The sequence below is a fragment of the Pseudomonas sp. NPDC098747 genome (assembly GCF_044760045.1).
In the GTDB taxonomy this organism is placed as follows: domain Bacteria; phylum Pseudomonadota; class Gammaproteobacteria; order Pseudomonadales; family Pseudomonadaceae; genus Aquipseudomonas.
On the sequence record NZ_JBIWAL010000006.1, the window covers coordinates 93,604 to 151,274 of the forward strand.

Below are 57,671 nucleotides of genomic sequence, written 5' to 3' on the forward strand. Positions count from 1 at the left end.
TCGCGGCTGGCGGTCCGGCGCGCTGATCGATAAGCGCGATATCCCGATGTACTACTTCAAGATCACCGCTTATGCGGATGAGCTGCTGGAGAGCCTCGACGAACTGACTGGATGGCCTGAACAGGTCAAGACCATGCAGCGCAACTGGATCGGCAAATCCCGCGGTATGGAAGTGCAGTTCCCGTACAACGTCGATTCCATCGGCACCGCCGGCACCCTGAAAGTCTTCACCACCCGTCCGGACACCCTGATGGGCGCGACTTACGTTGCCGTCGCTGCCGAACACCCGCTGGCCACTCAGGCCGCGCAGAACAACCCCGAGCTGCAAGCGTTCATCGCGCAATGCAAGGGCGGCAGCGTGGCCGAAGCCGACGTCGCCACTCAAGAGAAAAAAGGCCTGCCGACCGGCCTGTTCGTCGAGCACCCGCTGACCGGTGAAAAACTCCCGGTGTGGGTCGCCAACTATGTGCTGATGCACTACGGCGACGGCGCGGTAATGGCTGTGCCAGCGCACGACGAGCGTGATTTCGAATTCGCCCACAAGTACGACCTGCCGATCAAATCGGTAGTGCGCACCAGTTCCGGCGAGACCAACCCGGCCCCGTGGCAAGACGCCTATGGCGAGCACGGCACGCTGATCAACTCCGCCGAGTTCGATGGTCTGGATTTCGCTGGCGCGTTCGATGCAATCGAAGTGGCGCTGATCAAAAAAGAACTGGGCGCCTCGCGTACCCAGTTCCGCCTGCGCGACTGGGGCATCAGCCGCCAGCGCTACTGGGGCTGCCCGATCCCGATCATCCACTGCGAAACCTGCGGTGACGTGCCGGTACCGGAAGACCAACTGCCTGTGGTTCTGCCGGAAGACGTGGTGCCGGACGGCGCCGGTTCGCCGCTGGCACGCATGCCTGAGTTTTACGAGTGCAGTTGCCCGAAATGTGGTCAGCCTGCCAAGCGTGAAACCGACACCATGGACACCTTCGTCGAGTCGTCGTGGTACTACGCCCGTTACGCCTCGCCACACTTTGAAGGTGGCCTGGTCGAGAAATCCGCGGCCGACCACTGGCTCCCGGTAGATCAGTACATCGGCGGTATCGAACACGCGATTCTGCACCTGCTCTACGCGCGCTTCTTCCACAAGCTGATGCGTGACGAAGGCCTGGTGAGCTCCAACGAGCCGTTCAAGAACCTGCTGACCCAAGGCATGGTGATCGCCGAGACTTACTATCGTCGCGAAGCCAACGGTGCCTACACCTGGTTCAATCCGGCGGACGTAGAACTGGAGCGCGACAGCAAAGCCAAGGTCATCAGCGCCAAACTGATCGCCGACGGCCTGCCGGTGGAAATCGGCGGTACCGAGAAAATGGCCAAGTCGAAGAACAACGGCGTCGACCCTCAGTCGATGATCGATCAGTTCGGCGCTGACACCTGCCGCCTGTTCATGATGTTCGCCTCGCCGCCTGACATGAGCGCTGAATGGTCAGACTCCGGCGTTGAAGGCTCGCACCGCTTCCTCAAGCGCGTCTGGCGTCTGGCGCAAGCCCACGTTACCCAGGGCCTGCCGGGCAAACTCGACGTTGCCAGTCTGAACGACGAGCAGAAAGCCGTTCGCCGCTCGATCCACCTGACCATCAAGCAAGCCAGTCACGACGTCGGCCAGAACCACAAATTCAACACCGCCATCGCTCAGGTGATGACGCTGATGAACGTGCTGGAAAAAGCCGCGCAAGGCACCGAGCAGGATCGCGCTCTGATTCACGAAGGTCTGGAAGCCGTCACGCTGCTGCTGGCTCCGATCACGCCGCACATCAGCCATGAGCTTTGGAATCAACTGGGCCACGCCGATGCCGTGATCGACGCAAGCTGGCCTGCTGTGGACGAAAGCGCACTGGTGCAGGACAGCCTGACCCTGGTCATCCAGGTCAACGGCAAGCTGCGTGGCCAGATCGAAATGCCAGCGAGCGCGACCCGCGAAGAAGTCGAAGCCGCCGCTCGCGTCAACGAAAACGTGCTGCGTTTCGTCGACGGTCTGACTATTCGCAAAGTGATCGTTGTACCGGGGAAACTGGTCAACATCGTCGCCAGCTAAATTGGATTGGGCGTCAGGTTTGCCTGACGCCCTGTAAAACCTTTCGGGCCGCCAGGTCGGCCCACATGGTTTCAAGGGGAGCAACACAATGATCAAACGCAATCTGCTGGTGATGGGCCTAGCTGTTCTGCTGAGCGCCTGCGGTTTCCAGCTGCGTGGCACCGGCACCAACGAACTGACGATCAAGGAACTCGACCTGAGCGCCCGTAACGCCTACGGCGAGACCGTCACTCAAATGCGTCAGGTGCTGGAGTCCAGCGGCGTCAAGGTTTACAGCGGTGCGCCTTACAAGCTGTACCTGGCTGACGAACAGGAAAGCCAGCGTATCCTCAGCTATGCCGGTGCCGGGCGTACGGGCGAGTATCAGGTCAGCACTGTCCTGAGCTACGACATCCGCGGCGAAAAAAACCTGTCTCTGCTCAGCGACAAGCTTGAAGTGCAGAAAGTGTTCATCCACGACGGCAACAACCTCGTCGGTTCCGACCAGGAAGCCAACGACGCCCGTCGCGATATCCGTCGCGAGCTGGTTCAGCGAATGATGCTGCGCCTGCAACAGCTGACCCCGGGTCAACTGGAGCAACTGCAGCAAGCCGCCAATGACCGCGCCAAGGCAGAAGCCGACGCGCTCGAAGCGGCGCAAAAGGTTGAGGCGGAAACCCCGCGTCAGTCGCCGCTCGAAATTCCGCAGCAGTAAGACGTTCGGGGCGCTCAGGCGCCCCGTTCGACTTTTCTTATGAAGCTCGCTCCCGCGCAACTCGGCAAACACCTGCAAGGCGCTCTCGCGCCGGTCTACATCATCAGCGGCGATGACCCGCTGCTGTGTCAGGAAGCCGCCGACGCCATCCGTAGTGCTGCCCGCCAGCAAGGTTTCGACGAACGCCAGGTGTTTGCCGCCGACGCCAATTTCGATTGGGGCACGTTGTTGCAGGCCGGCGCCAGCATGTCGTTGTTTGCTGAAAAGCGCCTGCTGGAACTGCGTCTGCCCTCGGGCAAACCCGGGGACAAGGGTGCTGCCGCATTCATCGAGTACTGCTCGCGCCCCGCTGAAGACACGGTGCTGCTGATCAGCCTGCCCAAGCTTGATGGCAGTGCGCAGAAGACCAAGTGGGGCAAGGCGCTGGTTGAAGGTCAGCAGACCCAGTTCATCCAGATCTGGCCAGTGGATGCCAATCAGCTACCGAGCTGGATTCGTCAGCGTCTGTCACAGGCCGGGTTGTCGGCCAGCCAGGACGCCGTCGAACTGATTGCTGCACGTGTGGAGGGCAACCTGCTCGCCGCCGCGCAGGAAATCGAAAAGCTCAAGCTGATGGCCGAAGGTGGCCAGATCACGGTCGAAACCGTGCAGGCCGCCGTGGCGGACAGTGCACGATTCGACGTGTTTGGCTTGACCGACGCGGTCCTTAACGGTGAACCGGCCCACGCCCTGCGCATGCTCGAAGGGTTGCGTGGTGAGGGTGTCGAACCGCCGGTGATTCTCTGGGCTCTCGCGCGGGAGTTACGCCTGCTGGCCAATATCTCGCTGCAATACAGCCAGGGCACGCCGTTGGACAAGTGCTTCAGTTCAGCGAAACCGCCGGTCTGGGACAAGCGCAAACCCTTGGTGAGCAAAGCCCTGCAACGCTACTCGGCGCAACGCTGGGGGCAACTGTTGCTGGAGGCTCAGCGCATCGACGCGCAAATCAAAGGCCAGGCGGCCGGTTCACCGTGGATGAGCCTGAGCCGGTTGGCGTTGTTGATGGCAGGTCAGCGCCTGTCGTTGCCCGCCGAATAAGATCATAAGATGGCAGCCTTCCGTAGGAACTGCGGCACGCTGCGATCTTTTGACTTGGTTTTCCTACAAACACTACCTGCATTTGCCCTATAGACAGACGCCTAACATCGGCAGATTATTTCCCCCGCAAAACTCACTCAATCGAGAGAACCCTCATGAGCAAAAAGCCATCGAAACATGGCCCGAACAAGGCCAAATCCATCGTCGCCCAACCCCTGTTCCGCAGCCGCCAGGAACAACCAACCAAGGGTAAAGGCAGCTACCGCCGCGAAGCCTTCCAGTCTAATAGCTGGGAGGCTTCTTACTTTCTGGCAGCTTGAAGCGCAGCACCCCCCGGTCATGTTAAGGTCTGCACCTGATTCGTATCCTCTGGAACTGTGCATGCCCTTTAGTCTTTCCCGTCGTTGGCCTGTTCGCCAATTGATCGCTGCCTCCAGCTTCATTCTGCTTGTCGCCTGTGCGGAAAAACCTACCGCCGCCGATGCGCAACCTCTTCAAGCTGCCCCTGTCGCCACGGCCCCAGCGATTATTCCGCCGGTAGTGCCGTCCGCCGACCCACTTGATCTTCAGCCGACCCAGACCTTTGCCGAATGGCAGGCAGGTTTCCGCAAGGATGCCTTGGCCGCTGGTATTCGCGCCGAGCTGTTTGATCGTGCGTTTGCCAATATCAGTTTCGACGCCAGCGTGATTCGCGCCGACCGTAGTCAGCCGGAGTTCTCCCGTCCGGTGTGGGAATACCTCGACGGCGCACTGTCGCCGCTGCGCGTGCGCAAAGGTCAGGCGTTGATCATTGAGTACGCCGATATCCTGCAAAGCATCGAGCAGCGTTATGGCGTTGACCGCCAGGCGCTGGTGTCGGTGTGGGGCATGGAAAGCAACTTCGGCCAGTTCCAAGGCAGCAAGTCGGTGATCAATTCGCTGGCCACCCTCGCCTACGAAGGCCGCCGCCCGGGCTTTGCCCACGCGCAATTGATCGCCGCCCTGCAGATCCTGCAACAGGGCGACATCACGCCGGAGAAGATGCTCGGTTCCTGGGCTGGCGCCATGGGCCAGACGCAGTTCATCCCGACCACCTACAACACCCACGCCGTTGATTTCGACGGTGACGGCCGCCGCGACATCTGGGGCAGCCCGGCCGACGCGCTGGCCTCGACCGCGCACTATCTGCAAAGCTCCGGCTGGCAGCGTGGCCAGCCGTGGGGCTTTGAAGTGCAATTGCCAGGCAGCTTCAACTACACGCTGGCGGATGGCGCTATTCGCAAGAGCGTCGCCGAATGGCGTCAGTTGGGGGTGATGCTGCCCAATGGGGCTCAGGTGCCCGCAGGAACGGAGCAACTGTCCGCCGCCCTGTTGCTGCCGGCCGGTTATCGTGGCCCGGCGTTCCTGATCCTCGACAACTTCCGGGCAATCCTCAAGTACAACAATTCTTCGTCGTACGCGCTGGCCGTGAGCCTGCTGTCCGAGCGCTTTAGCGGCGGTGGTTTGATCAATGGCTCTTGGCCTAAAGATGATCTTCCGCTGAGTCGCACCGAACGCATCGAGTTGCAAACCCTGCTGAGTGCACGCAACTACGATGCCGGCACCGCGGACGGGATCATCGGCGCCAATACGCGCAAGGCGATTCGCAGTGCACAGCAGTCGTTTGGCTGGCCGGCGGATGGGTATCCTACGCATAAGCTGCTGGAAAGCCTCCGTGCCCAATAGTGGGTAGGTTGTATGGCTGATGGCGCCTTCGCGAGCAAGCTCGCTCCCACATTGGTTCTGCTAATGACACAAATCCAATGTGGGAGCGAGCTTGCTCGCGAAGGCTGAGTTTGAGGCAATGAGCCTTTAAGCCTTGATTACCACATCCTGCTCCAGCATCAATTCCTGCTTCCCCGCATCCAGTCGAACCAATGCCCCCATCGGCAACGTCAGGTTCGGATCACAATGCCCGCTACGCCACCCCGACAAAACTGGAATCCGGAACGGCTCGAACGTCTGCTTGAGCAAGCGGTTCAACGCCTCGACATCCACCCCCGCCACATCCCCGACCAGCACCCCACGCAATTTGGCCAGTTTGCCGGCCAGGCGCATCTGCGTCAGCAATCGGTCGATCCGATACAGCGGCTCGTTAATATCCTCGATGAGCAGAATCACCCCCTCCACATCGATTTCGTAAGGCGTACCCAGGGTCGCGGCGATCATCGCCAGATTACCGCCGAGCAAACGCCCATGAGCGATGCCGGGCTCGACTGTCGTTAACGGATAAGCCCCCGGGTGACTCAGAACACTGCCGCTCTTCAGTTGGCCACGCAGCATCGCAAAAAATGAAGTCACCGTCGGCGGCTCCTTGTCGCCCAACAGATCGGCATTGAGCAACGGCCCGTGAAAAGTCACGAAGCCTGCATAACGACTGATGGCCAAGTGCAGCGCGGTGATATCGCTATAGCCGACGAACGGTTTGGCATTGCGGCTCAGCAGGTCGAAATCGATTCGATCCAGCAGTCGTGGCGTGCCGTAACCACCGCGCAGGCAAATGATGGCGTCGACTTCGGGATCAGCGAACGCAGCGTGCAGATCATTGAGCCGCACATCATCGCTGCCGGCCAGATAGCCGTCCTTCTCGTAAACACCGGGAAACACCCGCAACCCATAACCCCGGGCGCGCATCCATTGCACGGCCTTGTCGGTGTCCAAAGCACCGGGACCCGCGGGCGCGATCACGCCGATCAGCCCTTCGGATGGGAGTGCCGGTACCGGTTTATGCGGAAAAAGGGTGTGGGCGGGTCGAACGGTCATCCATGGATCTCCCTGTGTGAAGTCATGCGCACACAGTAGTCAGGAACAGCGATAAACAAAAGAGCTGAGACCACCGGGTAACTTGTGGCGAGCCCATACAAAAATACCCGCCGAGGCGGGTATTTTGTGCAGTGTTCCGCGCCGGATCAGGAACCCATCAGCTCAGCCTTGACCAGCTTCGCCTGCTCATCGGCGTGGTACGAAGAGCGCACCAACGGGCCGGAAGCGACGTTCTTGAAGCCCATCTTGTAACCTTCCTCGGCGAACCAGGCGAAGGTGTCAGGGTGGACGAAACGCTGAACTGGCAAGTGGCTGCGCGACGGTTGCAGGTACTGGCCAAGGGTCAGCATGTCGATGTCGTGTTCGCGCATGCGCTTCATGACTTCGATGACTTCTTCGTCGGTTTCGCCCAGACCCAGCATCAGACCGGATTTGGTCGGAATGTGCGGCATCATCTGCTTAAAGCGTTGCAGCAGGGTCAGCGACCACTGGTAATCCGACCCCGGACGCGCAGCCTTGTACAGACGCGGTACGGTTTCCAGGTTGTGGTTGAACACATCCGGCGGCTCGGCGGCGGTGATTTCCAGCGCGACGTCCATGCGGCCACGGTAGTCCGGGACCAGGGTCTCCAGCTGCACGTTCGGCGACAGTTTGCGGATTTCGCGGATGCAGTCGGCGAAGTGCTGGGCACCACCGTCACGCAGGTCGTCACGGTCAACCGAGGTGATCACCACGTACTTGAGCTTGAGGTCGGCAATCGCGATGGCCAGGCTTTGCGGCTCGTTGACGTCCAATGGCTTCGGACGACCGTGGCCCACGTCGCAGAACGGGCAGCGACGGGTGCAGATGTCGCCCATGATCATGAACGTCGCGGTGCCGCCAGAGAAGCACTCACCCAGGTTCGGGCAGGACGCTTCTTCGCAGACGCTATGCAGCTTGTGTTTGCGCAGCAGGCTCTTGATACGGTCGACTTCCGGGGAAACCGGGATGCGCACACGAATCCAGTCGGGTTTCTTCGGCAGTTCGGTAGTCGGAATGATCTTTACCGGGATGCGTGCAACCTTCTCGGCGCCACGCAGCTTGACGCCGGCTTCTACCTTGGGACGCGGGGCCGGGCGCTCGGTTACGTCGAGCGTCGGGATCATGTTTTGCACAGCATCAGTAGTCATATCAGTCGAATCCGCCCGTCAGGGTCTACTGCTCAGAATAGTATTGGTGTTTGACGAGCTGCGCGCGCAGCCGGGCACTTACCTCGGCAAATTCAATCGATCCTGCGTGATCACTCAGCTGGGTCATCGCCAGCCCGGCGTAGCCGCAGGGATTAATCCGTCGAAACGGTTCCAGGTTCATATCCACGTTCAGGGCCAGCCCATGAAAGGAACAACCGTGGCGAATCCGCAAACCCAGTGACGCGATTTTCGCTCCATCGACGTACACGCCGGGAGCGTCTGGTTTGGCCGCTGCGGTCACACCGTAGCTGGCCAGCAGTTCGATCAGGCAAAGCTCCATGCGGCTGACCAGATCACGCACGCCAAAACCCAGCTTGCGTACATCCAGCAACAGATAAGCCACCAATTGGCCGGGGCCATGGTAGGTCACCTGCCCGCCGCGATCGACCTGCACCACCGGGATATCACCCGGCAGGAGCAAGTGTTCGGCCTTGCCGGCCTGGCCCTGAGTGAACACCGGTGGGTGCTCGACGAGCCAGATTTCGTCGGCGGCATCGCTGCCGCGTTCGTTGGTAAAGCGTTGCATGGCATGCCAGACCGGCTCATAGGCCATCTGGCCGAGCTCGCGAAAGCCCAGCGTGCCCGGCATCACAGCACCATGTGCACGAAACCGGTCGCTCGCAGTTCGCTGTTGATGTCGTACAGCTGGTCTTGACCGGTGGCGACGATGTGCAACTGGATCGTGGTGTATTTGCCGTTGCTGCTCGAACGCTCGTCAATACGCTCATCGTTGATGGTCGCGTGTTTCTTGACGATTTCGATAATCTTGTCTTTGTTGCCGACACCCGTGTCACTGATCACCTTAACCGGGTAATCATTGGCAGGGAATTCGATCTTTGGCGCCTTTACTTCGGTATCGGTCATGGCGTAACGGCCTCTTGAGCGCAAGCCGTGCCAACGCGCATGGCCCCGCGCCGGATCGGGGCGGGGCCATGCAGGTCAACACTCAAATCAGTTGAACAAGCCGTAGAAGAATAGACGGATGCTATCCCACATGCGGCGGAAGATACCACCCTCCTCGACGCCATCCAGAGCGATCAGGTCAGCACTGTGTACCACCTTGTCTTCCAGTTTGACTTCGACTTTACCGATTACGTCGCCCTTGGCGATTGGCGCGGTCAGTTGCGGGTTCATGGTCATGCTCGCAGCGAGCTTCTTCAGCTGGCCTTTTGGCAGAGTCATGGTCAGGTCTTGCGCCAGGCCGGCCTTGACTTGACTGGTGGTGCCTTTCCAGACCGGGGCCTGAGCCAGTTCGGTGCCCTTCTGATAGAAGGTCTGGGTTTCGAAGAAGCGGAAACCGTAGGTCAACAGTTTCTGCGTTTCAGAGGCGCGAGCCACTTCGCTGTTGGTGCCGAATACCACGGCGATCAGACGCTGACCATCACGTACAGCCGAGGACACCATGCAGTAGCCGGCTTCGTCAGTGTGACCGGTTTTCAGACCGTCAACGGTCTTGTCGCGCCACAACAGCAGGTTGCGGTTAGGCTGCTTGATGCCGTTCCAGAAGAACTCTTTCTGCGAGTAGATCGCGTAGTGAGCCGGATCTTCGTGGATGATCGCGCGAGCCAGGGTCGCCATGTCGTGAGCCGACGAGTAGTGCTCCGGGTTTGGCAGACCTGTCGGGTTCATGAAGTGGCTGTTGGTCATGCCCAGATCGGCGACAGTTTTGTTCATCATGTCAGCGAACGCGTCTTCGCTGCCGGCGATGTGCTCGGACAGAGCCACGCTGGCGTCGTTGCCGGACTGGATGATGATGCCGTGCAGCAAGTCGCTGACAGTGACCTGCGAGCCGACTTTGATGAACATCCGCGAACCGCCGGTGCGCCAGGCGTTTTCGCTGACGGTCACCGGATCGTTTTCACCGATCTGGCCACGACGGATTTCCAGGGTCGCGATGTACGCGGTCATCAGCTTGGTCAGGCTGGCCGGTGGCAGACGCTGGTCGCCATTGTTTTCAACCAGCACGTTGCCGCTGCTGGCATCCATCAGAACGTAGGCTTTTGCGGCCAGTTGTGGTGGCGACGGCATCATCTCGACCGCGAAAGCGGCTGGCGAGAGGAGCAGCGGGACTAGCAGACACAGGCGTTTGGCAAAGGTGGTGATGTTCATCCGTCTCTCGAAATCGCTAATGGAAACTGTCCTTGCGGACAAAATTTAATCAGATGACTTTCTGACGAGTCATCGCGTGTTCAGTTGCTCACTCCAGTCACCCTTGCCGGGCTTTTGTTCTTCGACGAGCCAACAACCTGATTCACCCCCAATCGCTGGTGAATCATCAATCAAGTCCTGCGTATTACTCAGTGACCACACTTGGCGAACCAAGGTTGGCCAGGCGCACGCTGTTCTGCACCTGGGCGATTTCACCCGGCGAGCCGATCGGCCCTAGGCGAACCCGGTGCAGAGTCTGCTGATTGCGCACGATCGAGCTGATGAACACCGGAGCGCTCACCATCCCGCTGAGCTTCGACCTCAGCAGCTCGGCAGCGTCCGGGTTGGCGAACGCGCCCACCTGCAGAAACTGGCCAGACGCTGTTGCAGAAGCGTTTTTTTTTGCATCAAGCTGAACGGGCACAACGGCCGCGGCGTGTTGCTGCGGCGGCGGGGTCCATTGCTCGACGGTGCCGGCCGATGCCGTGATCACAGGGGCGCTATTCTGCGCGACTTGCGGCTCATTGAGCATCAAAGGCGCCGGGCGGCCCTTGGCGGCCCACCATTGCTGCGGGTCGATGCCCTCGACCTTGACCCGCGCAGTGCCGGTCTCGGCATAGCCGAGTTTCTTCGCCGCCGCGTAGGACAAGTCGATGATCCGATCGGAATAGAACGGCCCGCGATCGTTAACCCGCAGGATAACTGTGCGGTTGTTGTCCAGGTTGGTCACCCGAACGTAACTTGGCAGTGGCAAAGTCTTGTGGGCGGCGCTCATACCGTACAGGTCGTAAACCTCGCCATTGGCGGTGTTCTGCCCATGAAACTTGGTGCCGTACCAGGACGCCGTGCCCGAAGCGACGTAGGTCTTGGATTCCTGGATCGGGAAGTAGGTCTTGCCCAGCACAGTGTACGGGTTGGCCTTGTATGCGCCGGTGTGCAGGGTTGGCGTGGCATCCGGGATACGCGAAACATCGACATCCCACCACGGCGCGCCATCTTTGTGGGCGCGGTTGATGTCCAGAACCGGCTGCTTACGCACAGCGGTTGTGGGCGCCTTCTGAGTCGGGGTACGGCTGGTCGAACAACTGGCGACCAGCACCGCCAACGCAGCGAATGCCACCAGCTTCAGGGGTTTATTGTTAGGCAATGCCCGCATTACTTGACGCCCCGTGCTTGTACCAGCTGTTCAGACAGTTGATGTACGGCCATGGCGTACATCACGCTGCGGTTATAACGCGTGATTGCGTAGAAATTCTTCAGGCCCATCCAGTATTCGGGGCCGTTCTCGCCTTCGAGGCGAAATGCAGTAACCGGCATATCATCGCGCAGCGCATCATGACTTGACCAGCCCAGCGCCCGCAACTCTGCGACGGTCTTTGTCGGCTCGATGCCGGTGGTCAGGCCTTCATCGACCTGCTCACCACGGACATCGGCGCGGCTGACCACCGGTTCGCCGGCGACCCAGCCGTGACGCTTGAAATAACTCGCGACGCTGCCAATCGCATCATCCGGGTTGTTCCAGATATTGATGTGGCCGTCACCGTCGAAATCCACCGCATAGGCGCGAAAGCTACTCGGCATGAACTGCGGCAGGCCCATGGCACCTGCGTACGAACCCTTGAGCGTCAATGGATCGACCTGCTCTTCGCGCGCCAGCAGCAGGAACTCACGCAGTTCCTTGCGAAAAAATTCGGCACGGGGAGGATAGTCGAAACCGAGGGTGGACAAGGCATCGATCACCCGGTAATTGCCGGTATTACGTCCGAAAAAGGTCTCAACGCCGATGATCGACACGATGACTTGTGCCGGCACGCCGTATTCCTGCTCGGCGCGGGCCAGCGTGGCCTCGTGCTGACGCCAGAAATCCACACCTCGCGCTATGCGCGCGTCAGTGATGAACATCGGGCGGTATTCTTTCCATTGCTTGACCCGCTCGGCAGGTCGGGAGATGGCGTCGAGAATCGCCTGCTTGCGCTGAGCCTCGCGAAACACACCCATCAGTTGCTCACCGGCGAAACCGTAGTCGCGGGTCATTTCACCGACGAACTCGGCCACCTGGGGTGAGCCTTCGTATTCGCCGGCCAGCGCTTCCTGCGCGCTGCCAAGGAGGCCTACCAGGCCAAACCACGGCACGCATCGAGTCGCCCAGCCACGCATTACTTGCATTGAACTCTTCACCTTATTCAAACCTGTGCGATCCACTTGCGATGGGTATGGATCGACATCAAAACCCCAAACGCTGACAGCAGCGTCACCAGCGAAGTTCCTCCGTAGCTAATGAACGGCAACGGCACCCCTACGATCGGCAACAGGCCACTGACCATACCGATGTTGACGAAAACGTAAACAAAAAACGTCATGGTCAACGCACCGGCGAGCAATTTGCCGAACAGCGTCTGCGCCTGAGCCGTGATGACCAGACCCCGACCAATCAGCAGCAGATAAATCAGCAACAGCGCGCAGATGCCCACCAGACCGAACTCTTCGCCGAGCACGGCAATGATGAAGTCGGTGTGGCTTTCCGGCAGGAAGTCCAGGTGCGACTGGGTTCCGAGCAGCCAGCCCTTGCCGAATACGCCGCCGGAACCGATCGCAGCTTTCGACTGAATGATGTTCCAGCCAGTGCCGAGTGGATCGCTCTCCGGGTCGAGGAACGTCAATACTCGCTGCTTCTGGTAGTCGTGCATCACGAAGAACCACATCGCAACCGACACCGGAATGGCCGCGGCCAACACGCTGATGATCCAGCGCCAGCGCAAGCCGCCCATGAACAACACGAATGCCCCGCCGGCCAGAATCAGCAACGAGGTCCCGAGGTCCGGTTGGCGGACGATCAGCGCAAACGGCACGCCGATCAGCATCAGGCTGATGCCGACATGCTTGAGTTGTGGTGGCAGTGTCCGTTTGGACAGATACCAGGCGATGGTCGCCGGCATCAGAATCTTCATGAATTCCGAGGGCTGGAAACGAATCACCCCGGGAATGTTGATCCAGCGTGTGGCGCCCATGGCGTTGTGGCCCATGATATCCACCACCAACAGCAGCAAAACGCCAATCACGTAGCCGAGCGGCACCCAGCGCGCCATGAACCGCGGCTCGAACTGGGCGATGACGATCATCGACACCAGGCCGATACCGAACGAAGTCGCTTGTTTGCCCAGCAGATCCCAGCTCTTGCCGCTGGCCGAATACAGCACGAACAGGCTGCCGGCGGCGAGGATCAACAGCAGGATCAGCAGCGGGCCATCGATATGCAGTCTTTGCAGCAGCGTCGCGCGGCGACGCATCACATCCTCACTGGAGAGCATGCGATCAAAGTTATTCATCACGGGCCGTAGCCTCCGCACTGATTGGGCTGGCGTATTCGGCCTTCAAACGTCCGTCCTGACCCAGAAGCCAGGCGTCCATGATCTGACGCACCACGGGCGCGGCAACGCCGGAACCGGACTCACCGTTCTCGACCATCACCGACACCACTATTTTCGGGTCATCGGCCGGAGCGAAACCGACGAACAAGGCGTGGTCACGATGGCGCTCCTGAACCTTGGAGCGGTCGTACTTCTCGCCCTGCTTGATCGCCACGACCTGGGCCGTACCCGACTTGCCGGCGATCCGGTATTGCGCGCCGATAGCCGCTTTGCGCGCGGTACCCCGGGCGCCGTGCATCACTTGCTGCATGCCGTGGTTGACCTTGGTCCAGTCCGACGGATCACGCAGGATAATGTCCGGTATCGGATTTTCGTCCACAGGCTTCACCCCTTCGAGGGATTTGGCCAGGTGCGGCCGGTTCCACACGCCTTTGTTCGCCACCAGCGCCGTGGCCTGGGCCAACTGCAGCGGGGTCGATTGCATGTAGCCCTGGCCGATCCCGAGGATCAGGGTTTCGCCCGGGTACCACGCCTGTTTACGGGTCGCGCGTTTCCACTCGCGGGACGGCATCAGGCCCGGGGATTCTTCGAACATGTCCAGCGAAACCTTTTGGCCGATGCCGAACTTGTTCATGTAGGCCGACAACCGATCAATGCCGAGCTTGTGGGCCAGGTCATAGAAGTAGGTGTCGTTGGATCGCATGATCGCCGTGTCGAGGTCGACAAAGCCGTCACCCGTGCGGTTCCAGTTACGGTATTTGTGGTCGTAGTTGGGCAGCATGTAGTAGCCCGGGTCGAACACCCGGCTCGATGCTGTCACCACACCCGAATCGAGGCCGGCGATCGCCACGGCTGGCTTGATCGTCGAACCTGGCGGATACAGACCGCGCAGCACGCGGTTGAACAGTGGCCGGTCGATGGAATCGCGCAACTCGGCGTAAGCCTTGAAGCTGATGCCGGTGACGAACAGGTTCGGGTCAAAGCTCGGCTGACTGACCATCGCCAGCACTTCGCCGGTCTTCGGATCGAGCGCAACCACCGCGCCACGACGACCGCCCAGTGCGATTTCGGCGGCTTCCTGCAATTTGATGTCCAGGCTCAGGATGATGTCCTTGCCGGGAATCGGATCGGTACGCTTGAGCACGCGCAAGACGCGGCCGCGGGCGTTGGTCTCGACTTCTTCGTAACCCACCTGACCGTGCAATTCCGGCTCGTAAAAACGCTCGATGCCAGTCTTGCCGATGTGATGGGTGCCGCTGTAGTTGACCGGATCGAGACTTTTCAGCTCTTTCTCGTTGATCCGCCCCATGTAACCCACCGAGTGCGCGAAATGCGTGCCCTGTGGATAGTGACGGACCAGTTGCGCAACAACTTCCACGCCCGGCAGACGGAACTGGTTCACCGCGATGCGGGCGATCTGTTCTTCGCTGAGTTCAAACAGGATCGGTACCGGCTCGAATGGCCGGCGCCCCTGGCGCATGCGCTTCTCGAAAATCACCCGGTCTTCTGGCGTCAGTTCGAGCACTTCAACGATCACGTCGAGCACTTGCTGCCAGTCGCCGGATCGCTCGCGGGTCATGCTCAGACTGAAGCTCGGACGGTTGTCCGCCACCACCACGCCGTTACGGTCGAAAATCAACCCACGGGTGGGCGGAATCGGCTGCACGTGAACGCGGTTGTTTTCCGAAAGCGTCGAGTGGTACTCGTATTGGATCACCTGCAAGTAATACAGCCGCGCGATCAACACGCAGATCAGCAGCACGATCGTAATGGCCCCGAACACGACGCGGCTACGCACCAGGCGTGCGTCCTTTTCGTGGTCCTTGATACGGATCGGCTGAGACATGAGGGCAGGATTACTTGTGGTAAGGGTGACCGGACAGCACGGTCCAGGCACGGTACAGCTGTTCGCCGATGAGGATCCGCACCAGCGGATGCGGCAAGGTCAGCGGCGACAACGACCAGCGCTGATCTGCGCGGGCACAGACTTCCGGCGCCAGCCCCTCGGGGCCGCCAACCATGAAGTTGACCGTGCGCGAATCCAGCCGCCAACGGTCGAGTTCGACCGCAAGCTGCTCGGTGCTCCAGGGTTTGCCGTGGACTTCCAGCGTGACAACCCGCTCGTTCGGCCCGACCTTGGCCAGCATGGCTTCGCCTTCCTGGCGGATGAAGCGGGCCACGTCGGCATTCTTGCCACGGGTATTGAGCGGTATTTCCACCAGTTCCAGCGCCAGCTCGGACGGAAGACGCTTGGCATATTCATGCCAGCCTTCTTCCACCCACTTGGGCATGCGTGAACCGACGGCGATCATTCGCAGTCGCACAGCAATCCCTTACAGCTGGTCTTTGTTGAGCTTGGTGAAATGCTCGTGGGTGTTTTCCGGGCTGTGGTGCTTGGCGTCTGCCGCACGGCTTTGCTCGGCACCGGCCCACAGGCGCTCCAGGTCGTAGAACTGACGCGCCGAGGCGGTCATCATGTGCACGATCACCAGGTCGAGGTCGAGCAGCACCCAGTCGCTGTCGCCCTTGCCTTCTTCGCCCAGCGGCTTGGCGCCCTGCTTTTTGACTTCTTCGCGAACCTTATCCAGCATCGCGTTGATCTGGCGATTGGACGTACCAGTGGCGATGATCATGTAGTCAGTGATGCTCTGCTTTTCGCGAACATCGATAATCTGGATGTCTTGCGCCTTGACGTCTTCCAGGGCGGCAACAGCAAGCTTGACCAGTTCGTCGCCCTTCAGCGGCTCGTTGGTGTTGGCCACTTCCGGCAGCGGAGCGCTCTTGAACGTGCCTTTGCGTTTTACTTTCGGTAGGTCTTTGTCAGTCATATAAAACTCGTTTTGCTCATGTATTCGGCGGCTTGGCGACACGTGGATTCGTATCAGTTAAGCACGCCTTGTTCAGTTCGACGCACGATACAGATCGTGCGCATCGATGTAGGCCAGGACCGCGTCGGGCACCAGGAAACGTACCGACTTACCGCTGGCCAGCAGTTGACGGATCTGGGTGGCAGAGACCGCGAGCGGTGTCGGCGTCCGGGCGCTGTAGCACCAGGATGTGGCAATGCTGGAGCAACTCTTCCCAGCGATGCCAAGTGGGCAGGCCGCAAAATGCGTCCCAGCCCAAAAGCAGAAAAACCTGGGTCTCGGCGGCAAGTTCAGCACGCATCAACTCCAGGGTATCAATGGTGTAGGACGGTTTGTCCCGCTGCAATTCGCGGGCGTCCACCACCAGCGGCGGCACTCCGGCCACCGCGCACTCGACCATCGCCAACCGGTCCTGCGCCGACACTTGCGGCGTGCCGCGATGCGGCGGCCGCGCGCTCGGCGTCAGGCGCAGTTCATCCAGCCCCAGCGCTTCGGCGACTTCCAGGCCGCCGCGCAAATGGCCGATGTGCACCGGATCGAACGTACCACCCAGTACGCCAATGCGCCGAGGACGGGGTTCGCTGCCGGACGGCGGCGTTGTCAGGTCGAGGTCGGTCAAGTCAGACCGTCGCCTGGCCGCGCAACTGGCCATCACCGACCACGATGTACTTCTCGCAGGTCAGTCCTTCGAGGCCCACCGGGCCGCGGGCGTGCAGCTTATCAGTAGAAATGCCAATCTCGGCACCCAATCCGTATTCAAATCCGTCGGCGAAGCAGGTCGGGGTGTTGATCATCACCGACGCCGAGTCAACTTCGGCCACGAACCGCCGGGTGTCAGCGAGGTTTTCGCTGACGATCGAGTCGGTGTGGTGCGAGCCGTAATGGTTGATATGTTCGATTGCCTGATCCAGACCGTCGACGACGCGGATCGACAGAATCGGCGCTAGATACTCGGTGTTCCAGTCGTCTTCACTTGCGGCCACGGCATCGATGATCGCCCGGGTGCGCTCGCAACCACGCAGTTCGACGCCTTTTTCGCGGAACTGGGCAGCCATCGATGGCAGGAAGTCCTTGGCGACCGCTTGATCGACCAGCAAGGTCTCCATCGCACCGCAGATGCCATAACGATAAGTTTTGGCGTTGAAGGCGATACGCTGGGCTTTCGGCAGGTCGGCGTGGGTACTTACGTAAACGTGGCAGATGCCGTCCAGATGCTTGATCACCGGCACGCGGGCATCGCGACTGATGCGTTCGATCAGGCCACGACCACCGCGCGGCACGATCACATCGACGTACTCGGGCATGGTAATCATCGCGCCGACGGCCGCACGGTCGGTGGTTTCAACCACTTGCACCACGGCGGCCGGCAGTTCGGCTTCGGCCAGCCCCCGCTGAATGCACGCCGCAATCGCACGATTGGAATGAATCGCTTCGGAGCCGCCGCGCAGGATGGTCGCGTTGCCGGACTTCAGGCACAGGCTGGCAGCATCGATGGTCACGTTGGGCCGGGATTCGTAAATGATCCCGATCACGCCCAACGGCACGCGCATCTTGCCGACCTGAATCCCCGACGGGCGAAAGCTCATGTCACGGATCGCGCCGACCGGGTCCGGCAGCGCAGCGACCTGACGCAGGCCGACGATCATGCCGTCTATGCGCGCCGGGGTCAGTTCCAGACGCTCCAGCAATGCCGGCTCCAGACCACTGGCGCGACCGGCGGCCAGATCCTGCTCATTGGCTGCCGCAAGCTCGGCGCGAGCCGCATCCAAGGCATTGGCAGCAGCCTGCAAGGCGCGGTTTTTCTGCGCAGTGCTGGCACGGCCGATGACCCGGGAAGCTTCGCGGGCGGCGCGACCCAATCGGGTCATGTAGTCAAGAACGGACTCAGTCATGGTCTGCTGGGGTCTTGGCAAAGAGGAAAGCGGCAGATTATAGCTGTCGCGTCCCGGGACTAACAGCGGTGACGGGCGGATGGTCGAAATGGACTACAAATTGCCAGCGTTCAGCCGTGATTAAGACTCAAATTGTTATCATCCCGACCTCTTCAGCCTGGATAAACGTTGTCTGCCATGTCCAACCTGACCGTTCGCAGCAGTGCCGAGCGCCTGCCACTGGGACTCCCGGACGCTTTTTTCGATCGCGACGCCCAGGTTCTGGCGCGGGATCTGCTCGGCAAAGTCATCCGCCATCGGGTCGGGGATTTGTGGCTGAGTGCGCGAATCATCGAAACCGAAGCCTATTACTGCGCGGAAAAAGGCAGCCATGCGTCGCTCGGCTACACAGAAAAGCGTAAGGCTTTGTTTCTGGATGGCGGCCACATCTATATGTATTACGCACGTGGCGGCGACTCGCTGAACTTCAGCGCGCAGGGGCCGGGCAATGCCGTACTGATCAAATCGGCTTATCCGTGGGTCGATGAAATCAGCGGCCCGGCGAGTCTGGCGCAGATGCTGTTGAACAATCCGGATGCGCAAGGTCGGCCGCGGCCACCGCAGAAGCTCTGCGCCGGGCAGACCTTGTTGTGCAAGGCATTGGGTTTGAAGGTGCCGATGTGGGATGCCAAGCGTTTTGATCACGAACTGCTGTTGATGGAAGATACGGGGCCGGCGCCCACGCACATCATTCAAACGACGCGTTTGGGTATTCCCCATGGCCGTGACGAACACCTGATGTACCGCTTCGTCGACGCCGCGTATGCGCAATGGTGTACGCGGAACCCGCTGCGTCGCGGTCAGGTCGAAGGTCGCGATTATTTTCTGTGTCCCGAGAAGACAACAATGGATGATTGATGGAACCTCCTGTGGGAGCGAGCTTGCTCGCGAAGAGGCCGTGTCAGTCAACGCGTGTATCGCCTGACACGCCACCTTCGCGAGCAAGCTCGCTCCCACAGGTGATCAATCAGCTGCTGATTAATGCATTCATCCTTCGGGATCAATTGAAGATTTGATGGAGTTGTTTGTATGGGCCCATGGCTCGATAGCGTGACCGGGTGGCTGGCAGCCAATCCAGAGTGGCTGGCCGTCGCGGTGTTCATTGTGGCTTTTGTCGAATGCCTGGCGATTGCCGGGTTGATTGTGCCGGGCACGGTGTTGCTGTTTGCCGTCGCGGTGTTGGCCGGCAGCGGCGCACTGTCGCTGAGCGAGACCCTGTTGCTGGGTTTTCTCGGCGGCATCCTCGGCGATGTGATCTCGTACTTCGTAGGCCGGCATTTCCACCAGAACATCCGCAGACTGCCGGGGCTGCGCCATCATCCTGAATGGATGAGCGGCGCCGAAAGCTATTTCCAGCGTTACGGCATCGCCAGCCTGTTAGTCGGGCGCTTCATCGGTCCGCTACGGCCGATGCTGCCGATGGTCGCTGGCATGTGCGACATGCCTTTCCCGCGTTTCGCCGCCGTCAGCCTGCTGGCCACCGCCGGCTGGACCCTGGCCTATCTGCTGCCGGGCTGGGCCACTGGCGCAGCCTTCCGTCTGCCGTTGCCTGAAGGTTTCTGGCTGGAAGCGGGGATCGTCGCCGGCAGCATCGCGGCAATGGTCGGCCTCAGTGTCAACAGCAGCCTGCGCCGCCACCGCCGCGCGACGATCTGGATCAGCAGCATGAGCCTGTTGATTCTGATTGGCCTGTTCATCGGCTTTCCGTTCCTGACGGCACTCGATCAGGGCGTGATGACGCTGGTGCAGGAACATCGGCAACCGGTGCTGGACGAAATCGCGGTCACCTTCACCCTCATCGGCGAGTTCCACAACATGCTGATGTTCAGCGCGCTGCTGACGGGTCTGTTGCTGCTGTGCCGGCAGTGGCGCCACGCGATTTTCGCCGGCGGCACCCTGCTCTTCACCGCGCTGGCGAATACCGCGACCAAACAGTTTTTCGCCCGGGTACGCCCGGAAGTGCTGACCGATCCGCTTACCAGTTTCAGCATGCCCAGCGGGCATTCGTCGGGCGCGTTCGCGCTGTTCCTGACCCTCGGCGTGCTGGCCGGGCGTGGGCAACCGCCACGCATGCGCCTGACGTGGCTGGCAATCGCGTGCATACCGGCACTGTCGATTGCCCTGTCGCGGGTGTATCTGGGCGCGCATTGGCCGACCGATGTAGTGGCCGGCGCCATGCTGGCGTCGTGCGTGTGTGCGGCGGCGTTGTGGCTGAGTCAGCGTCAGACCCCGCTGAACGCCATGCCATTCAAAGTCTGGTGGCTTGTCCTGCCGGCGCTGCTGGTGCTGTTCAGTTTCTTCGCCTTGCGCCATCTGCCCAATACCTTGTTGCGGTACGCCTACTGACGGCAATGGGCCATTTGCCGTCGCCAATCAAAATCCAGCTTCGCTATCACTCTTCGCTCTCTCGGGTTTGCGCCCCAGAGGGCGTTGTTGTTTCTGTATGGGCGAATACTGCCCTTGAATGTCCCCGCCCAAACTCCCGAATAAAAACCGCGTTACACATCCGTTAGCCAAATTCAACTTCAGCGCCTTCCACAATTTAATTATTCAATTAGATTGATGCGCGCTTTCACCCAATTCCACCTGCATAAACAAATCACGAAACACAACTTCCGCTTATTAACTTCGCAACAACTTTTCATACATCTGCACCCAATGATTCACTCCAAATAATTCAATGATCAACGAGTAGTTCATGAGCCCCAAAACACCGCGTAAAACCATCTCATCACCCTTGCACAAATCACCGGAAACAATCGCCACCACCGATACATTCGAGTCGCAGCCAGATATTTCAATCCGCGCGACAGGGCCAGATGCCCATGGGACCTACTCCAACAGCCACCCTGTGCCAACCACCCGACCGGTTGACCCCGTCAGCATCACGCCGGCGGTGGTGATAACCGCCATGCACGGGCAGAGCGCAGGCATTTCCGCTCTTCATGCAACACCCGTGAGGGAATACTGGTTATCCAAGGCATTTGTGCGCGGTATGGGCGAACCGAATGAGGAGGGTTTTCTTTATATCGTCGGGCGCAAGTTTGTCGAAGTCGAACATGAAGGCCTGTTACAAATGGCACATGTCGACTTCGATAGCGTAATGGGCGCTTATCGGTTGAAAAAACTCAGCGAGCGCAATCCGCTCGGCCCGCCGGTTTATAAAAACCCAACACGTTTGACGTGGCGCCTGAGCGAGTCACCTGCGGTTACCGATGTTTTGGAAGTCGCCAGTAGCACCGCACAAAAACGCCCCTTACCCGCTGCAAACCAGCCAACCGAGGCCAAACGCAACCGCCCGACAGACCCGCCACGCCGTATCGATACGGCTCATTATGTTCTGACCGGGCGCTCGCCAGACCGTCAGGGTTATTACGAGTTCGCGCCCCGCGCGCAGCCACACTCAGGCGCGCCGCATACGCTGTTCGCCTTTGCCGACGGGCACGGCGGCTGGACCCATATCGACACCCCCACAGGAGGCTTCGACGCTCAACCGGTTTATCTGAAGCACTGGACCGATCAGGAAATCTGGGAGCTATACGGTATCGAAGGACAGGCTATCGAGCGTTTTCGCAGCCAAGCGCAAACCAGTGGGCAACGGCCCGACTGGGTTACACCAAATGAGGCGCGCAACCCGGCGATGGCGCTGATCCGCGACTCGCTCAGGTGGCTGTATCCAGGCATGTCGCCGACACAGCGCGAAACATGGTTGCAGTCTTACAACCTGTTACCCAGCCAGCTGACCCGCCTGCAGCAACACATGAATACGCAATTAGTGATGCCTGAATGGGCCGCAGCGCACAAACGGATGACGGAGGATGCCACCGCGCCGCAGCACCTGACGCAAATCAGTGAGCAATTCGCTGCCGAACTGAACCTGAAACGGGGCGCCAGACACCCATGGTACGACCCGGAGAAGAGTTTGACCGGCGCATTCCGCGAAGCACTTCTCACGCGGATGGGCTATTTGCGCAACAAGAACAACTGCCTTTATCGAACCGACGTCCCGGCCCTGTTCCGCGGTGATGACCGCACCCCATTCGAACTGGCAAACGACAGTGCGATGCTGCCCCGCTATGCGCACACCGCAGGCGCAACCACAGATAAACCGATCAGTGCCACCTTCAGCCTCAACGAAGCGCAGATGTACGGCAGCGCGCCCGACCCCGAATACTTGAGATTCAATACTCAACGAAACAAGCACCCCGGCCGGGCAACTGACGACTCATCGTCTGATAGCGACAGCGACACTGACAGCATCTCGACATCAACCGATTCAGACAACGACGACTCGATCGGCTGGGATCACGATCGCCGATACACAACCACCCGAGACCGTCAGCAAGTGATGTTCATCTATGCACTCGACACGCGCGGCCTGGAGGTGATGCCTCGCGAAGAAAATTATTCGTTCAACCTCAGCGCCACGGACAACCCGGTGACATGGTTCCCCGACGACAACTTCGAAGGCCTGGTTTCAGTCAATAAAAAGGGCATCAATGCCGACCGTATCTGGCTGCTCGACTCTTCCCTCAGCAAAGGCGCAAAAGTCGACGACATCAATGAGCTGGCCGCAGACCGCGCCGAGTACATCGAAGAAATGACACACGCCGGAAGCCGTAACACATTCGAATACGACCAATTGATAAACGCCGTCGAAGCTGCCGGAAAACCGATCCTCAGGCTGTCGGGCAACAAGGATGAATTCGCCGACGACATCATTTGGCCGTAACTCGGGAATTTTTCAAAGCGACACGTCGGCATTTATAGCCGCCACTTCAGAACAACTATTCAAAGGATTGAATTGTGCCAAAACCCATCGAGTCTCCCCGTTCGCAACCACCTGAACACGCCATATACGTCACGCCGATCAATGCATCGATCGATCCGACAGGCCAACCCGAACCGCCGCCCACCGTAGTCGATGGCGCAGAAAAACCGTCTTCGCGCACACTCAGATCGCTCGACAAACGCCTGGGTGCATTGCGCATTGGCGAGTTCGCCATCACCCGCGTCGAGCTTGAGACCATGGGCGCCAAAATCGCCGGTCACGCGATCAGTGCAGACAACGCAAATATCAAAACCGCCGACCAGGCTTTTCTCGACGCACTGAGTTTCAACCCGGACACCGTCGAGTTCCGGATCAGAACCGCCGCCCCGACTGACAGCACGGCTGCCACCTTCTTCTACGAATTGGCCTGCAAACGCTCCATCAGTGCGCCACCGGTTTTCGATGCCGCCGAACCGCTAGCGCCTGGCAGCCCGATGGAGCGCTTTGACAGACTCGTCGACGCCGCACAAAAGCTCGACATTCATCGCGTCGATGTCTATGACCATTTGCCCGCTTGGGTCAGCAAAGCCAAGAGCTCCGTACTCAACGGCGCGGGTGTCGGCCTGCAAGCTTACGGCATCTATAGCGGCCTGGCCGGTGTGGCGGATGCAATCAAGACTGGCGACTGGGGCGAAGCGGCGTTCAACGGTGGCGCGGTTGTCACTGAACTCGGTTCACTGATCATCGAGCGCGGCCTGACCAAGACCGGCGAAGCGATGCTCAAGAGCAACGGGGTGATTTTCCAGCGTTTCTCAACGACGTCGACGGGAAAGGTACTCGGACGCGGTGCCGGGTTGTTCGCCAGCGCCATCACACTGCCCTTCGACATCATCGGCGCGGTGAAATCCTTCAATGCTGCGGCGGCTGCGCAGGGCAAGGAAGCTCAGGATCACTACGTCAGCGGCGCGATGAGCGTGGCCGGTGCGGGAGTGAGTATCGCCCTCGGCCTCGCCGCGCTGGCTGGTTTCGGGAATATCGCAGGGCCGGTGGGAATTCTTGCGGCGGCAGTGCTGGTACTGGGCGCAGAAATCTATCGCGCTGCGCGGATCGTCGACGATATCGACGACTACATCGAGTTGAGCGCGCACGAACGTTTGCGCTCCGGCTGGTTCGCCTTCACCCGCCAGGAACTGGACCAGGACGTCCTGGACCGCTACAAAGTCGCCAAAGCCCTGGGCGATCACAGCCGGCAGATCGAGCGCTCCGCCAAGGATCTGCTTGAGGGCGCATACCGCAACTACGTCGAACACGTGGTCAACGGCAGCTTCCACGTCACCTTGCAACCGGTGAAACTCTGGAAGCATCAATGGAATGCCGCCGCAGGCGAACAACCGTTCAAGATCAGTCACGAGCCGGTGGTGCTGGAAACCGCTGATGTCCTCGATGCCGGCGATGGCTTGCCGCAGAATCTCGGCGGCGTAGTAACGGGCACGCTGGGCGACGACAAAGGCATCTTGTGGCGCCTGGGAGATGGCCAGGACCGGATCACCGGGGTGAAAAAAAAATCCAACTTCTTCATCTACCGAGCAGACCCGAAAACCCTCGACGGCGGCGACAAGGACGACGAATTCCACTACGAGGTAACCCGCACCGAACTGGACCGGGAATTGCCACCGGCAGCAATCAGCAATCTTGACGGTGGCGACGGCTCGGATCTGCTCTCCTTCACCGGCAGGCGCCCCTCCACGGATACCCGCCAGCAAGGTTACGACGTCAATCTGCACAGCGGCGAAATCAGCCTGCACAGTGCCGGGACGGCGACGGCAGCGATAAAAATTGCCCAGACCACCTCCATCGAGAATGTCTCGACGCTGAACGGTGGCGCGAGTCGGGTCACCGGCAGCGACGCCGCCAACCGGATCACCGCCAACGGTTTGGATATCGTTGATGCCGCCGCTGGCGACGACACCATCGTCATTCGCGGAACGCACTGCCACGTGAATGGCGGCGTCGGCAGGGATCGTTACCTCGTTACCGACACTTCCGTTGAGGCGACGATTGTCGAGGATGGCGAGCAGTCGAGCCTGATCGAATTCGGCTGGCCGCTGGCAACCATTCAACGCTGGCAGATCATCGGCACTTCGCTGGTCGTACGTTCGTTGCGTGGCGAAGACGGCGAACTCCCCGAGCATGTCCTGACCATCAAAAACGTTTACCAAGCGCTGAACGGCCAGCGCTTGATCCACAATCATCAGTTGCTCTTCAAGACCCGCGATGGTTATGAATTAGTACCGGTATTGCCCACCTCGCTAAATGACGCCGATGACCACGATGTTGAAGTGGCCCTGACTGTACCAGGACGACTTGCGCCCGCCCTGAGCATCCTCAACGGAGGGAAAGTCTCGATTACCAACTCCAGCGCGAAGCATTATTTCGTGCCACAGGGTGACGGCAAGATCGTGTTTGACGCCAGTGGCGCACGTAACACCGCCACCACAATCTACCTCGACTGTCATCTTGAAGACGTGGGCGACGCTCATATCAACTACGACATTGATGTACGCCAAGGTGTCTCTGGTTTCTCTTCACTTATGTACAGCCATATCAACCTGAGCCTGTTCATCCCGTCCAGGGTGATCAACTTCGTCGGTGTCATTAGCGAGCGACATGCCGCGTCTTTCAATAGCGGCGGTGGCATTCTCACCAATGGATTGCACATGGCCAATGAGGTCGTGCTGATTTTTCGTGATGGAAAATCCTCCCGACTGATTCCGCCAAGGCTTGAGTATGCGCAGGATGTAAAACGCGCAGGCCTCCAGGGTCGCGATGCTCGCGAATGCCTGAAACTGCGCCATGGGCAGTATGCATTCAGCGAGCCGCGAATCACCCAGCAAACCTTGCTCCCTGCGCATAACGCCAAGATCGAAATCAAGGCGAACTCACCTCAAGGCATTTACGCACTGCGTGGCCAAAGTGCCAAGTACGAAGTATTCCCTGCCAGCAACGCGATCATCAGCCTGGCAACACCGGGGGCCGAAGCAAAAACCGCCGATGCATCGACCTGGACGATTAATACCGCATACATGAAGGAAACGATCACTGGCGATGAAATACGCCTTGAGGGTACGACCCTGCATCTGGGGACTGTCATCATCAAGTTACCCAGCACCGAAGACCCCGATGTCCCGGTCGAGACCGTCCACGTAGTCAGCTCCTGCGGCAATATCTATGAGATCAACCTGGTGTTCGAAACGCTGCAACTTTACGAAGTCAACGCGCAGGCCTACACCAGCGTCAACGCCTTGCGCGAAGACCTTGGTGCACATCACGCGCGCCACCATTTGGCTGGCGAAGTGAAGGTTCGCAATATCTTCACCGACCAGACAGTTGGCGCAAACGTGATCTACAACGCCACGAATGATTATTGGGGTGTGGATAACCAGCCAAGTTACCGCATCAAAGATGAAGAATTGGTCATCAGCCCATCGACTCCGTTGCAGGCTTATTAAAGCGCCGCGATCAGTCAGAGCATGCCGCGAGGTTGGGTCACGCTAGGCAAACAACTCACCTTGCAACTCATCGAGCAGCGCCTGGATCGCATCCAGTCGCTGCTGTGGGTCGTCGAGTTGCAGCAGGTCGATCTTGTCTTCTTCGGCGAAAGGCAACAGGTAGGCCAACTGATTGGCCAGTGACTGCTGGCCAACGGCTTCGGTGCCCATGCTCAACGCCTCGACCATCGGGTGCTCGGCCAGCGCCTTGAGCAGCGCCACCAGGTCCGCGTCTTCATCCTGCAAGGGTTGCTCGGGTTCGTCCTCCAGCCACTCGACGTCGGCGAGGATCAACTGGTCGCGCTGCACTTCGGTGCGCAGCACATGGAAGCGCCGCCCGCCTTGCACGCGAATGCCCAACAGGCCGTTGTCCTGCTGCTGGAAATCGGTGATCCGCGCCTCACAGCCAACCAGCGCATAACCTGCGGGAGCAACACCGACTTCATGGCCGTCGAGGATGCACACCACACCAAAGCCGCCGCCCTGTTTCATGCAGCGACCGATCATGTCCAGGTACCGCGCCTCGAAGAGCTGCAAGTCGAGGTTGCAGCCGGGAAACAGCACTGTGTTCAACGGGAAAAGCGGCAGACTCATAGACATTTCCTTACACCACCATCGACACCGCCAACGGCAGGAACACCGCCGTGGCCACGCCCATCAGACTCATTGCCAACGCCGCGAAGGCGCCGGTCTCATCACTTTCTTGCATCGCCACCGCCGTGCCGACAGCATGCGCGGTCATGCCCAATGCCATGCCGCGCGCTTCGGGGCTGTGCACGCCGAGGCGGGTCAACAGCGTCGGGCCGAAGATCGCGCCGATGACTCCGGTGATCAGCACGAACACCGCCGCCAGCGCCGCAACGCCACCGATCTGCTCGGCCACCAGCATCGCAATCGGTGAGGTCACCGACTTCGGCGCCATGGTCATCAGAATCATGTGATCAGCGCCAAACCACCACCCCAGCAGAACGCCCATACCCGTGGCGACCACCCCGCCTATCACCAGCGTAGTAAAAATCGGCCAGAACAATTGGCGAATACGCCGCAGATTGAGATACAGCGGCACCGCCAGCGCCACCGTCGCCGGCCCGAGCAGGATACTGAGGATCTCGGTGCTCTTGCGGTACTCGGCGTACGTCAGGCCACAGCCGACCAACACGCCGATCACCAACAGCATGGAGACCAGCACCGGTTGCAGAAAGATCCAGCGGGTTTTCTCAAACGCCGCCAGCACCAGTTGATAGGCGCCAAGGGTAATACCGATGCCGAACAATGGATGATGAATCACCGACATCCAGGCACCTTGCCAATCGAAGAGCATCAGGACTCCTCCGACGGCTGCGCATGACGCTTGACCAAGCGCTGCATCAGCACGCCAGCAAAGGCCATCGACAGAATCAGTGACACCACGAGGGCGCCGACAATCGCCCAGAAATCGGCGGCAATCGCCGTGGCGTAAACCATCACGCCCACGGCGGGCGGCACCAGCAGCAACGGCAGATAGCGCAGCAGGCTGCCGGCCGCCAGATTCAGCGGCTCGCCGACTTCACCGCGAATGATCAGGAACACCAGCAACAGCAGCAGACCGATGATCGGCCCCGGCAGCACCGGCAACAGTAAATGATTGAGTGCCGTGCCGAGCAATTGGAACAGCACCAGCAGGGTCAGGCCACGTAACAACATCTGACATCTCCGACAAAAAGCGCCCGGCATTATAAGCATGGCTGCGCTATGGATCGGCATTCGCCAAAAGCATGGTCGGTTGACCTGAGCAAATTGCCATGATGATCTACAGTGGTTCGCAGGGCGGTCAAATCCCCCACCTGAAAAACTATAAAACAGATGAACCCAAGGAGAGTCTCAATGCCCTATGTTCCAGTTGCAGAGCTCAAAGATTATGTCGGCAAGGAACTCGGACGTTCCGAATGGCTCACCATCGATCAGGAACGCATCAACCTGTTCGCCGAAGCCACCGGTGATTATCAGTTCATTCATGTTGACCCGGTCAAAGCCGCGCAAACGCCTTTTGGCAGCACCATTGCCCACGGTTTCCTGTCGTTGTCGCTGATCCCCAAACTGATGGAAGACATCCTGATCCTGCCCGAAGGCGTGAAAATGGTCGTCAACTACGGTCTTGACAGCGTGCGTTTCATCCAGCCCGTGAAGGTCAATTCGAAAGTCCGCCTCAAGGTCGACATGGTTGAAGTGACCGAGAAAAAACCTGGCCAGTGGCTGCTCAAAGCCACCGCGACACTTGAGATAGAAGGCTCGGACAAACCGGCCTACATCGCTGAACCGCTGTCGCTCTGCTTCGTTTAAGCGCCGGGATGCGAAGTGGCGCACGCTGTTTCGCATCCGCTCCCCTTCAGCGGCTGTATAAGGTCACATAGCTGCGGCATACTCGGTCGCCTAATTGCCCGGATCCCGCTATGCGCTCACTCGCTCGTCTTGCACCCCTTGCCTTGACCCTGTTGCTTGCCGCTTGCGGCGACGGCGAATCGCTGTTGCCCCCGGATGCGCGCCTGCCGGACGGCGGACGCTATCGCGGCGAGTTGGTCGATGGCTTGCTGCAAGGTCAGGGACGGGTCGACTACCCCAACGGCAGCTGGTACGCGGGGCAGTTCGACAAGGGGCAGTGGCATGGGCAGGGCGAATGGCATGGCAGCAATGGCGAGATTTATCGCGGCCAGTTCCAGCAAGGTTTGTTCGACGGCCAGGGCAGCCTGACCACCAATGCCAGCAGTTACACCGGCGGTTTCAAACAGGGCCGGCGTGAGGGCGAAGGCACGCTGAAAGAAAACGCCATGACCTACCGTGGCGAGTTCAAGGCTGATCAATATTCCGGGCTCGGCCGTCTCGAAATGGACGACGGCAGCTCTTATCAAGGCCAGTTTGCCCACGGCAAACCCAATGGCGAGGGCCAGCGCGGTGATTCCAGCGGCAACTCGTTCACTGGCCATTTCGTCAACGGTCAGTTGGAAGGCAACGGTACGTTCAACAGCGCTGACGGCGACATCTATGTCGGCGGCTTCAAGAACAACCAACTGCACGGCAAGGGCCGCTACGAAAACGCGGATGGCGATGTCTGGCTCGGCCAATTCAAGGAAGGCGCACTGACCGGCAAGGGCGAACTGATCGGTGCCGACGGCAGCCATTACGTCGGTTCCTTCAGCGACTGGCGCTTCAGCGGTCAGGGCCGCTTGAACCTGTCCGATGGCAGCTTCTATATCGGCGGATTCGACAACGACAGTTACGCCGGACGCGGCACGCTGGTGCTGACCGACGGCAGCGTGATGAGCGGCACTTGGGTAAACGGCCAGCGCGTGCGCGACGCCGATGGCAAGTTATTGCCCGACACCCTCGAACTCGGCTTGCTCGCCCAGGGCCGTTTACTCGACGAGGCATTGGCGGCGATTCCGGCCTCGACGCCTACGGTCGAGTTGTACACCCTGACCCTCGGCGGCGACGGCAAGCAGAGCGTGTTCCTGCGCGAATCCGACTACGTCGCCAACATGCTCAATACGCGTTTCGGCGCGCATGGCCAGATCCGTCTGGTCAACCACCGCGACCACCTCGGCGACCGGCCGATGGCCACCCGCGAGAACCTGCGCCGCGCCGCACAAACCCTGGCCGAGCGCAGCGGCCCGGAAGACTTGCTGTTCATCTACCTGACCAGCCACGGCACCGCCGAACACGAACTGGTGCTCGACCAGCCACGCATGGAACTGGCCGACCTGCCCGCCGACGAACTCGCCGCCGTGCTCGCACCGCTGAAAAACCGCGACAAGATCATCGTGATTTCCGCGTGCTACTCCGGCGGTTTCATCCCGGCCCTCAAAGATGAACGCACGCTGATCATGACCGCTTCGCGCGCTGATCGGGTGTCCTTCGGTTGCTCCGAGGAAGCCAACTTCACCTTTTTCGGCGATGCACTGTTCGCCCAGGCACTGAACCAGACCGACGATCTGGAGCAAGCCTTCAAACTGGCCAAGGCCACCGTCGCCGAGCGTGAACTGGCGGACAATTTTGAAGCCTCGGAGCCGCAGATCTGGGCACCGAAAACCGTGCTGTCGCACTGGCAACTGCTGCGTAAACAGCAAGCGAGAAAAGCTTTGCAAAGTGCTGCGTTGAACGACGGAGCGACAAAGAGCAACTAAGCTGAACAGTATCAAGGGAGAGACACTATGTACTTGACGCCTCAGCACGTATTGCTTGCCGGAGCCACCGGTTTGACTGGTGAACATCTACTCGACCGTTTGCTCAACGAGCCAACGATTTCTCGCGTCCTCGCCCCTTCCCGTCGGCCACTGGCCGAGCATCCGCACTTGGAAAATCCGGTCGGTGATCCACAGGCATTTCTGCCGCAGCTCAGCGGTCGCGTCGACATCGCCTATTGCTGCCTCGGCACCACCATCAAGCAGGCCGGCTCCGAAGCTGCGTTTCGCGCCGTTGATCTGGACATGGTCGTGGCGTTTGCCAAGCGCGCGCGGGAGATGGGCGCGCGGCATCTGATCGTGATCAGCGCAATCGGCGCCGATCCGAAATCATCGGTTTTCTACAATCGGGTCAAGGGTGAAATGGAGCAGGCATTGCGCGCGCAAGACTGGCCGCAACTGACCATTTGCCGGCCGTCGCTTTTACTTGGCGAACGTTCCGAGCCACGCTTGGGCGAGCAGCTTGCTGCACCGTTTGCGAAATTGATTCCGGGCAAATACCGCGGCATCGAAGCCTGCCAACTGGCCCGGGCAATGTGGCGGCTGGCGCTGGAAGAGCAGGATGGGGTTCGGGTAATTGAGTCGGATGATCTGCGCAAACTCGGCAAGTAAACTCAGGGTGCCCGGGCTAGCCTCTTCGCGGGCAAGCCCGCTCCCACAGTGATCATCGGCGAGTACAAATTTAGCGTACGACATCAATCCCTGTGGGAGCGTGGCTTGCCCGCGAATGGAGTGCGCAGCGCTCCCCTATAATCCGCCAGTTGCCTGAAAGCCTACACCGAGCACAGTGAGCAGCGACAGCGGCAACAACAGCGTATCCAGCAATGCACTCGCCGGCAGGTCCACGCCCGGATAACTCGGCGCCTCAGCGCCAAATCGATCCATCGCACAACAGCCGCCGTTCAGCGCATACAAATCCAGCCGCGTCCCGGAATACACCACCGGCGCCCCCGGTTTCGCCGCGTCCAGCGTGCGCGCAGTGGCGCACCCGGTCAGTTGCAGCGCCAGCACAATTACCAGCAGCTTATTCATCGCTGCTCAGATGATGCTCACCCCAACGCGGCAGCATGTCCTGCGGAATGCCCAGCAAGTTAAGAATCCGCGCCACGACGAAATCGATCAGATCATCGATGGTCTGCGGCTGGTGATAGAAGCCCGGCGAGGCCGGCAGAATGGTCACGCCCATGTTCGACAGCTTGAGCATGTGCTCCAGATGAATGCTCGAATACGGCGCCTCACGCGGTACCAGAATCAGTTGGCGACGTTCCTTCAAGGTGACGTCTGCTGCACGTTCGATCAAGTTGTTGCAGGCCCCCGTCGCAATGGCCGACAGTGTCCCGGTCGAGCACGGCACCACCACCATCGCCGCTGGCGCACCGGAGCCCGAGGCCACCGGCGACATCCAGTCTTCCTTGCCGTACACGCGGATCTGCCCGGCGGCAGCCCCGGTGTATTCGGTGAGGAACGCTTGCATCATCTGCGGCTTGGGCGGCAGCGAGACGTCGGTCTCAGTCGCCATCACCAGTTGCGCAGCCTTGGAGATCAGGAAGTGCACCTCGCGATCTTCCCGCACCAGACAATCGAGCAGGCGCAAACCGTACTGCGCGCCGGAAGCGCCGGTCATCGCCAGCGTGATGCGTTCCGGGCCGCCGTTCTGCGAAAAAGTGTTCATTGCAGCGCCTCGGCGAGTTTGCCGTGCAGACCGCCGAAGCCGCCGTTGCTCATGATCACCACGTGCGTACCGGGCTGAGCCTGACTCTTCACGCGTTCGATGATGCCTTCCAGCGAATCGCTGACAATCGACGGCACTTTGCACAGCGCAGCGGTGGCGGCCAGATCCCAACCGAGGTTGGCCGGGGCGTACCAGATCACCTGATCGGCATCGTTCACACTGTCCGGCAAACCGTCACGGTGCGCGCCGAGCTTCATCGAGTTGGAACGAGGTTCGATGATCGCGATCAACGGTGCATCACCGATGCGCTTGCGCAAGCCATCAAGCGTGGTGGCGATCGCGGTCGGGTGATGGGCGAAGTCGTCGTAGATGGTGATGCCGCGCACTTCAGCGACTTTCTCCATCCGGCGTTTAACGTTCTTGAACGCGCTCAATCCAGCGATGCCCATCGATGGCACCACGCCGACATGACGCGCAGCCGCCAGAGCAGCCAAGGCATTGGCGACGTTGTGCAGGCCAGTCAATTCCCACTCGACCGTGCCTTGGGACACGCCTTCGAACATCACTTCGAACGCCGAACCGTCTTCACTGAGCAATTTGACCTGCCACTGACCGCCCGCACCGGTGGTTTGCACCGGAGTCCAGCAGCCCATCTCGATCACCCGCTGCAATGCAGGTTCGGTGGTCGGATGGATCACCAGGCCTTCGCTTGGGATGGTGCGCACCAAATGGTGGAACTGACGCTCGATGGCCGGCAGATCAGGGAAGATGTCCGCGTGATCGAACTCAAGGTTGTTGAGGATCGCAGTGCGCGGGCGGTAGTGAACGAATTTCGAGCGCTTGTCGAAGAAGGCGCTGTCGTACTCGTCGGCCTCGATCACGAAAAACGGCGTACCGCCCAGACGTGCCGACACCGAGAAGTTCTGCGGCACGCCACCGATCAGGAAACCCGGGCTCATGCCGGCGTGTTCCAGCACCCAGGCGAGCATGCTGCTGGTGGTGGTTTTGCCGTGGGTGCCGGCGACGGCCAGCACCCATCGGCCTTGCAGCACATGATCAGCCAGCCACTGCGGGCCGGACACGTATGGCAGGCCTTTGTTCAGCACATATTCCACCGCCGGATTGCCGCGCGACATGGCGTTACCGATCACCACCAGATCCGGTGCCGGATCGAGCTGGGCCGGATCGTAGCCCTGCGTCAGCTGAATGCCCTGGGCTTCAAGCTGTGTGCTCATTGGCGGATAGACGTTGGCGTCGGAGCCGGTCACGTGATGGCCCAGCTCTTTGGCCAGAACCGCCATCGAGCCCATGAAAGTCCCGCAGATACCCAGAATATGAATGTGCATAGTCGACCTCGTAAAACATGGCCGCAGGTTAGCGTAGGGAGGGGGAAATCGCACTCTTTAGGTGATGGGCCGGGATTGGGTGGACGCAACATTTCGGTATGGCTCAGGATTGCTACCCTCACCCCAGCCCTCTCCCGGAGGGAGAGGGGGCTGACCGAGGTGTCTTTTGCCATACGTCGACCTGAGCGACCGAGTGGATTATGGATCGACAACTGCCGGTCTCCTCTCACAGCCAGAGTTCGACTGGATCTTTCAGGTTGGCGTAACTCGAGAGAACACCCCGGTCAGTCCCCTCTCCCTCTGGGAGAGGGTTAGGGTGAGGGCCTTCTAACTGACACACCGCTCAATCCCATGCTTACGCAGTTTCCTATAGAGCGTATTACGACTGACACCCAGCTGCTGCGCGGTATGCGTCATATGCCAGCGGGTCTGCTCCAAAGCACTGAGCAATGCCGAGCGTTCGGCATCCTCCAGTGGATGATCGGATTGCATAACCTCCAACTCTACCGGCACCCGCACCTGCCGAATCATCACCGGCAAATCCTCCAACCCGATCCGTCCCTCATCACACAACGCCGCCAACGTACGCAGGACATTACGCAACTGCCGCACATTCCCCGGCCACTGGAACGCCAACAACGCCTGACGCGCCGGCTCATCAATCACCAACACATCCCCGCCCGCCTCTTCGGCCAGCAGAAAATCCAGTAGCTGCGATTTATCACTGCGCTCACGCAACGCCGGCAACGCCACTTCCAGCCCGTTGAGTCGGTAATACAGATCCTCGCGAAAACTGCCGTTCTCGACTCGTTCCAGAAGATTGCGGTGGGTAGCACTGATGATCCGCACGTTGACCGCTTCCGGCTCGCCACCGATCGGCACCACTTGCCGATCCTCAAGCACCCGCAACAAACGGGTCTGCAAGGCCAACGGCATGTCGCCGATTTCATCAAGGAACAATGTGCCGCCATCGGCCTGCTGCAACTTGCCGCGCATACCATCCTTGCGCGCACCGGTGAAGCTGCCGCCGCGATAGCCGAACAGCTCGCTCTCGATCAGGCTTTCAGGAATCGCCGCGCAATTGAGGGCAACGAAGGCTTTGCTCGCGCGTTGACTGGCCTGATGCACAGCCTTGGCGAAGGCTTCTTTGCCGGAGCCGGTTTCGCCATTGATCAACAGCGGCACATCGCGCTCGAAAACTCGCAGAGATTTGCGAAATTCAGCCTGCAATGCCGCATCACCGAGACAAATGCCCGACAGACGCGGAGCCTGTGCCACGACCGGCGCAGGCATGATCGGCATTGATTTACGAGACTCACCGCGCAACACGGCAAACAGATTTCGTCCGTCGCGGGTGCGTAACGGCCAACTGGCGCTGGCATTGGCACTCGCACGACCGAGCAACTCATCCAGCGAACAATCGAAAAACGCCTCGACCGGTTTGCAGAGCAAGCCACCGCGAATATGCCCCAGCAGGTTCAGCGCGCTCTGATTGACCGCACTGATCCGCCCTTCCCCGTCGAACGCCAGCAGCCCTTCGCTGAACAGCCCGACCGATTCGGCCTGCAAATGAAAACGCAGCAACCATTGGTTATCGAAACAGCGCAGGAAGTAGCAGCTCTCGATCATCTTCGCCGACAGATTGACCAGCGCCATGGTGTGAAACTGGCTCTGTCGCGAGACGTCGTGGCGTGCCGAGGACACATCTAGCACAGCCAGCAATTCGCCGTGCGGGTCGAACACCGGGCTCGCCGAACAGGTCAGGCCGGTGTGGCGTCCACGGAAGTGTTCATTCTGATGGATGGTCAGCGCCTGGCGCTCGACCAGGCAGGTGCCGATGCCGTTGGTGCCTTCACAGGCTTCGCTCCAGTCGGCACCAAGCCAGAGGCCGGCACGCTCGAAAATCTTCCGTTCGGCAGGCGCGGTGACGCAGTTGAGGATCACCCCGCGCGCATCGGTCAGCAGCACTGCGTGTCCGGCGCCTGAGAGTTGCTGATGCAGACTGCTCATTTCATTGCCGGCAATCTGCAACACTTGCTGCAGACGCTCGCGGCTTTCGAGGACGCGCCCATGTTCTAGCACGGTAGGCGCCATGCTCAGCGCCGGGTCGAGGTGATAGTCCTCAACACAGCGCAGCCACGAGCGGGCGATCGACGGATCAGCGCCGGGGCCGTGCAGGTGCGGTTTGCCCTGGGTAACGGTGAGAACCTGTTGGGCATGGCGATTCAAATGGTTGTCGTGCATTTCTTATTGTTCTCCCCGAGGCTCGACGGCCCAATGCTGAGGTGACGCCCAGCATCCTCCAGCCACCGCACCATTGCAATGCTGGCAAGACTGCCCGGTCACCGGCTGTGCCAAAAGCGGTACAAACTGTCACCCAGCCTGTACCGAAACCGTCACAGCTGCGATCCGCCCGTCCGACAGAAACCACGCAAGGCCTTGATTTACCTGCCCTGCACGGCAGTGGCCCGACCTTTGCTCTACGCTTATAGCAAGCGCACTTGCGCGTTTCTCTAATAAGTACAAAGCCAAGGAGAACATCATCATGCGTTACGCTCACCCCGGTACTGAAGGCGCCAAAGTCTCGTTCAAGAGCAAGTACGGTAACTACATCGGCGGCGAGTTCGTCGCGCCTGTCAAAGGTCAGTACTTCACCAACACCTCGCCAGTTAATGGCCAACCGATTGCCGAATTCCCTCGCTCCACTGCCGAAGACATCGACAAGGCACTGGATGCTGCCCACGCTGCCGCTGACGCCTGGGGCTCGACCTCGGTGCAGGCGCGTTCGCTGGTCCTGCTGAAAATCGCCGACCGTATCGAACAGAACCTCGAACTGCTGGCGATCACCGAAACCTGGGACAACGGCAAAGCCATCCGCGAAACCCTTAACGCCGATATTCCGCTGGCCGCCGACCACTTCCGCTACTACGCCGGTTGCATCCGCGCCCAGGAAGGCAGCGCTGCCGAAATCGACGGCAACACCGTGGCTTATCACATCCATGAACCACTGGGCGTGGTTGGCCAGATCATCCCGTGGAACTTCCCGATCCTGATGGCCGCGTGGAAACTCGCACCAGCGCTGGCGGCGGGTAACTGCGTGGTGCTCAAGCCTGCCGAACAAACGCCGCTGGGCATCACTGTGCTGCTGGAGCTGATCGGCGACTTGCTGCCGCCGGGCGTGCTGAACGTTGTTCAAGGCTTCGGCAAAGAAGCCGGCGAAGCGCTGGCCACCAGCAAGCGTATCGCCAAGATTGCCTTTACCGGCTCGACCCCGGTTGGCTCGCACATCATGAAATGCGCTGCCGAGAACATCATTCCATCCACCGTGGAACTGGGCGGCAAGTCGCCGAACATCTTCTTCGAAGACATCATGCAGGCCGAGCCAACCTTCATCGAAAAAGCCGCTGAAGGTCTGGTGCTGGCGTTCTTCAACCAGGGCGAAGTCTGCACCTGCCCGTCTCGCGCACTGGTACAGGAATCGATCTACGACGAATTCATGGCCGTGGTGATGAAGAAGGTTCTGCAAATCAAACGTGGCGATCCGCTGGACACCGACACCATGGTTGGCGCTCAGGCGTCCGAGCAGCAATTCGACAAGATCCTGTCCTATCTGGAAATCGCCAAAGGCGAAGGCGCCGAATTGCTGACCGGCGGCAAAGTGGAAAAACTCGAGGGCAATCTGTCGACCGGCTATTACATCCAGCCGACCTTGCTCAAAGGCACCAACAAAATGCGCGTGTTCCAGGAAGAAATCTTCGGCCCAGTGGTGAGCATCACCACGTTCAAGGACGAAGCCGAAGCCCTGGCCATCGCCAACGACACCGAGTTCGGCCTCGGCGCCGGTCTGTGGACCCGCGACATCAACCGCGCCTATCGCATGGGCCGGGCGATCAAGGCCGGTCGTGTGTGGACCAACTGCTACCACCTGTACCCGGCGCATGCCGCGTTCGGCGGGTACAAGAAGTCCGGTGTTGGGCGTGAAACCCACAAAATGATGCTCGATCACTATCAGCAGACCAAAAACCTGCTGGTGAGCTACGACATCAATCCGCTGGGCTTCTTCTAAAATCCTTGGGCGACACAGATATTTCTGTGTCGCCCTCTCGTCCGCTTTCGCGAGCAAGCTCGCTCCCACAGGGATCTGTATTAGATCTCAATGTTGAGCTAACCACGGAAATCTGTGGGAGCGAGCTTGCTCGCGAAAGCTGCGTGCCATTCAACCCGATAGTTCCTGACGGAACAGCCGGGCCAATACAACAATAAAAATGGTAAACCCTATGCCTATCGAATCCCCCGCTGGCACTCCGGCGACCGGCTCTTCCGTCGACTTTGAAAAAGTCGGCTCGGACTACTTCCAACAACGCGAACTGAAAAAAGGCGCCGCCGGCTGGGTTCTGCTGGTGGGGCTTGGCGTCGCTTATGTGATCTCTGGCGACTATGCCGGCTGGAACTTCGGCTTGGCGCAGGGCGGCTGGGGCGGGATGTTTCTCGCCACGCTGCTGATGGCCACCATGTATTTGTGCATGTGTTTTTCCCTCGCCGAATTGTCCTCGATGATTCCCACCGCCGGTGGCGGCTACGGCTTTGCCCGCAGCGCGTTCGGCCCATGGGGTGGATTCCTCACCGGCACCGCGATCCTCATCGAATACGCCATCGCACCCGCCGCAATTGCCGTGTTCATCGGCGCTTATTGCGAATCGTTGTTCGGCATCGGCGGCTGGGTGATTTATCTGGCGTTCTACATCATTTTTATCGCCATCCACATTTTCGGGGTCGGCGAAGCGTTGAAGCTGATGTTCGTCATCACTGCCGTCGCGGCGCTGGCACTCGGCGTATTCCTGGTGGCGATGGTGCCGCACTTCGACGTCGCCAACCTGCTCGACATCCCGGTGACCAGCGCTGCCGGCGCCAGCCCTTTCCTGCCGTTCGGCTATGTCGGCGTCTGGGCGGCGATCCCCTACGCGATCTGGTTTTTCCTCGCCGTTGAAGGTGTGCCTTTGGCCGCCGAAGAAACCAAAAACCCGAAACGCGACCTGCCGCGCGGACTCATCGGCGCCATGCTGGTGCTGCTGGCTTTTGCCCTGTTGATTCTGATCGTCGGACCTGGAGGTGCGGGCGCCAATTCGCTCCTGACATCGGGCAACCCGTTGGTTGAAGCGCTGAGCAAAGCCTATGGCGGCTCGACCTGGATGGGCAGTTTCGTCAACCTCGTGGGTCTGGCCGGGTTGATCGCTAGTTTCTTCTCGATCATCTACGCCTACTCGCGGCAGATTTTCGCCTTGTCACGCGCAGGCTACCTGCCACGCAAACTTTCCGAGACCAACAAAAGCAAGGCGCCCGTGCTGGCCCTGATCATTCCGGGGATCATCGGTTTTGGCCTGTCGCTGACCGGCCAGGGCGACCTGCTGATTCTGGTAGCGGTGTTCGGCGCGACCATTTCCTACGTGCTGATGATGGCGGCGCACATCACGCTGCGTATCCGCCGCCCCAAAATGGATCGGCCGTACCGCACGCCCGGCGGCATTTTCACCTCCGGCGTGGCGCTGGTGCTGGCTTGCATCGCCGTAATCGCGGGGTTCCTGGTCGATCCACGGGTGGTGATCGGCGCCGCTATCATCTATGGAGTGTTAATTGCTTACTTTGCTTTCTACAGTCGACATCACTTGGTAGCAGGTACGCCGGAAGAAGAATTCGCGGCGATTCAGAACGCTGAAAAAGCCCTGCACTGACGGCCGAAAACCACGGCGCAGGGCATACCTGCGCCGTCACGGAGAATTCTGTATGGCGAGTTTCGCTCACACGGTCGGCGCCCAGACCTACCGCTTCGACAGCCTCAAGGAGGTTATGGCCAAGGCCAGCCCGGCGCGTTCCGGGGACTTTCTCGCCGGTGTTGCCGCACTCAACGACGGCGAGCGCGTGGCCGCGCAAATGGCACTGGCCGACATTGCGCTGACGCATTTCCTACAGGAAGCGCTGATCCCCTACGAAGCCGATGAAGTCACCCGGCTGATCATCGACACCCACGACAAACAGGCCTTCGCCGTGGTCAGCCACCTCACCGTCGGTGGTTTTCGCGACTGGCTGCTCAGCGACGCCGCCGATGAAACCCGCCTGCGCGCCCTCGCACCCGGTCTGACTCCGGAAATGGTCGCGGCGGTGTCGAAGATCATGCGCGTGCAGGATTTGGTGCTGGTGGCGCAGAAGATCCGCGTGGTCACAAAGTTTCGCGGCACGCTCGGTCTGCGCGGGCGCCTGTCGACTCGCTTGCAACCCAATCACCCGACCGACGAGCCTTCCGGCATTGCTGCGAGCATTCTCGACGGCCTGCTGTATGGCAATGGCGACGCGATGATCGGCATCAACCCGGCCACCGACAGCATCGCCTCGATTTGCGCCATGCTGGAAATGCTCGACGCAATCATCCAGCGCTACGACATCCCGACCCAGGCCTGCGTGCTGACGCACGTCACCACTTCCATCGAGGCGATCAACCGTGGCGTGCCGCTGGATCTGGTATTCCAGTCGATCGCCGGCACCGAAGCGGCCAACGCCAGTTTCGGCATCAACCTCAATGTATTGCAGGAAGGCTACGACGCCGGATTGAGCCTGAACCGCGGCACCCTCGGGCAAAACCTGATGTATTTCGAAACAGGGCAAGGCAGCGCCTTGTCGGCAAACGCCCACCATGGCGTCGATCAACAGACCTGCGAGACCAGAGCCTACGCCGTGGCGCGACATTTCAAGCCGTTTCTGGTGAACACCGTTGTAGGATTTATCGGCCCGGAATACCTGTACAACGGCAAACAGATCATCCGCGCCGGCCTCGAAGACCACTTCTGCGGCAAGTTGCTCGGCGTGCCGATGGGTTGCGACATCTGCTACACCAACCACGCCGAAGCCGATCAGGACGACATGGACACCCTGCTGACCCTGCTCGGAGTGGCGGGGATCAACTTCATCATGGGCATCCCCGGCTCCGACGACATCATGCTCAATTACCAGACCACTTCGTTCCACGACGCGCTCTACGCGCGCCAGACCCTGGGCCTGAAACCGGCCCCGGAATTTGAACAGTGGCTGGCGAACATGGGCATCTTCACCCAAGCGGACGGCAAGGTTCGCTTCGGCAACAATCTGCCGCCGGCCTTCCGCCAGGCGCTGGCGCAACTGGGATGAGCCTTATGGAAAAACCGCCTGTCGATCCGCAAAACCCATGGCTGGAATTGCGTCGCCTGACCCCGGCGCGAATCGCCCTTGGCCGCACCGGCACCAGCCTGCCGACCAGTGCGCAACTGGATTTCCAGTACGCCCACGCTCAGGCGCGGGATGCGGTGCATCTGCCGTTCGATCATGTCGGGCTCAGCACACAACTGAGTGAGCGTGGGCGCGAAAGCCTGCTTTTGCACAGCGCAGCGGTGGACCGCAACAGCTACCTGCAACGTCCGGATCTGGGACGCAAGCTCAGCGATGAGTCAGCGCAGGCCTTGCGCGATTACGCCACGGCTCGTCCGGACGGCGTCGATCTGGCGATTGTCGTGGCTGACGGTCTATCGGCGCTGGCGGTGCATCGGCATACGCTGCCGTTTCTGCTGCGGCTGGAAGAGCAAATGGGCGGCGACGGCTGGTCTGTTGCCCCAGTGGTTCTGGTGGAACAGGGTCGCGTTGCCGTCGGTGATGAGATTGGTCAGCTACTTGGCGCAAAAATGGTCGTGATGCTGATCGGCGAACGCCCGGGCCTCAGCTCGCCGGACAGCCTCGGTTTATATTTCACCTACAATCCAAAAATCGGACTGACCGACGCCTACCGCAATTGCATTTCCAACGTACGGCTTGAAGGCTTGAGCTACGGCATGGCGGCGCATCGCTTGTTGTACCTGATGCGCGAAGCCTGCCGGCGCCAGCTGTCGGGGGTCAATCTGAAGGACGAAGCACAGGTTCAGACGCTGGAGTCGGATGCAGGTGCGGACATGAAAGGAAACTTCCTACTCGATCCGCCCCCAACCTGAACCGTTTCCGCATTGCGTTTCTGCGCTGGTTTCAGGCAGGATCGACGCACGGCCGCCAGGGTTTCCCATCGCCGTCAGAGCAGTTGAAGACAGCCACTTGAAGACGAGACCTATCATGCGGATTATTCAAGCGACCCTCGAACATCTGGATTTGTTGACTCCATTGTTCGTCAAATATCGCGAGTTCTACGGTTCCCTGCCTTACCCGGACTCCTCCCGCGCGTTTCTCGAAAAACGCCTGCGCCGCAAGGAATCTGTGATCTATCTGGCCCTGGCCGATGATGACGACAAAAAGCTGATGGGCTTCTGTCAGTTGTACCCAAGCTTCTCCTCGCTGTCGCTCAAGCGCGTGTGGATCCTCAACGACATCTATGTCGCCGAAGATGCCCGCCGCCAACTGGTCGCCGACAACCTGATCCGCACCGCAAAGAAAATGGCCAAAGAAACCCAGGCCGTGCGCATGCGCGTCTCCACCAGTGCCAACAACGAAGTGGCGCAGAAAACCTACGAATCGATTGGATTCAAGGAAGACACCGAGTTCAAGAACTACGTGCTGCCGATCAGCGACGAGCTCTGACGCCAAAAGATCGTTCGAAGGTTCGGGCCGCGCTCGGACGATCTTTTACTCACCCCCGACATCCGCTACGTCCCTGACAATTCCTCACACCCCGACATCCGCCGCTACAAAAGCAACGCGCTTTTCATCCTTCAGACCGTATAATCCCGAGCTCTCCGGCTTGTAAGAAAAACTACACCCTGCTGTAGGCTTACACGAAGTCATCCGCACAGGCCTGCCGAGTCGGGTCTTCAAACAGGTGCCCCCATGGATTTCAACCCGCTCGACCTTATCCTGCATCTCGACGTTTACCTCGATATGCTGGTGAATAACTATGGGCCTTGGATCTACGCCATCCTGTTTCTGGTGATTTTCTGTGAAACCGGTCTGGTGGTGATGCCATTCCTGCCAGGCGATTCGCTGCTGTTCATCGCTGGGGCCGTCGCTGCTGGCGGTGGTATGGATCCGGTGCTGTTGGGCGGTCTGTTGATGCTCGCCGCGATCCTGGGTGACAGCACCAACTACGTTATCGGGCGAACGGCTGGCGAAAAACTGTTCAGCAACCCGAACTCGAAAATCTTCCGCCGCGACTATCTGCAAAAGACCCACGATTTCTACGACAAGCACGGCGGTAAAACCGTGACCCTGGCGCGGTTCCTGCCAATCATCCGAACCTTCGCACCGTTCGTCGCCGGTGTAGCGAGAATGCCGTACCCACGTTTCTTCGGTTTCAGCGTGTTGGGCACCATCCTTTGGGTTGGCGGCTTGGTAACCTTGGGTTACTTCTTCGGCAACGTACCGTTCATCAAGAAAAACCTGTCGTTGCTGGTGGTCGCCATCATTCTGCTGTCGCTGGTGCCGATGATCATCGGCGTGGTTCGCAGCCGTTTCGGCGGCACCAAAGTTCAATCGCACTAAGCCGATGTGGTCGCTGAGCGCCTGGCGACGCCGGCGCATTCTGGCCAAACACCCGATTGCCAACGAAATGTGGCAACGGGTGCGCCATCACCTGAGCTTTCTTGACGGCATCACTGCCGCTGAAGACCAGTGGCTGCGCGAAGCCTGCGTGCTGTTTCTCGAAGACAAACACCTGAGCGCCCTGCCCGGCGTCGAACTGCATCAGGAACAACGCCTGCTGCTTGCCGCCCAAGCGCAATTGCCACTTTTGCACTTGGGCGATTTGAACTGGTACCAGGGTTTTCACGAAATCGTCCTCTATCCCGACGACTTCCTCAGCCCGCAGCGCCACCGCGATGCCAGCGGTGTCGAGCACGAATGGGATGGCGAACACAGCGGCGAAGCCTGGCAGCAGGGGCCAATCATCCTCGCCTGGCCGGGCGTGATGGCCAGTGGTGGCTGGGAAGGCTACAACCTGGTGATCCACGAACTGGCGCACAAACTCGACATGCTTAACGGCGACGCCAACGGCCTGCCACCGCTGCATACCGACATGCGCGTCAGCGACTGGGCCGACGTGATGCAGACGGCTTACGACGACCTCAACCGCCAGCTCGACGACAATCCCGACGCAGAAACCGCCATCGATCCCTACGCCGCCGAGAACCCCGCCGAGTTCTTCGCCGTCACCAGCGAATACTTCTTCAGCGCCCCGGATCTGCTGCACGAGACTTATCCACAGGTCTACGCGCAACTGCAGCTTTTCTACCGGCAGGACCCGTTGGGCAGGTTGCGGCAACTTCAGGCCAGCGACCCGGTCTATAAGGCGCACAACTAAGCTCGGCACGACTTTAGGTCCATGGCGTCGACGGCAGAATATGCCTATAATCGCCGCCACTTTTTGGTCAATCCGGCCAAGTGTTTTTGGTCAACTACGGGGGCAACGCCCAATGAGCTACAGCAAGATTCCGGCTGGCAAAGACCTGCCGAACGACATCTACGTCGCGATCGAGATCCCGGCCAACCACGCGCCGATCAAATACGAAATCGACAAAGACAGCGATTGCCTGTTCGTTGACCGTTTCATGGCCACCCCAATGTTCTACCCGGCCAACTACGGTTACATCCCGAACACCCTGGCTGACGACGGTGATCCCCTCGACGTGCTGGTTGTAACCCCTTACCCGGTTGCTCCAGGCGCAGTTATCCGTGCACGTCCGGTCGGCATTCTGAACATGACCGACGACGGCGGCGGCGATGCCAAAGTTATCGCAGTGCCACACGACAAGCTGTCCCAGCTGTACGTCGACGTGAAGGAATACACCGACCTGCCACCGCTGCTGATCCAGCAGATCGAGCACTTCTTTGCGAACTACAAAGATCTCGAAAAAGGCAAATGGGTCAAGATCGAAGGCTGGGCCGGTGCAGACGCCGCCCGCGAAGCGATCACCAAGTCGGTTGCTGCCTACAAGGGCTAAGCTTCACGACCTGCGACACGCTTGAAAAAAGCCCGGTTTATCCGGGTTTTTTTTCGACCGGAGAGCGCCGCTTAAACAGCCTGTTTATCGCGGACTACAGAAAAGTTTTAACCTGTGTGATTTCCCACAAGTACGTCTTACATTCAGTCGCAAAATTCAGCCCGTTTTTGAACATCAGGTTTATTCAAACCCCTCTGGCCCGGCCGTAGACTCCGTGTTTATGAGAAAGAACACTAGCGGTCCAAGATTCAAGGCACTCCTGGAAAAAGCGAACATCTCTACCACGGGTTTCGCAAAGTTCTGGGGCACGGAAGCCCAAAATGTCCACAACTGGTACACCCGGGGCGTCCCGGCGTATCGCATGGAAGAAGTCTCACGCCTGCTGTCCGTCAACAGCGAATGGCTGAAAACCGGCGAAGGCACAAAAGAGTTGCCAAGCCTGACCCCGCCTGCCAGCAACGGCGACACCTTCGACGCCCAAGCCATCCGTGGCGTCTACACCGTCATCGACCCCAATGACATCGACCTGGCGTTCTTCAAAGAAACACCGCAGACCAACGGCTCGGGAAAAACCCACGTCATCCAGGACCCGGACCTGTCCATCCGCCTGCTGCGCGCGCACCTCGATCAACTGGGGATCCGCCCCGCCGACGCCATCTGCGCGCACATGATCGGCAACACCATGGCCGACCGCATTGATGACGGCTCCATCGTCGCCATCGACCGTGGCCTCACCCAAGTCGTCGACGGTGAAATCTACGCCATCGAACACGACGGCATGCTGCGCATCAAATACCTGCACCGCATGCCCGGCAACGGCCTGCGCCTGCGCAGCCACAACAGCGCCGAATACCCCGACGAAGTCTTCCGCCCCGCACAAATCGAAGAGCAGCGAATCCATATATTGGGCTGGGTGTTCTGGTGGTCAACGCTGAGCAAACGAAGGCCGGTGGTGCCGTTTCTCTGATCGAACGCCGGTCTTGGTCTTTGTACAGACCCTGTGGGAGCGAGCTTGCTCGCGAAGAGGCCCGGTTAGACAGTACAAATCTCGGATTTTAACCAGCCAGATCGCTCTAACCCGCACTTCAAGCTGGGAATCCAAAGCAAAACTCAGTATCCTGCGCCCCACATTTGCGCATCGCCCCGCTCCCGCGGCTCAGATGACGCCCGACGCGGCAGACCAACGTCTGACCAAGTCCCACAGCCGGACGCAGATCCGGGTGTAAGTTTTGAAGGCTGGCGCGGTTTACCAAAAATGAACCAAGCCAGTCCCCGAGAAGCCGGCCACAAGCCGGCTTTTTAATGCCTGAAATAAACCCGGCCTACCGTCTGAAACATAAATTCGCGCTTGTCGAATAGGAGAGCCCCTTGCTACCGTAACGACAAACGTCATTACAGGTAATTCATCATGGCTTCCATCAACATTCGCATCGACGATGATTTGAAGCAGCGCTCCTTCGCCGAACTGGAAAAACTTGGAGTAACCCCCTCAGAGCTTTTGCGCCAGACACTCCAATACGTCGCCGAGCGAGGGAAGCTACCGTTCAAAGCGGCATTGCTCAGCGAGGAAGATGAAGCACTCATAGCCGTAGTCACCGAACGTCTCGCCGCACCTCAGCGAGTCAAGGTAAGTCTGGATGACCTATAACCTTGAATTCGATCTTCGTGCTTTAAAGGAGTGGAACAAACTCGGCGATACGGTTCGCCACCAGTTCAAGAAGAACTCACTGAGGTATTGGAGAATCCTCGAATAGAAGCCAATCGACTTCGCGAGCTCCCGGATTGCTACAAAGTGAAACTGAAAAGCGCTGGCTATCGCCTGATCTATCAGGTCCTTGATCAAGAGATTGTGGTGTTCGTAATCGCAATCGGGAAGCGAGAGCGAGAAGCTGCTTACGAGGTTGCGCAGGACCGTCTTTCGCTCATGCCCTGAGTCGGTCCAATGTCTGCGACCTGAAATTGGGCAGCAACCCGTAGCCCAATCCCCTCACGGATAACTAAACGACTTAACCAACGTCAACTCCCCCGCCGTCCGCATCGGGATCAAAAACGTCTCCATCTTCTCGTTCGGCGTACCCTCCTCTGTAATCACCGTCACCTGCGCCGTCGTCAGTGCCTGCACCGCTTCATCCCCACCTTCGTCATCCCCGCGATACCCACCGCCGAAGTAATTCACATACACCAGATACTGCCCCTTGATCGGCGCGGGCATGGCGAAGATTTCCGGGCCGTAGCCGGTGGTGACGTCGATGTCGAGGGCGCCGCCGTTGGGGGCGGTGCGGTTGCCGTACCAGATGTGGCCGCCGTCGGGGGTGACGAGGTGCAGGTCGAGGTCGGTGCCGTCGCTGTCCCACGCCAGTAATACGCGCAGTTTGGCTGGGGTCGCGCCGCCGCTGGTGTTGAGGAATTGGGTGCGGTGGCGTTGTTGGCCGTCGGGGCTGCGGACTTCGACGCTGTTGCTGCCGTTGGGGAAGGAGAATGGGCGGTCGAAACGGCCGGCATCGTCGATTTTCAGCGGCATGCTGACGCCGTTGACGATGAGGCGGCCTGGCTCTGTGCTCTTCGGTGTGACTTTGATTTCGCCGCTGATGCGCGCGGTGTTGGCTTGGCCGATCGGGGTGTTCACCGAGGAGGCTGGATAGTTGACGGTCTGGCGGAAGCTTTCACCCTCGCCTTGGGGCGCGCCGCTGCGCCAGCCGCCGACCGGGGTGTCGAGTTTGACGCTGTCGGCGGCGATTGCCGGCGCTAGCGCGGTCAACGTGCAGAGCAGCAGCAAGACCTGTGGATAACGGAGTGTCATGGTCTATTCCAGCAAGAGGTGACGGGCGAGCCCTTCGATGTAGGTTTCATCCTGGCCGTTGGGATGTGCTTCAAAAGCCAGGTGCAGATATTCGTGGGTGAGATCGAGGCGATCCTGCAGGGTCAACACGCCGCGCACGTAGATGCGCTGGCGCTCGCGGTCGACGAAGGGCCTGCCAAAAGCCAGTTTGCAAACGGCGAACGTGCTGACTTCGTTGTAGCCTGTTTCGCTTTCTAGCTTCGGACGCCAGCCGCGTCGCTGCTTTTGCAGCCAGTCCTGCGCGGCGGGCAGTGCTTCGCAGGAAGCCACTGGATTGTCCCAACGGCTGAGGCTGGCGCGCGGATAGGCGTGGAGCAGAATCGCGTCGTAGCGCTGCCCAGCATTGGCCTGTTCGACGGCTTGTTGCCAGGCGAGTTTGTCCGGGCCGGGTTGATCGGAGTGATAGGTGACGGTGCTGCCGGCCAAGACGAGGTCTGCGGTCCATGCAGCGATGTCGCGCGATTGCGCCGAGGCCGGACGCGGTGCGACGCGTTGGCGGGTGCTGCTGTCATCGATGCTCAGGCAATCGCCGTTACGCGTGGCGTTTTGCAGCAGATAGGTACGGATCGCCACGGCCAGCGCTTTGGCGGCTTCGGCGGGTTCGGGTTTGGCTTCGCGATCCAGCACGCGGGCGACGTATTCTTCGCGATCAAGCCTGGCGACGAGTTTGTTGTTGAGCAGAAAAAGTTCGCCATCGCTGTGGATATCCAGCGCGTTGCCGTTAGCGAATTCGACGCGGTAATCGCCTTGTAACGGGCCGGAAGTTACCCGGCGCTCGCCAGCCGAAACACGCGCAACCGGATAGCGCGAAAACAAACCGACCTCAACACAACGGCCCGTCTCTGCTGGCCAGGCAGTTGGCAACACCGTCGCCAGTGCCTGACCGTAGTGCCGTAAAACCATCTGACTGGTGCCACGTCCTCCCGCCCAAACCGGCGAGCCATCCACAGTCCAACCGGCGAATCCGCCCTGTCGCGATTGCGGATCCTCATCGCCGAGCCAGCTCCAGGTTTTCACCCGCAAGCGCCCGCCCAATTCACCCACGACGTTGCCATCGGCAGCATTCAGAACGACATCAAGCAACACGCGGCGTATCTGGTCTTGAGCTGGCAGCCAAGACAAAACGCCCAATAACTCGCTTACGGAAACGCGTTGAGTCGGTTGCACCGAAGGCAGATCGAGCAACCACGACGGTGCCTGCCGCGTCTGCCAATACGCTCGCCAATCAGCAGAAGAAATCCCCAATCGCGCAGGCTCAAAATATAACCCACACGATTTCACCAACGCCTGATCACGTTCGATCTTGCCGCCTGCGCTGCAGCAATAAACTTCTTCTTTCGACTGCCCGCGACATTCATAAGCAGGCTCGCGAGCGCCGGTATCCACCAGCCACGCGTAAACAAACAACTTCCACAGACTGCCCAGCGGCGCATCCAGCGAAGACGGTAACGGCTCGCGAGCGATCAGTTGCGTCTGACTTAACGACAACAACTCACCCTTATAGGCCAGCCGCAAAGGCTCATCCTGCGCTGTTGCCAGCGCAGGAATCACACACAACATCAGCCACAGCAGCGGCCGTTTCATGTCAGTTGACCGTGACCTGACCGAGGGCGGCTTTCGCTTCCTGAGCCTGATGCTGCGGCGCGTAGACCTGAGTGAAACGCACCGGCGGCAAATTGAACTGGCCCTTCTGCGAGAAACGCACCAGATGGCGCAGACGCAATTCACCGCTCAGCGCATCCACCGGCACCGCGTAGGCCAGTTGCCCCGGCTCGAAACGCGCCTTCTCCAGTGCGGTCGGCTCAGTGCCGTCCTTGCCCTGCAACTTGATTCCCCACGTCGTGCGCTCGACATCGGCGCCCGGTGGTAGAGGCACTTCGAGCATGCCGTAGCGCAGCGGTTTCGGTGCTTTGCTGGTGAGGATCACTTCGTCCAGATACAGGCTGTCGCTGGACAGCGGCTTGGTGCCGACCGGTTCCAGTTTGAAGGTGAACGCTTCATCGCCCGGCACCAGTCGCGACAGGCGACGGGTGATAGTCACGGCCATTGGATCGATGGCTGGCTGTTGAGTCTGGAAGCTCAACGCCGCACGCAAAGGACGCTCCTGAGTGCCAGAAACCGTCAACACGCTCGGCACCGGCGTCGCACCCTGCCACGTCCAGAACATCTCGCCACTGGCACCGTAGTTTTTCTTCCAGCCTTCACCCGGCGTCAGCGCGATGGTCGGCGAAGCCTGGGCGATGCTGCGTTGCAGCCAGGTCAGCGCCAGCGCACGTTCCAGCGTCGATTGTTGCGGCAACAGACGTTGCAACAAAGCCTGCGCGCGAGCCTGATCGAACGGTTGCAGCGACAGGTTCAGCGCTTCGACAAACGGCTGCGAACTGACCGAAAGACGCTGTTGCGCAGCGCCCAGCTGACGATTGAATGCGTCAGGCAACGCGACTTTCGATTGGGTGGCCAATGCTGCGGTCAATACCCGCGCGGCTGCCAGACCGAGCGCCGAATCCGGATCGCTCATCACCAGACTGTCTGCGCCATCGTCCATCAGGGTTTCGGCATTGCCTTCACCGGCCTTGGCCAGATCTTCCATCAACCCTGTCAACAGCGTGTTCACCGGCAAATGCATCTGCTTGGCGAACGACAGAATCAGCGCCCGTTGCAGCAACGGCGTGTTCGGTGCCTGCTTGGCGTAAACCTCCAACACTCGCTGCCAATGCTCCGGCGGCAGAGTCAGATCCAGTACCTGGCTGGCGTTCCAGTCGGCGTAGTAGGCGTACGCGGTGAGGAACGCATCCGGCTCACCGTCGTAGCCCCACCAGGTGAAGCTCGCCGACGGCCCGGCCATTTGCACCAGACGCAGACGGCTGTTTTGCATGATCAGGCGCAGGCGATCGCGGATCTGCGGGCTCGATGCCAGCGACGGATAGGCGATGCTCAGCGGCAGCAAACGGCTGGCAGTCTGCTCGACGCCGCCGTACGGATAGCTGAGCAGATCATCGAGGGCAGAACGGAACAACGCTTGCGGACTGTCATCCAGACGCAGGCGAATGTCGGCTGCGTCCGCCGGCAAGCTTAGCGCTGTGTCGCCGCTGGCCACGTCGAGGCTTTGTGTTTGCGTCACTTGCCAGCCATCACCGGTTGCGCTCAAGCGTACGGCCAAGGCATCAGCAGTTTTGCCGTCTTGCACCAGCTCCGCCGTCCACTCTCCAGAGGCCAAGGCGAACGCCGGCAGCGGCAGGTAGTTGATGCCGTTGTTGAGAGTGACCGGCAAGCGTTGTTCGGTGCCGGCGTAGTGGGTGACCAGCTCAGCCTTGACCGGTTTCTCGGCCTGGCTGAACGCGAAAATACCGAGCTGCGGCTGATCGCCCTTACGGAATTTGCTCGGCCCGCTCCACTTCAGGTACAGCGGTTTTTCCGAGCGGACGAATTGCTTCTTCTGCCCGACCTGACCGTCATCAGCAATCGCCCGCGCAGTGATGCGCCAGCGGGTCAGCGAGTCGGGCATCTTGAAGGTGAACCGGGTTTTGCCGTCGGTACCAGTCAACAACTCCGGTTGCCATGCGGCGGTGTCGACATCTTCACGACGTGGTCGCTCCAGCACTTTTACCCCGCGTTCGCTGCGGTTGGCTTTGCCTGGCGCACCGGGACTACCCGGCAACGCCACGTCATAACTGATGAACGACAGGCTAGCGCTGGTACGAACGTTATTGCGCCGTGGATGGTAGAAGAACTGGTCGATGGTCGGCGCGACTTCCGGTTGCAGCGCGTAGACCATTTCGTCGACAACGCTGACCGTCAGATGCGCCGGAACCGCTTTGCCGGCGAACTGCGTGGTGAGGTCGACCGTCACCGTATCGCCCGGCAGATACACCTGTTTGTCGGTGCTGATCGCCACGTCGATTTGCGGCGCGATCACCTTGATCCCTGCATTCTGGAAGCTGTATTGCCCGCCCTTGGTGTACAGCACGGAGAAGGTCAGGTTCGGCGCAAAATTGTCCTTGACCGGGATGCGCGCGCGGTATTGGGTGTCGCTGAGTTTCTCCAGTTTTAACCAGTCGCCGCCCTTGGCCAGCAGCGCGGTGGCTTCGACTTTGTCGCGTTCCAGCGACAATACTGCATCGCTGACCGGCTCTGGGAAAGTGATCAGCGCCAGCGCTTCATCGCCGGCCTTGTACTCGGGTTTGTCGAGGACGATTTCCACGGTGCCCGGCACGGCTTTGACGCCATCGCCGGTGACCGCATGACCGGTGGCGCCGAGGACGCGACCGTGTTGATCTTTCAATGTCAGGTTGTAAGTGCCCGGACGTTCGAAGGCCAGACTGAAGCCTTTGTCAGTCGTCGCGAGTTTGCCTTCGCCGGTACTCTGGTCCTCCAGACGCACCCAGCCATAAGTGCTCGGGGTGACTGATTTGCTCTGCTCTGTACCGCCCTCGTTGGCATAGCTGAACGCGACTTTTTCACCGACCGCACTGAAGCGTTGCGGCGCGCTCATGCGGAAACTTGCGGCGCCCCGATCAATGAGGATTTCCTTGGTGGTCTTGACCCGATACGCCGCGCCATCGCTGGCGAAAACGCTGAGCATGTAGCGGCTCGGTTTGTCGGCAGCCGGTAGGTCGAGGGTCGCATTGCCCTTGCTGTCGGTGGTCAGTTCGGTGCTGGTCAGTTCCACCGGGAATTGCCCGAGGTATTGCAGCTCGTTATCGACCATCGACAGTTGTTGCGCGCGCAGGCTGAGGGTCAACTTGGCGTTGGCCACCGGTTTGCCGTCCGGGTACAGCAGCACCAGACTGCCCTTGACCGGCTCGCCGGTGCGGTAATCCTGCTTGGCCAGATTCAGCGAAATCTCAAAGTGCGGCTTGATGTATTCGGCTACGCGGAAGGCGCTGCTGTAGGCCTGATCCTTGTAGTTGAAGCGAATTTCATAACCGCCCGCCACCGCGTTGTCCGGCAACTGGAAACGGCCCTGAGTGCCAGCCTTCGAATCGAGCTTCAGGTCGAGCCGTTGCAGTTCGGTGCCCGTGGCGTCGAGCACGCTGACGGAGACGTCCGCCGCGCCCGGCAACACCGAGTCCCGCGCATTCTTGAACTCGCGACCGACAATTTTCAGCGAAACCCAATCCCCCGGGCGATACAGCGGCCGGTCAGTGAAGGCATAGAGTTTGGTGTCGTAGATTTCACTGTCGTAATAGAAGTTTTCCGAGACGAAAACACCGCCCTCTTCGTCCTCGCTGATGACGAACGAACGCTCGGGGCTGACGTGTTTCAGGCGCAGTAAACCATCGGCATCGGTGGCGCCACTGCTCATCACGCCGAGGCCGTCGGTCCACAGTACATTGACCTTCGGCACCGAACTGCCTTCGTGTTTGCGCGCAGCCCAGACCAGCAATTCGTCACCGGCAATCTTGCTCACTGCCACGGTGTTGGAAACGAAGACCATGGTGGTCGCGCGGTACTTGCCGATCAGCGCTTCGACCAGATAAAGACCCGGTTTCAACTGCCCCAGCGGAATGTAAACGTTGCCCGGTGCGACGCTGACAAAGTCGCTGGAAGACCCGGCCAGATTGACCCCGGACGGAGGCTGGATCGGCTTGGCCTGCCACAGCGGGTAACGGAACTGGCTGACCACCGGCAAACCCGGAATTAACGCAAATTGCGGCTGCGCGTCATACGGTGTCGGCGCGACGATAGCGTTGCCCATCTTCAGCTCCGGCACTTCCTCAGTGACCTGTTTGCGCGACTCATAGGAGAACGCGCGCTGCATCACCCGACGGGATTTGCGGTACCAGTTGTCCCACAGATACGCGACTGTATTGGACAAGCCTTCGCCCTTGAACTGACCGTCGCTGGCCACGCGATGCAGGTTCTTCTGGCGCTTGAGAAAGTCCAGCGGCTTGTCGATCCGGTACACGCGAATGTCGGCCCCGCCGTATGGTTCCATGCGGAAACGGCGATAGTCACGGCCCGGCGCTTCGAGGCGAACCATGGCCTGTTCGTCGGCGGCGAAACTGCTGTCGGCGAGGAGGAAAAAGCTTTCACCGGACACCGGCGTGTAGCCGCTCGGTTCAACAGTGTCTTCGGCATTCACCGCCGAAAAAGGCAGGGCTAATACCAACATTAGAGGCAGTAAACGCAGCATGCGGGCACCGGTCATTGGGAGAGAAAGTTCAGTCGATAGACGCCGATGAAGTTGGGGTTGGCTGCGTCGGGTATCCATCGGGTGTCCTTCCATGTCATGAGTTGCTGCAGGCTTGCCGAACGCATGCCGTTGTCAGTCGGGGTGGTGGTGCCGGTGTGATAGGCGATGTAGCGGCCCATCCAGATCATCAGGTGCTGGTCGTCGCCCTGATCGAAAAACATCAGGTCACCGGGCCGCGCCTGCGAGACGTCGCGGCCGACCAGATGACTGTTGAACTGAATCAGTTTGATCGCATTGACGTACGGCCCGATCTTGCCGCCGCCCTGTTGCCATTGTTGGGCGAGCTTGCGCTGATCGTCGCTCAGCGACAGTTCTGGCGGCAGGTAGCGATTGGACAGGCCATTACTGCGCAGCCATTTATCGTCGTGGACTTTCAGCGCTTCGTTGGCCGCGAAGCGCACCAGCCCGGCGCAGTCCTGTTGATACCAGCGCGGGCTCGGGCCCTGGCTCAGTTGCTCTTGGGCGATGCGCACAAACCAGGCACGAAAGACCTGGGATTGCGCAGGATCGAGCGCAGGCGTTTCGACGGCTCGGGCAGCCGCGCTCAGTAGCAGCGCGAGCAAGCCGAGGCTGCGGATCAGTGCCGTCACAGCGCTTTCCATTCCAGCGGCAGCCATTGCCAATGGCCGTCAGGCTCGCTGCCTTCAGGCAGGGTCAGGGCATATTTGCCGTAGCCACCGAGGGTGCGCAGTTTCGGAATCAGGTAGGTTTGCGCGGCGTTGTAGAACACCGGCTCCATGTCTTGCGGCAGGCTATCGAGGGTTTCCCGCTGCATCAGTTGCGCCATCGAATCCGGGCCGAAGTAGATCGGCATCAGCACGTCTTTGGGCAACACATCGGCCATCGGCGGGAAGCGTTTGTCCAGCGTGCCGAGGGCTTTGTCGACCAGTTTGTCGTCGAGGGAAAACAGCAACGTCGAACCGTGACGGGCGAGGCTGACTTTCATGAAAGCCTTGCCGCTGATTGCATCCGGATTCTCTGCGTCCTTGGCCGCGTATGGACCGAAGTTGGAGCTGACCTGTCGCTGCCAGACGTGGCTCTGGCCTTCCTGCTTCTCCACCACCGGGAATACTTTCTCTTCAACGTTGGACTCGAAGGCGCCGACCATCGAACCGAACAGTTTGCCTAGATCGCCGTCGAGCTTGCTGCTGTCCTCGTCCTTCAGACTGGCCACCAGCAATGGCGTGTACAAACGCGAATCGGCATACCAGCATAAGCCCGCCGCGCCGGCCACATGTTCGGTAAGTGTCTGCGCCACAGCTTCTTCGGCGCCGAGTTTTACCAGTAACGGTTTCTGCGGTTCGGCGGCCACCGGCAACGTCACGCAGGCACTGGCGCCCAGCGGCATGGCTTGCCAGACCGGTTTGAAATCGAAGTCCGGTTGGTTCTCCAGTTCGTCCATGGCGAGGTAGCTGTGCCAGCCCTTGTCGTCCATGTCGAAACGCAGGCCGGCGAAGTTCGGGATGAAGCGCTGGTAACCCATGGCGAGGACGCTGGAGTTCACCGACAGGCGTTGTTTGGTTTCCGGAGTTTTCGCCGGCAGACCAAAAGCCTCGGGGAACAGTTTTTCGCCACTGAGCAATGCCGCGAGCGCTTGTGGCGATACGTGCCCCGACTCTTCAGACACGCCGCTCTCCGGGTCGTAATACTTGGCCGGATTGGACAGCACTACCAGTTTGTCACCGTGGGAGGCGAACAGCAGGGATTTGCTGGCGTTGTAGCTGAGCTGATAAAGCGGTACCTCTTCGCTGCCGACTTTCAGGTTGCCGAACACGCTGAGCTGCGTGTCATCCAGTGCCACCTTCGCCAGCGGCTCGAGCAATTTCGCCAACCCGCCGCGATCCATCACCAACAGGAAATCCTTCAGCCGACCATCGGCGCCACGCCACAGCGCGACATCGGCTGGCTGATCGAAAAGCTGTTCGATCAGGCTGTCCTGCAACTTCAGGTCATGCTCGTAAACGATCCGGCGCAGACTGCCGATCAGGCCCAGGCGATCGGCGTGGGTTTCGTAATAGAAGACGAAATCTTCGGTGAGCGTGGCCTTGAGGAACGGCACCGTCAGCAAGTCTTTGGGCAACTGGCTCAGCGAGCGGGTTTCCAGCAATGCATCCGGGCGGCTCAGGCCGAGTCTGTCACTGGCAAGCTCCACCGCCGGCGCTTTGGGCTTGAGCAGCAGCCAGCCAAAACCGCCCGCCACGCCGGCCACCAGGCACAGCCCGACCAGCAGCAACGGCCAGCGCCGGGAGGGTTTGCCGGCAGGTGTTTCGGCAGCCGGGGTAACAGTGTTATCGCTCATCTTCACGCTCATTCCCAAAGCTCACGATGTCATCCATGGCGGGATGCTTAATAGTTGAAAGTCTTGACCAGCAGCAGATCACCGATTGCCCGCAGGGGCACGATGAAGGTCTCACGTTTTTCGTCGACGGTGTTTTCGTTGAGCACCAGCGTGATTTGCGAGGTAATCACCTCGTTCTGGTTGCTGGTCCCCTCGAAGTTATAGCCGCCGTTGCCGAAGTTGCCCCAATAGTTGACGTAAACCAGATAGGTGCCGTGCAGCGGCGCGGTCATGGTGAACATCTCCGGGCCGGGGCCATCGACGCCGTCGGGGTCGAGGCCACCGCCATTGCTCAATGCCGGCCGCGCCCAGAACGCATGCTGGCCATCGGGCGTGACAATGTGCAGATCAAGCTCAGCCTTCGGATCGTCCCATCCCAAGACAAGACGAATTCGCGCCGGTGTGCGCAAATTATTTGCTTCATAAAATTGCACGCGTTTGAGCGACTGGCCCTCGGCGCTGATCACCTCGACGCTGTTGGACCCGGCGCCAAACGCGTACGGCCGAGCGAAACGGCCCTGATCGTCGGTATACAAATTCAAAGGATTGCCATTGACGGCGAGGCTGTGCGGCGGGCGCATGTGGCCGATGGCCTTGAGCTGGCCCTGGATCATCGTGCGATTGCGCTGGATGCCGCGATCGATCGGCGGCGTGGGATAAGCGACTTGCGGGTTTTCCGTGCGATCGAGCAACCCGTGATAGCGCCAGCCACCCACCGGTTCCGAAAGTTCGGCACTCGGCGGCGCAGCAAGCAGCGCAGGCGCCCAGACCAAGCCGATCAGCAACAAAAGTAATGAACGCATGTGATGCCTCCTGCCATGCCTGAACGAAACCTTGCACCCGATCCTCGGTACTTCACAGCAGTTGAAACTGCGTTTCGTCTGAAAGACCCGTGACTGTCGGGTCGTAGAAGGCGCGAAGATTAGCTATTCGGCGGTTTTTTAACAATCGGATACATATGCTATGGCGTAGGAAACCTGCCTTTTGAAGGTAGTGAGCCGGATAACCCTGAATCACCACAAATCCTGTGGCGAGGGGATTTATCCCCGTTGGGCTGCGCAGCAGCCCCAAAAGTTAAGAACGCCTATCTTCAGGTCTACCGAGTCAGCATTGATTACGACTGCTGCGCAGCCGATCGGGGATAAATCCCCTCGCCACAAGGGATCTTTGTTCTTGCGGGCATCGCCCCGTTCATTTGCCCATAAACCCCCTATCTGCTAGTGTCGCGCCGGTTTAACGTCAACCGGAAACTGCCGCCATGGCCCGCAAAAAAGCTGCACTGGATTTCGAACAGTCCCTCGCCGACCTGCAAACACTGGTCGAGCGTCTGGAGAACGGTGAATTGTCGCTGGAAGACTCGCTGACCGCTTTCGAGCAGGGCATCGGGCTGACCCGTGATTGCCAGGCAGCGTTGGCTCAGGCCGAGCAGAAGGTGCAGGTGCTGCTGGAGCGCGATGGCGAACTCGCCGAGGAACCCTTCGACGCGGAACAGCCAGAATGATTGCAGCGTATTCGGCGACCAGCCAGGCCCGAGTCAACGCGGCTTTGGAAACCCTGTTCAACGCCCCGCTGCCGGAGCTGGCACGCCTTTACGAGGCCATGCGCTACAGCGTGATGAACGGCGGCAAA

Annotated in this window: 49 protein-coding genes and 2 pseudogenes (1 of these 51 running past the window's edge); 25 read left to right on the top strand and 26 right to left on the bottom strand. The window is 59.9% G+C overall.

The features are described 5' to 3' along the window. The 5 genes from leuS to ACIQVE_RS05715 form a co-directional block, all read left to right on the top strand. On the top strand, positions 1-2,086 hold a 2,086-nt coding region (gene leuS / locus ACIQVE_RS05695), incomplete at its 5' end, for a leucine--tRNA ligase (RefSeq protein ID WP_402805415.1). A gap of 88 nt (positions 2,087-2,174) precedes the next feature. Next, entirely contained in the window at positions 2,175-2,780 is a 606-nt protein-coding gene (lptE, locus tag ACIQVE_RS05700) for an LPS assembly lipoprotein LptE (RefSeq protein WP_402805416.1), read from the top strand. A gap of 39 nt (positions 2,781-2,819) precedes the next feature. Then, on the top strand, positions 2,820-3,857 hold the full coding sequence (holA, locus tag ACIQVE_RS05705; protein ID WP_402805418.1) for a DNA polymerase III subunit delta: 1,038 nt from the start codon (positions 2,820-2,822) through the stop codon (positions 3,855-3,857). Positions 3,858-4,012: 155 nt separating this feature from the next. After that, complete coding sequence (gene arfA / locus ACIQVE_RS05710; RefSeq protein WP_402805420.1) at positions 4,013-4,177, top strand: alternative ribosome rescue factor ArfA; 165 nt, start codon at positions 4,013-4,015, stop codon at positions 4,175-4,177. A gap of 61 nt (positions 4,178-4,238) precedes the next feature. Beyond that, positions 4,239-5,561: a lytic murein transglycosylase gene (locus ACIQVE_RS05715; protein ID WP_402805423.1), complete on the top strand. Its 1,323-nt coding sequence runs from the start codon at positions 4,239-4,241 to the stop codon at positions 5,559-5,561. Between the two features lie 126 nt (positions 5,562-5,687). Here the strand turns inward: ACIQVE_RS05715 and ACIQVE_RS05720 are convergent, their stop codons facing one another. The 13 genes and pseudogenes from ACIQVE_RS05720 to ACIQVE_RS05780 form a co-directional block, all read right to left on the bottom strand. Beyond that, the gene (locus ACIQVE_RS05720; protein WP_402805426.1) at positions 5,688-6,638 is read right to left on the bottom strand and encodes an LD-carboxypeptidase; all 951 of its coding nucleotides are present in this window, start codon (positions 6,636-6,638) and stop codon (positions 5,688-5,690) included. Between the two features lie 146 nt (positions 6,639-6,784). Further along, positions 6,785-7,783 (bottom strand): lipoyl synthase, encoded by a 999-nt coding sequence (gene lipA, locus ACIQVE_RS05725; RefSeq protein WP_162184605.1) that lies wholly within the window; start codon positions 7,781-7,783, stop codon positions 6,785-6,787. 49 nt (positions 7,784-7,832) lie between these two features. After that, a complete protein-coding gene (lipB, locus tag ACIQVE_RS05730) occupies positions 7,833-8,456 on the bottom strand; it encodes a lipoyl(octanoyl) transferase LipB (protein ID WP_402805427.1) in 624 nt (207 codons plus the stop codon). After that, the gene (locus ACIQVE_RS05735; protein WP_028623818.1) at positions 8,456-8,731 is read right to left on the bottom strand and encodes a DUF493 domain-containing protein; all 276 of its coding nucleotides are present in this window, start codon (positions 8,729-8,731) and stop codon (positions 8,456-8,458) included. Before ACIQVE_RS05735 ends, lipB begins: the two co-directional genes overlap by 1 nt. Before the next feature lie 87 nt (positions 8,732-8,818). After that, positions 8,819-9,976 carry a D-alanyl-D-alanine carboxypeptidase family protein gene (locus ACIQVE_RS05740; protein ID WP_402805431.1) on the bottom strand — a complete coding sequence of 386 codons (1,158 nt, stop codon included), beginning with the start codon at positions 9,974-9,976 and terminating at the stop codon, positions 8,819-8,821. 184 nt (positions 9,977-10,160) lie between these two features. Then, positions 10,161-11,171: a septal ring lytic transglycosylase RlpA family protein gene (locus tag ACIQVE_RS05745; protein WP_402805433.1), complete on the bottom strand. Its 1,011-nt coding sequence runs from the start codon at positions 11,169-11,171 to the stop codon at positions 10,161-10,163. Continuing rightward, the gene (gene mltB, locus ACIQVE_RS05750; protein ID WP_402805436.1) at positions 11,171-12,181 is read right to left on the bottom strand and encodes a lytic murein transglycosylase B; all 1,011 of its coding nucleotides are present in this window, start codon (positions 12,179-12,181) and stop codon (positions 11,171-11,173) included. The genes ACIQVE_RS05745 and mltB overlap by 1 nt, the downstream gene beginning before the upstream one ends. A 17-nt stretch (positions 12,182-12,198) precedes the next feature. Then, positions 12,199-13,302: a rod shape-determining protein RodA gene (gene rodA, locus ACIQVE_RS05755; RefSeq protein ID WP_402805633.1), complete on the bottom strand. Its 1,104-nt coding sequence runs from the start codon at positions 13,300-13,302 to the stop codon at positions 12,199-12,201. Positions 13,303-13,333: 31 nt separating this feature from the next. Further along, the gene (mrdA, locus tag ACIQVE_RS05760; protein WP_402805439.1) at positions 13,334-15,229 is read right to left on the bottom strand and encodes a penicillin-binding protein 2; all 1,896 of its coding nucleotides are present in this window, start codon (positions 15,227-15,229) and stop codon (positions 13,334-13,336) included. Positions 15,230-15,239: 10 nt separating this feature from the next. Further along, positions 15,240-15,707: a 23S rRNA (pseudouridine(1915)-N(3))-methyltransferase RlmH gene (gene rlmH / locus ACIQVE_RS05765; protein ID WP_402805440.1), complete on the bottom strand. Its 468-nt coding sequence runs from the start codon at positions 15,705-15,707 to the stop codon at positions 15,240-15,242. Between the two features lie 9 nt (positions 15,708-15,716). Beyond that, positions 15,717-16,211 carry a ribosome silencing factor gene (rsfS, locus tag ACIQVE_RS05770; RefSeq protein ID WP_402805442.1) on the bottom strand — a complete coding sequence of 165 codons (495 nt, stop codon included), beginning with the start codon at positions 16,209-16,211 and terminating at the stop codon, positions 15,717-15,719. A 72-nt stretch (positions 16,212-16,283) separates the two neighbouring features. Beyond that, positions 16,284-16,902 (bottom strand): annotated as a pseudogene (nadD, locus tag ACIQVE_RS05775) (nicotinate-nucleotide adenylyltransferase). Continuing rightward, the gene (locus ACIQVE_RS05780) at positions 16,871-18,142 is read right to left on the bottom strand and encodes a glutamate-5-semialdehyde dehydrogenase (RefSeq protein WP_402805445.1); all 1,272 of its coding nucleotides are present in this window, start codon (positions 18,140-18,142) and stop codon (positions 16,871-16,873) included. Before ACIQVE_RS05780 ends, nadD begins: the two are co-directional and overlap by 32 nt. Positions 18,143-18,319: 177 nt before the next feature. Here ACIQVE_RS05780 and ACIQVE_RS05785 point away from each other — a divergent pair, with 177 nt between their 5' ends. From ACIQVE_RS05785 to ACIQVE_RS05800, 4 genes are all read left to right on the top strand, one after another. Then, positions 18,320-19,039 (top strand): DNA-3-methyladenine glycosylase, encoded by a 720-nt coding sequence (locus ACIQVE_RS05785; RefSeq protein WP_402805448.1) that lies wholly within the window; start codon positions 18,320-18,322, stop codon positions 19,037-19,039. Positions 19,040-19,210: 171 nt separating this feature from the next. Further along, positions 19,211-20,527, top strand: a complete 1,317-nt coding sequence (locus tag ACIQVE_RS05790) for a bifunctional DedA family/phosphatase PAP2 family protein (RefSeq protein WP_402805450.1) — start codon at positions 19,211-19,213, stop codon at positions 20,525-20,527. A 352-nt stretch (positions 20,528-20,879) separates the two neighbouring features. After that, positions 20,880-22,913, top strand: coding sequence for a hypothetical protein (locus ACIQVE_RS05795; protein WP_402805452.1), 2,034 nt, complete (start codon positions 20,880-20,882; stop codon positions 22,911-22,913). A 74-nt stretch (positions 22,914-22,987) separates the two neighbouring features. Beyond that, entirely contained in the window at positions 22,988-26,461 is a 3,474-nt protein-coding gene (locus ACIQVE_RS05800) for a calcium-binding protein (RefSeq protein WP_402805454.1), read from the top strand. Positions 26,462-26,503: 42 nt separating this feature from the next. Here ACIQVE_RS05800 and ACIQVE_RS05805 read toward each other — a convergent pair whose 3' ends face one another. The 3 genes from ACIQVE_RS05805 to ACIQVE_RS05815 are packed head-to-tail and all read right to left on the bottom strand — an operon-like array spanning position 26,504 to position 28,183. Next, positions 26,504-27,094: an LON peptidase substrate-binding domain-containing protein gene (locus tag ACIQVE_RS05805; RefSeq protein ID WP_402805456.1), complete on the bottom strand. Its 591-nt coding sequence runs from the start codon at positions 27,092-27,094 to the stop codon at positions 26,504-26,506. Between the two features lie 10 nt (positions 27,095-27,104). Beyond that, entirely contained in the window at positions 27,105-27,821 is a 717-nt protein-coding gene (locus tag ACIQVE_RS05810; RefSeq protein WP_402805458.1) for an LrgB family protein, read from the bottom strand. Continuing rightward, on the bottom strand, positions 27,821-28,183 hold the full coding sequence (locus ACIQVE_RS05815) for a CidA/LrgA family protein (RefSeq protein ID WP_402805460.1): 363 nt from the start codon (positions 28,181-28,183) through the stop codon (positions 27,821-27,823). The genes ACIQVE_RS05810 and ACIQVE_RS05815 overlap by 1 nt, the downstream gene beginning before the upstream one ends. Positions 28,184-28,363: 180 nt before the next feature. Between ACIQVE_RS05815 and ACIQVE_RS05820 the strand changes: the two genes are divergently transcribed. The 3 genes from ACIQVE_RS05820 to ACIQVE_RS05830 all read left to right on the top strand — a co-directional run bounded on the left by ACIQVE_RS05820 (position 28,364) and on the right by ACIQVE_RS05830 (position 31,326). Continuing rightward, a complete protein-coding gene (locus tag ACIQVE_RS05820) occupies positions 28,364-28,819 on the top strand; it encodes a MaoC family dehydratase (protein ID WP_402805463.1) in 456 nt (151 codons plus the stop codon). A 110-nt stretch (positions 28,820-28,929) separates the two neighbouring features. Then, positions 28,930-30,657, top strand: coding sequence for a C13 family peptidase (locus ACIQVE_RS05825; RefSeq protein WP_402805466.1), 1,728 nt, complete (start codon positions 28,930-28,932; stop codon positions 30,655-30,657). A 27-nt stretch (positions 30,658-30,684) separates the two neighbouring features. Further along, on the top strand, positions 30,685-31,326 hold the full coding sequence (locus tag ACIQVE_RS05830) for an oxidoreductase (protein ID WP_402805469.1): 642 nt from the start codon (positions 30,685-30,687) through the stop codon (positions 31,324-31,326). A gap of 135 nt (positions 31,327-31,461) precedes the next feature. On the opposite strand, the gene ACIQVE_RS05835 is transcribed toward ACIQVE_RS05830, so the two are convergent. The 4 genes from ACIQVE_RS05835 to ACIQVE_RS05850 all read right to left on the bottom strand — a co-directional run bounded on the left by ACIQVE_RS05835 (position 31,462) and on the right by ACIQVE_RS05850 (position 35,976). Further along, positions 31,462-31,746 (bottom strand): YceK/YidQ family lipoprotein, encoded by a 285-nt coding sequence (locus tag ACIQVE_RS05835; RefSeq protein ID WP_402805471.1) that lies wholly within the window; start codon positions 31,744-31,746, stop codon positions 31,462-31,464. Beyond that, positions 31,739-32,386, bottom strand: a complete 648-nt coding sequence (ubiX, locus tag ACIQVE_RS05840) for a flavin prenyltransferase UbiX (protein WP_150595227.1) — start codon at positions 32,384-32,386, stop codon at positions 31,739-31,741. The genes ACIQVE_RS05835 and ubiX overlap by 8 nt, the downstream gene beginning before the upstream one ends. After that, positions 32,383-33,732: a UDP-N-acetylmuramate:L-alanyl-gamma-D-glutamyl-meso-diaminopimelate ligase gene (gene mpl, locus ACIQVE_RS05845; protein WP_402805474.1), complete on the bottom strand. Its 1,350-nt coding sequence runs from the start codon at positions 33,730-33,732 to the stop codon at positions 32,383-32,385. The genes ubiX and mpl overlap by 4 nt, the downstream gene beginning before the upstream one ends. A gap of 327 nt (positions 33,733-34,059) precedes the next feature. Then, positions 34,060-35,976, bottom strand: a complete 1,917-nt coding sequence (locus tag ACIQVE_RS05850) for a sigma-54-dependent Fis family transcriptional regulator (protein WP_402805475.1) — start codon at positions 35,974-35,976, stop codon at positions 34,060-34,062. 301 nt (positions 35,977-36,277) lie between these two features. Here ACIQVE_RS05850 and ACIQVE_RS05855 point away from each other — a divergent pair, with 301 nt between their 5' ends. The 11 genes and pseudogenes from ACIQVE_RS05855 (at position 36,278) to ACIQVE_RS05905 (ending at position 46,602) form a co-directional block, all read left to right on the top strand. Beyond that, on the top strand, positions 36,278-37,798 hold the full coding sequence (locus ACIQVE_RS05855; protein ID WP_402805477.1) for an aldehyde dehydrogenase family protein: 1,521 nt from the start codon (positions 36,278-36,280) through the stop codon (positions 37,796-37,798). A 211-nt stretch (positions 37,799-38,009) separates the two neighbouring features. Then, the gene (gene eat / locus ACIQVE_RS05860) at positions 38,010-39,461 is read left to right on the top strand and encodes an ethanolamine permease (RefSeq protein WP_402805480.1); all 1,452 of its coding nucleotides are present in this window, start codon (positions 38,010-38,012) and stop codon (positions 39,459-39,461) included. 52 nt (positions 39,462-39,513) lie between these two features. Continuing rightward, complete coding sequence (locus ACIQVE_RS05865; RefSeq protein WP_402805483.1) at positions 39,514-40,908, top strand: ethanolamine ammonia-lyase subunit EutB; 1,395 nt, start codon at positions 39,514-39,516, stop codon at positions 40,906-40,908. 5 nt (positions 40,909-40,913) lie between these two features. Further along, positions 40,914-41,738, top strand: a complete 825-nt coding sequence (gene eutC, locus ACIQVE_RS05870) for an ethanolamine ammonia-lyase subunit EutC (protein WP_402805486.1) — start codon at positions 40,914-40,916, stop codon at positions 41,736-41,738. Positions 41,739-41,853: 115 nt separating this feature from the next. Beyond that, positions 41,854-42,315 (top strand): N-acetyltransferase, encoded by a 462-nt coding sequence (locus ACIQVE_RS05875; RefSeq protein WP_016773002.1) that lies wholly within the window; start codon positions 41,854-41,856, stop codon positions 42,313-42,315. 246 nt (positions 42,316-42,561) lie between these two features. Beyond that, the gene (locus ACIQVE_RS05880) at positions 42,562-43,212 is read left to right on the top strand and encodes a DedA family protein (protein WP_402805489.1); all 651 of its coding nucleotides are present in this window, start codon (positions 42,562-42,564) and stop codon (positions 43,210-43,212) included. Between the two features lie 4 nt (positions 43,213-43,216). Beyond that, positions 43,217-44,029, top strand: a complete 813-nt coding sequence (locus tag ACIQVE_RS05885; RefSeq protein WP_402805492.1) for a zinc-dependent peptidase — start codon at positions 43,217-43,219, stop codon at positions 44,027-44,029. A gap of 112 nt (positions 44,030-44,141) precedes the next feature. After that, complete coding sequence (gene ppa, locus ACIQVE_RS05890; protein ID WP_140669541.1) at positions 44,142-44,669, top strand: inorganic diphosphatase; 528 nt, start codon at positions 44,142-44,144, stop codon at positions 44,667-44,669. Positions 44,670-44,889: 220 nt separating this feature from the next. Next, a complete protein-coding gene (locus ACIQVE_RS05895; protein WP_402805495.1) occupies positions 44,890-45,636 on the top strand; it encodes a helix-turn-helix transcriptional regulator in 747 nt (248 codons plus the stop codon). 441 nt (positions 45,637-46,077) lie between these two features. Beyond that, a complete protein-coding gene (locus tag ACIQVE_RS05900; RefSeq protein ID WP_054616768.1) occupies positions 46,078-46,317 on the top strand; it encodes a type II toxin-antitoxin system RelB/DinJ family antitoxin in 240 nt (79 codons plus the stop codon). After that, positions 46,307-46,602, top strand: a pseudogene (locus tag ACIQVE_RS05905) (type II toxin-antitoxin system RelE/ParE family toxin). Before ACIQVE_RS05900 ends, ACIQVE_RS05905 begins: the two are co-directional and overlap by 11 nt. Positions 46,603-46,656: 54 nt before the next feature. Here the strand turns inward: ACIQVE_RS05905 and ACIQVE_RS05910 are convergent. From ACIQVE_RS05910 to ACIQVE_RS05935, 6 genes are read right to left on the bottom strand one after another with little or no spacing between them, the layout of a single operon-like run. Next, a complete protein-coding gene (locus ACIQVE_RS05910; RefSeq protein ID WP_402805499.1) occupies positions 46,657-47,469 on the bottom strand; it encodes a YfaP family protein in 813 nt (270 codons plus the stop codon). 3 nt (positions 47,470-47,472) lie between these two features. After that, complete coding sequence (locus ACIQVE_RS05915; protein ID WP_402805502.1) at positions 47,473-49,092, bottom strand: DUF2300 domain-containing protein; 1,620 nt, start codon at positions 49,090-49,092, stop codon at positions 47,473-47,475. A 1-nt stretch (position 49,093) separates the two neighbouring features. Beyond that, entirely contained in the window at positions 49,094-53,659 is a 4,566-nt protein-coding gene (locus ACIQVE_RS05920) for an alpha-2-macroglobulin family protein (RefSeq protein WP_402805505.1), read from the bottom strand. After that, a complete protein-coding gene (locus ACIQVE_RS05925; protein WP_402805636.1) occupies positions 53,656-54,306 on the bottom strand; it encodes a DUF1175 domain-containing protein in 651 nt (216 codons plus the stop codon). The genes ACIQVE_RS05920 and ACIQVE_RS05925 overlap by 4 nt, the downstream gene beginning before the upstream one ends. After that, complete coding sequence (locus tag ACIQVE_RS05930; protein ID WP_402805506.1) at positions 54,291-56,003, bottom strand: DUF2138 domain-containing protein; 1,713 nt, start codon at positions 56,001-56,003, stop codon at positions 54,291-54,293. The genes ACIQVE_RS05925 and ACIQVE_RS05930 overlap by 16 nt, the downstream gene beginning before the upstream one ends. A 47-nt stretch (positions 56,004-56,050) precedes the next feature. Beyond that, positions 56,051-56,845 (bottom strand): YfaP family protein, encoded by a 795-nt coding sequence (locus ACIQVE_RS05935; RefSeq protein ID WP_402805508.1) that lies wholly within the window; start codon positions 56,843-56,845, stop codon positions 56,051-56,053. 455 nt (positions 56,846-57,300) lie between these two features. Between ACIQVE_RS05935 and ACIQVE_RS05940 the strand changes: the two genes are divergently transcribed. After that, positions 57,301-57,543: an exodeoxyribonuclease VII small subunit gene (locus ACIQVE_RS05940; protein WP_003228627.1), complete on the top strand. Its 243-nt coding sequence runs from the start codon at positions 57,301-57,303 to the stop codon at positions 57,541-57,543. Then, on the top strand, positions 57,540-57,671 hold the 5' end (the start) of the coding sequence (gene ispA / locus ACIQVE_RS05945; RefSeq protein WP_402805511.1) for a (2E,6E)-farnesyl diphosphate synthase. The gene runs 756 nt beyond the window's last position; the window shows 132 of its 888 coding nt (coding positions 1-132); it begins with the start codon at positions 57,540-57,542; its stop codon lies beyond the right edge, outside the window. Before ACIQVE_RS05940 ends, ispA begins: the two co-directional genes overlap by 4 nt.

Coding starts and splice junctions, on each gene's coding strand:
- ACIQVE_RS05935 (WP_402805508.1), bottom strand. CDS start 56,845: ATGCGTTCATTACTTTTGTTGCTGATCGGCTTGGTCTGGGCGCCTGCG.
- rsfS (WP_402805442.1), bottom strand. CDS start 16,211: ATGACTGACAAAGACCTACCGAAAGTAAAACGCAAAGGCACGTTCAAG.
- mltB (WP_402805436.1), bottom strand. CDS start 12,181: ATGCAAGTAATGCGTGGCTGGGCGACTCGATGCGTGCCGTGGTTTGGC.
- ACIQVE_RS05830 (WP_402805469.1), top strand. CDS start 30,685: ATGTACTTGACGCCTCAGCACGTATTGCTTGCCGGAGCCACCGGTTTG.
- ACIQVE_RS05795 (WP_402805452.1), top strand. CDS start 20,880: ATGAGCCCCAAAACACCGCGTAAAACCATCTCATCACCCTTGCACAAA.
- ACIQVE_RS05915 (WP_402805502.1), bottom strand. CDS start 49,092: ATGAAACGGCCGCTGCTGTGGCTGATGTTGTGTGTGATTCCTGCGCTG.
- ACIQVE_RS05815 (WP_402805460.1), bottom strand. CDS start 28,183: ATGTTGTTACGTGGCCTGACCCTGCTGGTGCTGTTCCAATTGCTCGGC.
- ACIQVE_RS05735 (WP_028623818.1), bottom strand. CDS start 8,731: ATGACCGATACCGAAGTAAAGGCGCCAAAGATCGAATTCCCTGCCAAT.
- ACIQVE_RS05940 (WP_003228627.1), top strand. CDS start 57,301: ATGGCCCGCAAAAAAGCTGCACTGGATTTCGAACAGTCCCTCGCCGAC.
- ACIQVE_RS05715 (WP_402805423.1), top strand. CDS start 4,239: ATGCCCTTTAGTCTTTCCCGTCGTTGGCCTGTTCGCCAATTGATCGCT.
- arfA (WP_402805420.1), top strand. CDS start 4,013: ATGAGCAAAAAGCCATCGAAACATGGCCCGAACAAGGCCAAATCCATC.
- ACIQVE_RS05895 (WP_402805495.1), top strand. CDS start 44,890: ATGAGAAAGAACACTAGCGGTCCAAGATTCAAGGCACTCCTGGAAAAA.
- ubiX (WP_150595227.1), bottom strand. CDS start 32,386: ATGAACACTTTTTCGCAGAACGGCGGCCCGGAACGCATCACGCTGGCG.
- ACIQVE_RS05780 (WP_402805445.1), bottom strand. CDS start 18,142: ATGACTGAGTCCGTTCTTGACTACATGACCCGATTGGGTCGCGCCGCC.
- ACIQVE_RS05820 (WP_402805463.1), top strand. CDS start 28,364: ATGCCCTATGTTCCAGTTGCAGAGCTCAAAGATTATGTCGGCAAGGAA.
- rodA (WP_402805633.1), bottom strand. CDS start 13,302: ATGCGTCGCCGCGCGACGCTGCTGCAAAGACTGCATATCGATGGCCCG.
- ACIQVE_RS05805 (WP_402805456.1), bottom strand. CDS start 27,094: ATGAGTCTGCCGCTTTTCCCGTTGAACACAGTGCTGTTTCCCGGCTGC.
- ACIQVE_RS05855 (WP_402805477.1), top strand. CDS start 36,278: ATGCGTTACGCTCACCCCGGTACTGAAGGCGCCAAAGTCTCGTTCAAG.
- ACIQVE_RS05825 (WP_402805466.1), top strand. CDS start 28,930: ATGCGCTCACTCGCTCGTCTTGCACCCCTTGCCTTGACCCTGTTGCTT.
- ACIQVE_RS05865 (WP_402805483.1), top strand. CDS start 39,514: ATGGCGAGTTTCGCTCACACGGTCGGCGCCCAGACCTACCGCTTCGAC.
- ACIQVE_RS05720 (WP_402805426.1), bottom strand. CDS start 6,638: ATGACCGTTCGACCCGCCCACACCCTTTTTCCGCATAAACCGGTACCG.
- ACIQVE_RS05880 (WP_402805489.1), top strand. CDS start 42,562: ATGGATTTCAACCCGCTCGACCTTATCCTGCATCTCGACGTTTACCTC.
- ACIQVE_RS05745 (WP_402805433.1), bottom strand. CDS start 11,171: ATGCGGGCATTGCCTAACAATAAACCCCTGAAGCTGGTGGCATTCGCT.
- eat (WP_402805480.1), top strand. CDS start 38,010: ATGCCTATCGAATCCCCCGCTGGCACTCCGGCGACCGGCTCTTCCGTC.
- lipB (WP_402805427.1), bottom strand. CDS start 8,456: ATGCCGGGCACGCTGGGCTTTCGCGAGCTCGGCCAGATGGCCTATGAG.
- mrdA (WP_402805439.1), bottom strand. CDS start 15,229: ATGTCTCAGCCGATCCGTATCAAGGACCACGAAAAGGACGCACGCCTG.
- eutC (WP_402805486.1), top strand. CDS start 40,914: ATGGAAAAACCGCCTGTCGATCCGCAAAACCCATGGCTGGAATTGCGT.
- ACIQVE_RS05740 (WP_402805431.1), bottom strand. CDS start 9,976: ATGAACATCACCACCTTTGCCAAACGCCTGTGTCTGCTAGTCCCGCTG.
- ACIQVE_RS05785 (WP_402805448.1), top strand. CDS start 18,320: ATGTCCAACCTGACCGTTCGCAGCAGTGCCGAGCGCCTGCCACTGGGA.
- ppa (WP_140669541.1), top strand. CDS start 44,142: ATGAGCTACAGCAAGATTCCGGCTGGCAAAGACCTGCCGAACGACATC.
- mpl (WP_402805474.1), bottom strand. CDS start 33,732: ATGCACATTCATATTCTGGGTATCTGCGGGACTTTCATGGGCTCGATG.
- ACIQVE_RS05810 (WP_402805458.1), bottom strand. CDS start 27,821: ATGCTCTTCGATTGGCAAGGTGCCTGGATGTCGGTGATTCATCATCCA.
- ACIQVE_RS05790 (WP_402805450.1), top strand. CDS start 19,211: ATGGGCCCATGGCTCGATAGCGTGACCGGGTGGCTGGCAGCCAATCCA.
- ACIQVE_RS05885 (WP_402805492.1), top strand. CDS start 43,217: ATGTGGTCGCTGAGCGCCTGGCGACGCCGGCGCATTCTGGCCAAACAC.
- lipA (WP_162184605.1), bottom strand. CDS start 7,783: ATGATCCCGACGCTCGACGTAACCGAGCGCCCGGCCCCGCGTCCCAAG.
- ACIQVE_RS05900 (WP_054616768.1), top strand. CDS start 46,078: ATGGCTTCCATCAACATTCGCATCGACGATGATTTGAAGCAGCGCTCC.
- ACIQVE_RS05875 (WP_016773002.1), top strand. CDS start 41,854: ATGCGGATTATTCAAGCGACCCTCGAACATCTGGATTTGTTGACTCCA.
- ACIQVE_RS05930 (WP_402805506.1), bottom strand. CDS start 56,003: ATGAGCGATAACACTGTTACCCCGGCTGCCGAAACACCTGCCGGCAAA.
- ACIQVE_RS05910 (WP_402805499.1), bottom strand. CDS start 47,469: ATGACACTCCGTTATCCACAGGTCTTGCTGCTGCTCTGCACGTTGACC.
- ACIQVE_RS05835 (WP_402805471.1), bottom strand. CDS start 31,746: ATGAATAAGCTGCTGGTAATTGTGCTGGCGCTGCAACTGACCGGGTGC.
- ACIQVE_RS05925 (WP_402805636.1), bottom strand. CDS start 54,306: ATGGAAAGCGCTGTGACGGCACTGATCCGCAGCCTCGGCTTGCTCGCG.
- holA (WP_402805418.1), top strand. CDS start 2,820: ATGAAGCTCGCTCCCGCGCAACTCGGCAAACACCTGCAAGGCGCTCTC.
- ACIQVE_RS05920 (WP_402805505.1), bottom strand. CDS start 53,659: ATGACCGGTGCCCGCATGCTGCGTTTACTGCCTCTAATGTTGGTATTA.
- ACIQVE_RS05850 (WP_402805475.1), bottom strand. CDS start 35,976: ATGCACGACAACCATTTGAATCGCCATGCCCAACAGGTTCTCACCGTT.
- lptE (WP_402805416.1), top strand. CDS start 2,175: ATGATCAAACGCAATCTGCTGGTGATGGGCCTAGCTGTTCTGCTGAGC.